The 57671-nt window shown below is 57.7% G+C and carries 51 protein-coding genes, 1 tRNA gene and 1 pseudogene (1 of these 53 running past the window's edge); 31 read left to right on the forward strand and 22 right to left on the reverse strand.

Going from position 1 to position 57671, the window contains the following annotated elements; translation table 11 throughout:
* From ALB80_RS22420 to ALB80_RS13975, 3 genes and pseudogenes are all read left to right on the forward strand, one after another.
* Positions 1–256: pseudogene (locus ALB80_RS22420) on the forward strand (hypothetical protein); the annotation flags it as partial.
* A 406-nt stretch (positions 257–662) separates the two neighbouring features.
* Positions 663–1541, forward strand: a complete 879-nt coding sequence (locus ALB80_RS13970; protein WP_216597683.1) for a class I SAM-dependent methyltransferase — start codon at positions 663–665, stop codon at positions 1539–1541.
* A gap of 162 nt (positions 1542–1703) precedes the next feature.
* Positions 1704–2189 carry a GNAT family N-acetyltransferase gene (locus ALB80_RS13975; protein ID WP_216597684.1) on the forward strand — a complete coding sequence of 162 codons (486 nt, stop codon included), beginning with the start codon at positions 1704–1706 and terminating at the stop codon, positions 2187–2189.
* A gap of 190 nt (positions 2190–2379) precedes the next feature.
* Here the strand turns inward: ALB80_RS13975 and ALB80_RS13980 are convergent, their stop codons facing one another.
* Both ALB80_RS13980 and ALB80_RS13985 read right to left on the reverse strand, forming a co-directional pair.
* Positions 2380–3333 (reverse strand): SDR family oxidoreductase, encoded by a 954-nt coding sequence (locus ALB80_RS13980; protein ID WP_050604707.1) that lies wholly within the window; start codon positions 3331–3333, stop codon positions 2380–2382.
* Positions 3334–3732: 399 nt separating this feature from the next.
* Positions 3733–4629 carry a sulfotransferase domain-containing protein gene (locus ALB80_RS13985; RefSeq protein WP_050604708.1) on the reverse strand — a complete coding sequence of 299 codons (897 nt, stop codon included), beginning with the start codon at positions 4627–4629 and terminating at the stop codon, positions 3733–3735.
* Between the two features lie 619 nt (positions 4630–5248).
* Here ALB80_RS13985 and ALB80_RS13990 point away from each other — a divergent pair.
* Positions 5249–7132, forward strand: coding sequence for an SLC13 family permease (locus ALB80_RS13990; RefSeq protein ID WP_371255991.1), 1884 nt, complete (start codon positions 5249–5251; stop codon positions 7130–7132).
* Here the strand turns inward: ALB80_RS13990 and ALB80_RS13995 are convergent.
* The gene (locus tag ALB80_RS13995) at positions 7126–7470 is read right to left on the reverse strand and encodes a GNAT family N-acetyltransferase (RefSeq protein ID WP_172677894.1); all 345 of its coding nucleotides are present in this window, start codon (positions 7468–7470) and stop codon (positions 7126–7128) included. The genes ALB80_RS13990 and ALB80_RS13995 overlap by 7 nt on opposite strands.
* A 267-nt stretch (positions 7471–7737) precedes the next feature.
* Positions 7738–8262, reverse strand: a complete 525-nt coding sequence (locus ALB80_RS14000) for a DUF2796 domain-containing protein (protein WP_172677895.1) — start codon at positions 8260–8262, stop codon at positions 7738–7740.
* A 254-nt stretch (positions 8263–8516) separates the two neighbouring features.
* Between ALB80_RS14000 and ALB80_RS14005 the strand changes: the two genes are divergently transcribed.
* From ALB80_RS14005 to speB, 10 genes are all read left to right on the forward strand, one after another.
* Positions 8517–9788, forward strand: coding sequence for an imelysin family protein (locus ALB80_RS14005; protein ID WP_050604712.1), 1272 nt, complete (start codon positions 8517–8519; stop codon positions 9786–9788).
* An 86-nt stretch (positions 9789–9874) separates the two neighbouring features.
* Positions 9875–10168, forward strand: coding sequence for a bacterioferritin-associated ferredoxin (locus tag ALB80_RS21895; protein WP_083445315.1), 294 nt, complete (start codon positions 9875–9877; stop codon positions 10166–10168).
* Positions 10116–10601, forward strand: a complete 486-nt coding sequence (gene bfr, locus ALB80_RS14010; protein WP_050604713.1) for a bacterioferritin — start codon at positions 10116–10118, stop codon at positions 10599–10601. The genes ALB80_RS21895 and bfr overlap by 53 nt, the downstream gene beginning before the upstream one ends.
* Positions 10561–12108, forward strand: a complete 1548-nt coding sequence (locus tag ALB80_RS14015) for a di-heme oxidoredictase family protein (protein ID WP_172677896.1) — start codon at positions 10561–10563, stop codon at positions 12106–12108. Before bfr ends, ALB80_RS14015 begins: the two co-directional genes overlap by 41 nt.
* A gap of 3 nt (positions 12109–12111) precedes the next feature.
* A complete protein-coding gene (locus ALB80_RS14020) occupies positions 12112–13122 on the forward strand; it encodes an imelysin family protein (RefSeq protein WP_050604715.1) in 1011 nt (336 codons plus the stop codon).
* A gap of 3 nt (positions 13123–13125) precedes the next feature.
* Positions 13126–14211 carry a DUF1513 domain-containing protein gene (locus ALB80_RS14025; RefSeq protein ID WP_050604716.1) on the forward strand — a complete coding sequence of 362 codons (1086 nt, stop codon included), beginning with the start codon at positions 13126–13128 and terminating at the stop codon, positions 14209–14211.
* A 100-nt stretch (positions 14212–14311) separates the two neighbouring features.
* On the forward strand, positions 14312–16201 hold the full coding sequence (gene speA / locus ALB80_RS14030) for a biosynthetic arginine decarboxylase (protein WP_050604717.1): 1890 nt from the start codon (positions 14312–14314) through the stop codon (positions 16199–16201).
* A gap of 24 nt (positions 16202–16225) precedes the next feature.
* Entirely contained in the window at positions 16226–17437 is a 1212-nt protein-coding gene (locus ALB80_RS14035) for a saccharopine dehydrogenase family protein (protein ID WP_050604718.1), read from the forward strand.
* An 85-nt stretch (positions 17438–17522) separates the two neighbouring features.
* Entirely contained in the window at positions 17523–18692 is a 1170-nt protein-coding gene (gene nspC, locus ALB80_RS14040) for a carboxynorspermidine decarboxylase (protein ID WP_050604719.1), read from the forward strand.
* On the forward strand, positions 18689–19531 hold the full coding sequence (speB, locus tag ALB80_RS14045) for an agmatinase (RefSeq protein WP_050604720.1): 843 nt from the start codon (positions 18689–18691) through the stop codon (positions 19529–19531). The genes nspC and speB overlap by 4 nt, the downstream gene beginning before the upstream one ends.
* Here the strand turns inward: speB and ALB80_RS14050 are convergent.
* Complete coding sequence (locus ALB80_RS14050) at positions 19528–20118, reverse strand: HD domain-containing protein (protein ID WP_050604869.1); 591 nt, start codon at positions 20116–20118, stop codon at positions 19528–19530. The two genes, speB and ALB80_RS14050, sit on opposite strands and share 4 nt — an antisense overlap.
* 101 nt (positions 20119–20219) lie before the next feature.
* Between ALB80_RS14050 and ALB80_RS14055 the strand changes: the two genes are divergently transcribed.
* Positions 20220–21053 (forward strand): LysR family transcriptional regulator, encoded by an 834-nt coding sequence (locus ALB80_RS14055; protein ID WP_050604721.1) that lies wholly within the window; start codon positions 20220–20222, stop codon positions 21051–21053.
* Here the strand turns inward: ALB80_RS14055 and lptF are convergent.
* Positions 21050–22189: an LPS export ABC transporter permease LptF gene (gene lptF / locus ALB80_RS14060; RefSeq protein ID WP_050604722.1), complete on the reverse strand. Its 1140-nt coding sequence runs from the start codon at positions 22187–22189 to the stop codon at positions 21050–21052. The genes ALB80_RS14055 and lptF overlap by 4 nt on opposite strands.
* A gap of 741 nt (positions 22190–22930) precedes the next feature.
* Positions 22931–23006: transfer RNA gene (locus ALB80_RS14070), tRNA-Trp, on the reverse strand.
* A 141-nt stretch (positions 23007–23147) separates the two neighbouring features.
* Between ALB80_RS14070 and ALB80_RS14075 the strand changes: the two genes are divergently transcribed.
* A complete protein-coding gene (locus ALB80_RS14075; protein ID WP_050604724.1) occupies positions 23148–23852 on the forward strand; it encodes a lysophospholipid acyltransferase family protein in 705 nt (234 codons plus the stop codon).
* On the opposite strand, the gene ALB80_RS14080 is transcribed toward ALB80_RS14075, so the two are convergent.
* From ALB80_RS14080 to ALB80_RS14100, 5 genes are all read right to left on the reverse strand, one after another.
* Entirely contained in the window at positions 23849–24094 is a 246-nt protein-coding gene (locus ALB80_RS14080) for a MoaD/ThiS family protein (RefSeq protein WP_050604725.1), read from the reverse strand. The genes ALB80_RS14075 and ALB80_RS14080 overlap by 4 nt on opposite strands.
* Positions 24087–26342, reverse strand: coding sequence for a xanthine dehydrogenase family protein molybdopterin-binding subunit (locus ALB80_RS14085; protein ID WP_050604726.1), 2256 nt, complete (start codon positions 26340–26342; stop codon positions 24087–24089). Before ALB80_RS14085 ends, ALB80_RS14080 begins: the two co-directional genes overlap by 8 nt.
* Entirely contained in the window at positions 26342–26821 is a 480-nt protein-coding gene (locus ALB80_RS14090; RefSeq protein ID WP_050604727.1) for a (2Fe-2S)-binding protein, read from the reverse strand. Before ALB80_RS14090 ends, ALB80_RS14085 begins: the two co-directional genes overlap by 1 nt.
* Positions 26818–27684: a xanthine dehydrogenase family protein subunit M gene (locus ALB80_RS14095; protein WP_050604728.1), complete on the reverse strand. Its 867-nt coding sequence runs from the start codon at positions 27682–27684 to the stop codon at positions 26818–26820. The genes ALB80_RS14090 and ALB80_RS14095 overlap by 4 nt, the downstream gene beginning before the upstream one ends.
* A gap of 125 nt (positions 27685–27809) precedes the next feature.
* Positions 27810–31022, reverse strand: coding sequence for a reductive dehalogenase (locus tag ALB80_RS14100; RefSeq protein WP_050604729.1), 3213 nt, complete (start codon positions 31020–31022; stop codon positions 27810–27812).
* Positions 31023–31097: 75 nt separating this feature from the next.
* Between ALB80_RS14100 and ALB80_RS14105 the strand changes: the two genes are divergently transcribed.
* On the forward strand, positions 31098–32000 hold the full coding sequence (locus ALB80_RS14105; protein WP_050604730.1) for a LysR family transcriptional regulator: 903 nt from the start codon (positions 31098–31100) through the stop codon (positions 31998–32000).
* On the opposite strand, the gene ALB80_RS14110 is transcribed toward ALB80_RS14105, so the two are convergent.
* Positions 31991–32842, reverse strand: a complete 852-nt coding sequence (locus ALB80_RS14110; protein WP_050604731.1) for a LysR substrate-binding domain-containing protein — start codon at positions 32840–32842, stop codon at positions 31991–31993. The genes ALB80_RS14105 and ALB80_RS14110 overlap by 10 nt on opposite strands.
* Before the next feature lie 103 nt (positions 32843–32945).
* On the opposite strand from ALB80_RS14110, the gene ALB80_RS14115 reads away from it, so the two are divergent.
* The gene (locus ALB80_RS14115; protein WP_050604732.1) at positions 32946–33647 is read left to right on the forward strand and encodes an SDR family oxidoreductase; all 702 of its coding nucleotides are present in this window, start codon (positions 32946–32948) and stop codon (positions 33645–33647) included.
* A 2-nt stretch (positions 33648–33649) separates the two neighbouring features.
* On the opposite strand, the gene ALB80_RS14120 is transcribed toward ALB80_RS14115, so the two are convergent.
* The 3 genes from ALB80_RS14120 to ALB80_RS14130 all read right to left on the reverse strand — a co-directional run bounded on the left by ALB80_RS14120 (position 33650) and on the right by ALB80_RS14130 (position 36971).
* Positions 33650–34921: an FAD-binding oxidoreductase gene (locus ALB80_RS14120; RefSeq protein ID WP_050604733.1), complete on the reverse strand. Its 1272-nt coding sequence runs from the start codon at positions 34919–34921 to the stop codon at positions 33650–33652.
* A 186-nt stretch (positions 34922–35107) separates the two neighbouring features.
* A complete protein-coding gene (locus ALB80_RS14125) occupies positions 35108–36265 on the reverse strand; it encodes an acyl-CoA dehydrogenase family protein (protein ID WP_050604734.1) in 1158 nt (385 codons plus the stop codon).
* 142 nt (positions 36266–36407) lie between these two features.
* Complete coding sequence (locus ALB80_RS14130; RefSeq protein WP_050604735.1) at positions 36408–36971, reverse strand: TetR/AcrR family transcriptional regulator; 564 nt, start codon at positions 36969–36971, stop codon at positions 36408–36410.
* Positions 36972–37277: 306 nt separating this feature from the next.
* Between ALB80_RS14130 and ALB80_RS14135 the strand changes: the two genes are divergently transcribed.
* From ALB80_RS14135 to ALB80_RS22220, 3 genes are read left to right on the forward strand one after another with little or no spacing between them, the layout of a single operon-like run.
* Complete coding sequence (locus ALB80_RS14135; protein WP_050604736.1) at positions 37278–37742, forward strand: nuclear transport factor 2 family protein; 465 nt, start codon at positions 37278–37280, stop codon at positions 37740–37742.
* 11 nt (positions 37743–37753) lie between these two features.
* A complete protein-coding gene (locus tag ALB80_RS14140; protein ID WP_050604737.1) occupies positions 37754–38374 on the forward strand; it encodes a pyridoxamine 5'-phosphate oxidase family protein in 621 nt (206 codons plus the stop codon).
* A 49-nt stretch (positions 38375–38423) separates the two neighbouring features.
* On the forward strand, positions 38424–38582 hold the full coding sequence (locus tag ALB80_RS22220) for a hypothetical protein (RefSeq protein WP_157054215.1): 159 nt from the start codon (positions 38424–38426) through the stop codon (positions 38580–38582).
* A gap of 7 nt (positions 38583–38589) precedes the next feature.
* Here the strand turns inward: ALB80_RS22220 and ALB80_RS14145 are convergent, their stop codons facing one another.
* Positions 38590–39252: a TetR/AcrR family transcriptional regulator gene (locus ALB80_RS14145; protein WP_050604738.1), complete on the reverse strand. Its 663-nt coding sequence runs from the start codon at positions 39250–39252 to the stop codon at positions 38590–38592.
* A gap of 65 nt (positions 39253–39317) precedes the next feature.
* Here ALB80_RS14145 and ALB80_RS14150 point away from each other — a divergent pair, with 65 nt between their 5' ends.
* The 8 genes from ALB80_RS14150 (at position 39318) to ALB80_RS14185 (ending at position 50217) form a co-directional block, all read left to right on the forward strand.
* The gene (locus tag ALB80_RS14150; RefSeq protein ID WP_050604739.1) at positions 39318–40634 is read left to right on the forward strand and encodes an NAD(P)/FAD-dependent oxidoreductase; all 1317 of its coding nucleotides are present in this window, start codon (positions 39318–39320) and stop codon (positions 40632–40634) included.
* Positions 40631–41533: a bile acid:sodium symporter family protein gene (locus tag ALB80_RS14155; RefSeq protein WP_050604740.1), complete on the forward strand. Its 903-nt coding sequence runs from the start codon at positions 40631–40633 to the stop codon at positions 41531–41533. Before ALB80_RS14150 ends, ALB80_RS14155 begins: the two co-directional genes overlap by 4 nt.
* On the forward strand, positions 41530–42462 hold the full coding sequence (locus tag ALB80_RS14160; protein WP_050604741.1) for an SDR family oxidoreductase: 933 nt from the start codon (positions 41530–41532) through the stop codon (positions 42460–42462). The genes ALB80_RS14155 and ALB80_RS14160 overlap by 4 nt, the downstream gene beginning before the upstream one ends.
* Positions 42459–43223, forward strand: coding sequence for an SDR family oxidoreductase (locus tag ALB80_RS14165; protein ID WP_050604742.1), 765 nt, complete (start codon positions 42459–42461; stop codon positions 43221–43223). The genes ALB80_RS14160 and ALB80_RS14165 overlap by 4 nt, the downstream gene beginning before the upstream one ends.
* Before the next feature lie 78 nt (positions 43224–43301).
* On the forward strand, positions 43302–45770 hold the full coding sequence (locus ALB80_RS14170; RefSeq protein WP_050604743.1) for a heavy metal translocating P-type ATPase: 2469 nt from the start codon (positions 43302–43304) through the stop codon (positions 45768–45770).
* Complete coding sequence (gene cueR, locus ALB80_RS14175) at positions 45767–46156, forward strand: Cu(I)-responsive transcriptional regulator (protein WP_050604744.1); 390 nt, start codon at positions 45767–45769, stop codon at positions 46154–46156. Before ALB80_RS14170 ends, cueR begins: the two co-directional genes overlap by 4 nt.
* Positions 46157–46174: 18 nt before the next feature.
* A complete protein-coding gene (locus tag ALB80_RS14180) occupies positions 46175–47119 on the forward strand; it encodes an NAD(P)-dependent oxidoreductase (protein WP_256364024.1) in 945 nt (314 codons plus the stop codon).
* Positions 47120–47151: 32 nt separating this feature from the next.
* Positions 47152–50217 carry an aminotransferase class III-fold pyridoxal phosphate-dependent enzyme gene (locus ALB80_RS14185; protein WP_050604746.1) on the forward strand — a complete coding sequence of 1022 codons (3066 nt, stop codon included), beginning with the start codon at positions 47152–47154 and terminating at the stop codon, positions 50215–50217.
* A 50-nt stretch (positions 50218–50267) separates the two neighbouring features.
* On the opposite strand, the gene ALB80_RS14190 is transcribed toward ALB80_RS14185, so the two are convergent.
* Entirely contained in the window at positions 50268–50744 is a 477-nt protein-coding gene (locus ALB80_RS14190; RefSeq protein ID WP_050604747.1) for a hypothetical protein, read from the reverse strand.
* Complete coding sequence (gene hemP, locus ALB80_RS14195) at positions 50741–50908, reverse strand: hemin uptake protein HemP (RefSeq protein ID WP_083445319.1); 168 nt, start codon at positions 50906–50908, stop codon at positions 50741–50743. The genes ALB80_RS14190 and hemP overlap by 4 nt, the downstream gene beginning before the upstream one ends.
* Positions 50909–51115: 207 nt before the next feature.
* On the opposite strand from hemP, the gene gph reads away from it, so the two are divergent.
* Both gph and ALB80_RS14205 read left to right on the forward strand, forming a co-directional pair.
* Complete coding sequence (gene gph / locus ALB80_RS14200) at positions 51116–51775, forward strand: phosphoglycolate phosphatase (protein WP_050604749.1); 660 nt, start codon at positions 51116–51118, stop codon at positions 51773–51775.
* 343 nt (positions 51776–52118) lie between these two features.
* On the forward strand, positions 52119–53822 hold the full coding sequence (locus ALB80_RS14205) for a SulP family inorganic anion transporter (RefSeq protein ID WP_050604750.1): 1704 nt from the start codon (positions 52119–52121) through the stop codon (positions 53820–53822).
* 7 nt (positions 53823–53829) lie between these two features.
* Here ALB80_RS14205 and dld read toward each other — a convergent pair whose 3' ends face one another.
* The 3 genes in view from dld to ALB80_RS14220 are tightly spaced (at most 19 nt apart) and all read right to left on the reverse strand, a layout consistent with a single transcriptional unit that may run on beyond the window.
* A complete protein-coding gene (gene dld / locus ALB80_RS14210) occupies positions 53830–55509 on the reverse strand; it encodes a D-lactate dehydrogenase (RefSeq protein ID WP_050604751.1) in 1680 nt (559 codons plus the stop codon).
* Between the two features lie 19 nt (positions 55510–55528).
* A complete protein-coding gene (locus tag ALB80_RS14215; RefSeq protein ID WP_050604752.1) occupies positions 55529–56680 on the reverse strand; it encodes an alpha-hydroxy acid oxidase in 1152 nt (383 codons plus the stop codon).
* A 12-nt stretch (positions 56681–56692) separates the two neighbouring features.
* Positions 56693–57671: the 3' portion of a TRAP transporter large permease subunit gene (locus ALB80_RS14220; protein ID WP_050604870.1), read on the reverse strand. Its footprint extends 1085 nt past the window's final position; the window shows 979 of its 2064 coding nt (coding positions 1086–2064); its start codon lies off the right edge, out of view; its stop codon occupies positions 56693–56695.

The raw sequence follows: 57671 nt of genomic DNA on the forward strand, positions 1-57671 counted from the left end.
TCGTCAAAAAATAGAAATAGCAATTGACGACTTCGTGTATGAAGGACGTGCAAAAGGCATTAAAAGCAAGAAACTAGCGGATGACTACTCTGGTGGCTATATCGTTGTGAAGGACGCAAATATGGCGACTGCCGTGGCCGAAGGGCAGACCTTGATCGCATTTCCAAAGAAGTCTGCAAATTTCATTGTGGACCTAACCGGAACGAAGAAGGCTATGGAAGAAGGTCGTAAGTGCAACCTTGCACTTGCCAGCTAACTCAGGCCGTTGCTCAACCTCAAAAAGCTGAGTTGCCTTCTTGTCAAACCCTTAGTGGTCCCGCAGTTTGCGGGGTCATTTGTTTGTCATTTTTTGTCTCTTTACCTCAAGCATCAAGCTTATGATTAGCCAGCCCGAACTGGCGCTGGCGTTGTCTGGAAAGCAACGTCTTTTGGTTCAGTCAAGAGCGACAGCGTTCCATTAACAGCAGCCGCTTTGTCCGCAGAGCAGACATCCGTCGCGATTGAGGGAATGACAGCGCCGAGCCCTACAGCAGACGTCTTAGCGCGATTGTCGGGAGGGTGTCGTTCAGCGCCAAGAGTGCTTCCATTGGCTTCAGAAAACTGTTGGTGCTACGTTGACCTGATTTGGAGGATGGATGACCGACCTCAATGATTTTGAAAAGATGGAGCGCGAAGGCTGGGCCAATCCAGCTATCGCCAAGGGTTATGCAGATGGGTTCGACCGAGCTACGCTCGTTGTTGCGCAAAGGCTTTCGGATGCGGTTTCGGCTGGATCTAATTCAACGGTTCTTGATCTATGCACCGGGCATGGTGTTGTCGCTGCGGAACTTTCGGCAAGAGGCGCTTCTGTAACTGGACTCGACTTTTCTGCGGCTATGATCTCCCTTGCTCAATCAGCTGTGCCGGACGCTTCCTTTGTCCAAGGAGATGCGATGTCAATGGACTTTGCCGATAACAGTTTTGACGCTGTCACTATTGGTTTTGGCGTACCGCACTTTCCCGATCCTGAACGTGGTTTGGCGGAAGCGGCAAGAGTATTGAGGCCGGGCGGGCGTATCGCGTTTTCAGTTTGGAGAGGGAAAGGACCTGATGGTGCATTCGGTTGGTTGTTCGATGCGGTTGGACGCCTGGGCGACCCCTCGGTCACATTGCCCTTCGGACCTGATGCCCATATGCTTGTGGACCGCTCAGCTGCTGAACCTATGGTCACCAAAGCGGGATTTGCAGAGGTTCAGTTGATCGACGTGCCCTCAGAACTGTATCTGCAGCAACCTGAAGACTTGTTTGATGCCTTTGATCAGGTGCCGTTCGCGCAGCATCACTTTTGGGAGCGCAGCCAGTCACAAAACGAGATGCAATTCGCTCTGATTTGGCGGCACGTACTCGCTCACAAGGTATTAAACGCAATGGCGATTTTCTGGTCCCGGCTCCGTCCGTCATCATTTCGTCCGTTCGCCGCTGACTTTTGCAAACTCTTAGTGATTATGCGCGTGCTGCGACTGGCAATTTTGTCCCGTTTTCTGGACCTTGGTGCCGCCTAAACCGACCCTATAACCTGCTGAAGCCGTCAGATGAACAGTTCGAGCCAAAATCGGCTGAGGCTGCAATTCGCGCCTTTGGCTGGTTATCGATACGCTTTGCTGGCCGCAAGACAGCTTCGGGTTTCTTGGGCTATATCTCTCTAAGACACATGGGAGATTTGTATCCGCAATTTTAGAAATGCCCAAACCGCCGATGCGGATCGCTGCTTTGAAATCGAGATCTCCGCCTACGAAGGTGAAGAGGCTGCGACACACGCCAAAATCTGCAAACGGATTGAGACCTACCCCGATGGCTTTCTAATCCTCGAAGTGGATGGAACGGTTGTGGGCTTCATCAACTGCGGATGCGCTCATGAGGTTGAGATGTCTGACGAGGACTTCAAGGAGCTTATCGGCCACGACCCTGACGCTCCCAATGTGGTCATCATGTCCGTCGTCGTAGACCCGACCGAACAAGGCAAGGGCTATTCAAGGTCTCTGATGGATGAGTTTGTTAGGCGGATGCAGCAGATGAACAAGGAGGCGATCCATCTGATGTGCAAAGAGCATCATGTGCCACTCTATGAAAAGCTCGGCTATGGTTATCTGAGGCGGTCTGCCTCCGACCACGGAGGAATGGCATGGCATGAGATGAGTATGCGACTTTGAAATAAAACTTGTTGTCTCTCAGCCAAGCGGACACATAGCCTTCCAAAGGGAACGTCAGCTTTGTCCGCATAGCAGTCGTCCGCACCGAGTGCAGCGAATGTCTGCTTCGAGCCCATTCTACTAAATGCTGCGCGGTGCACGAATTTCCGATGGTGGGTGAAGCATCACCAGCCGCACGGGACCCGTTGGATCAAATCTCCCACTTCAAGCCTATTTCTTGTTCAGTCACCTCCCAAAGCCTTGTCATGACCGGTTTGTCATACGCGTGTGGGTTCAATGTACCCTTGCCGACCGGGCCAACGGCTTCAAAGCGGCCTGTTGGGCCGTAGAGCGCGCGTTGTTCGGTCAAATTCTCTTCAGTGGCGCACATGACTTCGGGATAGGACCCTTGCTCGGCCGTTTGAACCATCGGTGTTTTGGTCATGAGCCACCAGATGAACCGCATCGTCCGGCTGCCACTTGTGCTGATAAGTGACGTTGCCGACGAGCCGGGATGGCAGACATAGACTTCGACCTCGGTGCGCCTTGCGGCGGCAAGCCTGTCCTGTAATTCATAAGCGAACATCATTTGCGCCAGCTTGCTTTGCGAGTAGGCAGTGTTTGGCCCGTAGCCCTCTTCCCAGTTCATGTCGTCGAACTTGATCGTCTTCAGACCCATGTTGTAGCCGAGACTGGCGACAACAACGATCCGACCTTTCGAGGCTTCGATCCGCTCAAACAGAAGACAACAGAGTAGGAAGTGACCGTAATGGTTGGTGCCGAGCTGGCTCTCGAACCCATCCTCTGTCAGCTTGCGGGTTGGCACCTGCGCAATGGCAGCATTGCAGATGAGCGCATCGATCCGGGGAACGGAATTCAGAACCTCGTCCGCAGCTTCGCGTACGTTTGCCAGCGAGGCCAGATCCATGCGAATGAAGGTCACTTCCGCCTCGCTGCCGAACTCACTTTTCAGGTCCGCAACAGCTACCTGAGACTTCTCAACCGAGCGGTTCAACATCATGACCTTGGCGTTCTTTTTTAAGAGCGCCCGCGCGGCCTGGAACCCGGCACCGGCGTTGGCACCCGTGATGAGGTAGGTCTTGCCGGAGAGGTCGTCGAGGCGCTCGGGCATCCAGCCTTTGGGTCCGAATGTGGTATCTGGCATCTTTTGTCCCCTATCTGCGTTGGCGCGGGGACCTAGTGAATTGTGTTTCGTCTTGGATATCTGTACCATTTAATCTCACATTCACAATTGCATCGGCGGGTATGGCGCGGTGCGTCTATTGGCAGACAGCAGCGCGACTATTGGCTGAAATCTGATTCAATATCCGGTCTTTACGCAACAATGCAAACCTTCGATAAGAATGCAGCACTGGGCCTCAATGACTGAGGCAATGCACAGGAAGCGGACTTGGCTCAAAGGGCAGCACTTTGTAGTCTTAGACAGCGGCTACGCGGACGGAGCTGCCATTCGCTGGCCGCGTTTCATAACAATGCTGAGCGGGACGAAGTTTCTGTTAAGCGTTTGTGAATAACCGAGGCGTCAAAGCAAATGACGACAGCCTCACGGTTCTCGCTGATCCCCCCAGTTCAACCAGGCAGCGTCCTCGGGCGACAGGAGCGAAGCGCAACGTTCCTGATAGCGTGCGAGTTCATTGTCACTAAGGCGGCCTTCCCACTTGTTGGATGTGCCGGAAGCAAAGAACTTCGCTTGGTCCACGAAGGGTGAATCTTTGTGAAAGCGTCTTTCGCTGGCTTCGACTACCTTGCGCATATTGGCAAACGTATTTGCCTCTGTCAGCGCAGTCAGAGTTTCCGGTGGCAGATCGATTTCCAAAATTCGAGCAAGCCGCGCAATCTGTCCGTGCAGGTCTTTGCTCAGATCGGCGTAATGGAAGAAATGCACGTTCCCCTTGCCCTCACGCGCTCTTGCCTGCTGGTAGTGACGTATAATGGAGTGCACTGTAAGATCATCTGTGCCCGTATCGGTCACTGGTCCCTCAACAAATCTGTTGAAACCTGCCAGGATATCATCAGGGAACATCTCTAAAAGGGGACCAGCGTCTTTCATGTTCTCAACGTGGCTCCGAAAGGAGAAATGGGCATCGATCGGATGACGATACACAACGATATAGGTTGGCTCTAAACCATATGAGATGCCGTCCATGGGTGTATGGCTTTTGAGGCAGCGCCTACGCGTCAAGCTGGCTTGCTTGGCGGCGATTGCTTTTCGGTCGCGAAATCCACAATCGAGCCAAGGTGCTTCTTCTCTGTTGCCGGCATCCGGAACGACCCTGCCATGTATCAGCATCATGACGATATTCAACGTCCATGTCGTGCCGCATTTTGGGGGCGTGCAAACAATCACGTCGTTGGGCCGCAGCTGAAATTCATCCCAAATGTCGGTATTCGTGACCGGGCCAAGATAATCGCGGTGACGTTCTGTATGAACTGTCTGCATTGGACTTCTCCCTCGTCCGTAACTCCACTTTAGCCGGCCATCATCCAACCGCAAAGCTGTTTGAGCGTCGGGAACGCGAGGCGAAAAAATGTCGCCAATAGGCTCAGACCGGTCATCTGACGGTTTCGGTAGGTCATAGAGTCGATTCTGACCGCATCAAGGTCGGCTGAGCGGGACAAAGCAGGCGTTCGCAAGTGACTAATCAAAGGCAGCTTGACCGTGTCCGGTATCAATGCGTGAAAGATTTAAACGGTTCAGAAGGAGTAGACGCCCCCACTGGTCTCGATGTGCCATTGTGGGTTAGCCAACTACCTGAATGGAGGCGTCTAAAGATAAGCCTAGCGGGTCGTTGCGAACAGTGAAATCACACCCGGTTGGAGACATAAATCCGCGTTCAATTCACGTAAATCAAGTTTCGCGCGGCACAGGCGTCGGATCGCAATTTTTTGAAATTGCGCCGTCAATTTTGAGATCGATAACAACTTTACGGCATAGTCTTTGCTTGACATGCCTTGAAACTTTGTTGCGCTGTCTCAATGAAAATCGAAACATCATGACAGGGTAAGCGCGATAGTCTAGGTGTTTACTTTAAACAAAAAACAAAGTCTCGGTGAACTCCGTGGAACAAGTTACCTTTACGTTTGAGATGGGAGTGGTTTGCGCTTTGTTGGCCTTCACCGTCTTTCTATTCGTTTCAGAAATTGTCAGAATTGACCTCTCCGCCATATTGGTTCTGGTCCTCGTTGGCCTTCTCAGCTACGCGCCGGGGCTTGAGAACCTGGCAGATGTCACGCACCTATTCGATGGGTTCGCGTCGAATGCCGTTATTTCTATCATCGCAGTCATGATCGTCGGTGCCGGTTTGGACAAAACTGGCATCATGAACAAAGTTGCTGCGGTCATTCTCAAATATGGTGGCACGGCCGAAAACCGGGTGTTGCCGATCGTTTCAGGGACGGTCGGGGTTATTTCATCATTCATGCAAAATGTCGGGGCAGCTGCATTGTTTCTGCCGGTCGTCAGCCGCATTTCCTCAAGATCCGGAATTCCCCTGTCCCGCCTACTGATGCCCATGGGATTTTGCGCCATTCTTGGCGGCACGATGACTATGGTCGGCTCATCACCGCTGATCTTGCTGAATGACCTGGTCCAAACTGCAAACGAAGGGCTGCCTGAAGGTCAGAAAATTGAACCTTTCGGTCTGTTCTCGGTGACGCCAATCGGTGCGGTTTTGATCCTAACCGGGATCGGGTATTTTCTTCTACTTGGGCGCTGGGTTCTGCCTCGAGATACCGGGTCTGACAATCTTGGCACAGGGCAAGGTACGCAGGAATACCTGCGACGGGTTTACGGGTTGCAGGCGGATGTTTTCGAGGTGATCGTGCCAGAAAAAAGCCCACTGGTTGGGCAGATTCTGGCTGACATAAACCACGAAAACCATCTCTACATTATATCCACGTTTTATCGCGGAAAAACGTCTATGGTACAGGTCCTGACAGCCGAGATTGCTGCTCCTTGCAGGCTTGCCATCATAGGAAATCGCTTGGTTGCCGAACAGTTTGCAGAGAAATTCGGTCTGACTGTTCTTCCTGAACTGGATATCTTCGTAGAAGAGTTTGCACCAACCAATGCCGGAATAGCCGAAGTCGTCGTGACACCTGACAGCAAGCTGATCGGTAAATGCCCCCGCGAGCTTTTGTTTCGCAAGACATACGGCATGTCGCTGCTTGCTATTCATCGCGGTGAAGAAACGCTCAGCCATGTCGAGACTGAAACGCACCAGTCCACTCAAATCGGGCTCGAAGAATTTCACGCGGGTGACATGCTTGTTGCACATACAAGGTGGGACAACCTAATGCGGATCAAACGCGATCCTGACTTTGTGGTCGTGACAACGGATTTTCCACAGGATGAATTACGGCCTCAGAAGGTCGGGTGGGCTCTAGCCTTTTTCGCTATTTCGTTGGCGCTGATACTGTTTACCGACGTTCGCTTGTCCCTTTGCCTTTTGACAGGCGCAGCCGGAATGATGCTCACGCGTGTACTCAGTGTCGATGAGGCGTATCGAGCGGTCGGATGGAACACAGTGTTTCTGCTGGCTTGCCTCATACCTCTCGGACAAGCAGTGCAAAACACCGGCACCGCAGCTTGGATTGCCCAGCAAATCATGTTCATTTTGAACGGTTGGCCGATTTGGGCGCTTCAAGCCGGTGTCGCGATATTGGCCACTGCATTTTCACTGGTTATGTCAAATGTCGGGGCCACTGTACTGCTCGTGCCCCTTGCCGTTTCGATTGCCGTAGCCGCAGGCGGAAACCCAGCCGCCTTTGCGCTAACAGTGGCAATCTCGACCTCGAACAGCTTCATCATCCCGACCCATCAGGTAAACGCGCTCGTTATGGGACCGGCGGGTTATAAGGTAATGGACTTTGTGCGATCCGGAGGCGTCATGACAATTCTGTTCTTGGTGGTTTCCTTGCTGATGCTCAACTTGATTTACTGAACGGCGTGAACGAAACAAACAGCATGCTCTTCCAGCTCTATCATCAAAGCAATGCCAATGCCTTTACCCTTCCAATCTGGAGAAACGAAAACCGATTTCACTTCGGTGCCTTGGAGGGCTCCAGTCCCAATAACAAAGCCATCCGACATTGCCACCAAGGCCTGCCTTTTTCCCATTATCTCCAAGACTTTGTCGCTCGTAAAATTCAGCCTCAAAGGATCAACTTCAGATGGCGGGTAATCTTTAGCATTGATCTGCTTGATGGCATCGCGGATCACGATGCTTATCCCGTCCGCATGCTTTATTGTTGCGGTTTGCAAGGGTACTTCGCTGTCCATCTGCAAACCGTATCCCCACCGTTTCTTCCAGATCAGAGATTGGCGCGACCATGTCACCATCGTCTTTGACAGGTATGCGCAGTCATCCACCTTAGGAAAACGATAAATTGCGAAACCTACACGCGCGATATGACTGAGGGTTTCACCAAGCGATGATCGTGGCCTGCAACTCCGAGGTCCTTCTGTCTCTGCATTCGATCATCTACGAAAACGCTTCGCTTCCTGACCATTGAAACACTTCGATACCGGGTGCGGTCGTCTTTACGTTTACGGTAAGGATAAACGGGGTGTGGCGCGCGTGGTCTCATGGAATTGTGTTGTCCCATTGGATGCAATGCGGACAGTCAGCTTTTCCGTTCCGCTGAAACGCTCGAAATAGGCAAGATCCAAGCTGTTCACCGCGCTGAGGTCCTGACACTGAATGACGTAGTCTGCCTGAAACTCTGCGTGACTTTCGTCAGACACGCCTTTGGAGGCATCACCAGCTGTGCCTTGATCTGTTATCTCATGAGTTAGAATCACATTGGCGGACGTGGTGAAGCACATCGCTTCGGACGGCACGACGAACAGGTTCAAGGGCTTGGACAGCTCGGAAATCGCAATAGCAACTTGCGTGCGCTCGTCATCGCTGGCGGCCGGAGCCTCAAACCCTACGATATCCATGCTCGGGACCTTGAGCGTCAGAGAAAACCCGGTTTCAGACAGCACGAAATCCAACTGGCCCGAACCATGGTTATGAGGCGTAACAATCTGCGTCGCTTGCGCCGCAAGAACGGCAGGAAACAGGGACATGGTCAAAACTGCACACTTCATTAACCGAACACCACAAACAGAATCACGTTGTTGATTCTAGCGCGAATCAACTGCCGCGCAATCTCAACAACCTGTTTCGACCCCGCCAGATATGGGGAGGTCGGCCGCTCTTTGTTTCACCCTTAACCTGACAATAAAACTCAGGTTGACATTGTCGACTTTTTCACTCAGATATTTCGCCACAACAAAAGCGGGACATTCCCGCACGATCAGACAGGAAAGTACCACCTTCCATGACCAAGTTTTTTGCAGCGGCCAGCACTCTGGCTCTTTGCGCAACAACCGCCGCATTTGCCAAAGATGTCCCGTCGAAGGCCGACGTTCTGGACACATATGCCAATATTGCCGAGGCCAAATTTGAAGACAGCCTGATTGCAGCGCAGCGTTTGCAAGCAGCCGTCGATGCACTGATCGCCGATCCGTCAGACGCCACGCTGACTGCGGCCCGAGCAGCCTGGATCGCGGCGCGCGTGCCCTATCAGCAGACCGAGGTCTACCGTTTCGGCAATGCCATCGTTGATGACTGGGAAGGCAAAGTGAATGCCTGGCCGCTGGACGAAGGCCTGATCGATTATGTGGATGCGACCTATGGCGGCGCCACTGACGAAAACGAATTCGCCGTTTTGAACGTCATCGCCAACCCCAGCTTCGAGCTGTCAGGTGAGACCATCGACGCCAGCGAAATTACTCCCGAGCTGCTGAGCGACACGCTGCACGAGGCCGATGGCATCGAAGCCAACGTGGCGACCGGCTATCACGCGATTGAGTTCCTGCTGTGGGGTCAGGACATGAACGGCCACGCCGCAGGTGCGGGCAACCGTCCGGCCACCGATTATGCGCAGGGTGACGACTGTACTGGCGGCCATTGTGACCGTCGCGGTCAATATCTGAGTGCCGCCACCGAACTGCTGGTTAGCGATCTGGCCTGGATGGCGGATCAGTGGAAAGAAGGCGGTGCGGCCCGCGCGGCACTGATGGAGAACGAAGCAGCAGGTGTCAGTGCGATCCTGACCGGCATGGGATCACTGTCTTATGGTGAGCAGGCTGGTGAACGGATGCGTCTGGGCCTGATGCTGAATGACCCCGAGGAAGAGCATGACTGCTTCTCGGACAACACCCATAACAGCCATTACTATGACGGTCTGGGCATCCAGAACGTCTATCTGGGCAGCTATACCCGCATCGATGGCACCCCGGTTTCGGGCGCATCGCTCGCCGATCTGGTTATCGCGACCGATCCGGCGCTGGATGCCGAGATGAAAGCGAAGCTGGCCGCCACCATGCAGGCCCTGGGTAACATCAAATCGACCGCCGAGGCAGGATTTGCTTACGACCAGATGCTGGAACGTGGCAACGAAGGTGGCGAGGCCCTGATCATGGGTGGCGTCAACGGTCTGGTGGATCAGACCAAGACAATCGAACGCATCGTGACCGCGCTGGAACTGGACGGGATCGCGTTCGAAGGTTCGGACAGCCTGGATAACCCCAACGCCGTCTTCCAGTAATCTCAGACCGGGCCGGGGAGAGCGACTCTCCGGCCCCTTCAAACCCTCCTGATCCCCCATCGGGGCGCGAGACAGAGCCAACAACAATGATTGTCTGCCACTGCACAAACATATCAGATCACGACATCCGCGCGGCCATCGACTGGATGCGCACAGCGGATCCGCGGACAATCATCACCCCCGGCAAAATCTACCATACTCTTGGAAAGTCGGCGGATTGTGGCGGGTGTATGCCTCTTTTCCTAGACACAATGCGGGCAAGCGATAATCTGGAAATACCGATGCAGCTCCGCGCCTTACGCGCCGGAGCATCACAGGAGAAAGCAGATGAAGGGCGATCCAAAGGTCATCGAATATCTCAACAAATCTCTGCGGCATGAACTGACTGCAGTCAGTCAGTACTGGTTGCACTACCGGTTGCAGGAAGACTGGGGCCTTGGCCACATGGCCAAGAAAAGCCGCGAGGAAAGCATCGAAGAGATGGGCCACGCGGACAAGCTGATCGAACGGATCATCTTTTTGGAAGGTCACCCCAACCTTCAGAAACTGGACCCGCTGCGGATCGGGCAGACGCCCAAGGAAACGCTGGAATGCGATCTTGCGGCCGAGATCGATGCAAGGGCCTTGTACAAGGAAGCGCGCGAATATTGTCGGGAGGCCGGCGACTATGTCTCAATGTCGCTGTTCGAGCAGTTGATGTCCGATGAAGAGGGGCATATCGACTTCCTCGAAACGCAGCTCGACCTGTACGAAAGGATCGGCGAAGCCAATTATGCGCAACTTAACGCATCGAAAATGGACGAAGGCGAGTAGCCTTTTTGCCCTGTCGGTGGCCGCCCTTGCGGCCACCCCTTCCCTGTCAGCCGAGCTGCAGGATCTGCATTTGAACATCACCCCCCGCACCGATGATGAGCGCGCTCGAATTGCCGTTGTGACGGCGCCACCGCAGGATTTCAGCGCGCCGCAGTCGTTCGAAGACCTCTCTGCCGGGGCCGCGACAGTCCGGGTGCGCAATGACGCCGATGCGTTTTCGCAACCCTCGGGCAATCTGAGTTTCGATCAGGAGCTGGATTTCAAGGTCGGCAACGGGCTGTTCAAGAAAATCTGGGTCTCGTCCCCGTCATCAACGCTGGCCTCTGACGGATTGGGGCCGCTTTATAACGCACGCTCGTGCCAGCGTTGCCATATCAAGGACGGGCGCGGGCATACGCCGAACGGGCACGATGACAACGCGATCTCGATGTTCCTTCGGGTCTCGATTCCCGGCACGCTGGAAGATGGCTATGCCGAGATCGCAGATTACATCGCCACCCTACCCGAGCCCAATTATGGCGGACAGATGCAGGATTTTGCACTGGCAGGACATCCTGCAGAATATCGACTGGATATTTCGTACGAGGAAATCCCGATAGAGTTGTCAGATGGCGAAACCGCAACGTTGCGGAGTCCGACCTATCAGGCGGCCGATCTGGGCTACGGCCCGCTGCACCCGGACGCAATGCTCAGCCCAAGGGTCGCGCCTCAAATGATCGGGCTTGGCCTGCTAGAGGCGATCCCGGTCGAGGATCTGTTGGTAAATGCTGATCCTGACGATGCGGATGGGGATGGCATTTCGGGCCGTCCAAACATCGTTTGGTCCGTGGAATACGGCGCACCGATGATGGGCCGGTTTGGGTACAAGGCCGGGATGCCGACGATCATGGAACAATCGGCTGCGGCCTTTGCCGGGGATATCGGCATTTCCAACCCGCTCTATCCGGCTTCGCACGGCGATTGCACCGATTTGCAGGTGAACTGCGTTGAGGCCCCGCATGGCGACAATGACGTGCGCGGGTTCGAGATCGATCAGCAGGGCATGGATCTGGTGGACTTCTACAGTCGCAATCTGGGTGTGCCCGGTCGCCGTAACGTGGACGATCCCGAGGTGCTGCGCGGGAAAGAGGTGTTTCACACGACCGGCTGCGCATCCTGCCATACGCCGTCGCATGTCACCCACCGCATGGAAGATCGCCCCGAACACAGTTTCCAGCTGATTTGGCCCTATACCGACCTGCTGCTTCACGACATGGGCGACGGTTTGGCCGACAATCGCCCCGAGGCCCGCGCGACGGGCCGTGAATGGCGCACACCGCCCTTGTGGGGTATTGGTCTGACAGAGCGTGTATCGGGCCACACACAATTCCTGCATGACGGACGGGCGCGCAATCTGCTAGAGGCGATCCTGTGGCATGGCGGTGAGGCACAGGCGGCGCGGGACATCGTTGTGTCGCTGCCAAAAACGGACCGCGACGCCCTGATCCGTTTTCTGGAGAGCCTTTGACCCATGCGTTACCTGCCCCTAATCGCCGCGTTGATAATGCCCGTAGCTTCACTGGCACAGGATCGTGCGCCGATCCTGATGGATGTGGCTGAGACGCATATCCTGCCCCGGTTCGCAAAGCTGCCGGAAACGACCGGAGCGCTGGTCAGCGCGGCGCTGGTGGATTGCACCCCAACCTCGCCTGCGTTGCGTGCAGCATATGATGACGCTTTTGACAGCTGGATTTCCGCCAGCCATCTGCGGTTTGGGCCGACCGAGGTCGATGATCGTGCTTTTGCCATGGCTTTCTGGCCCGACACGAAAGGGTTCACCTCTAAGGCCCTGTCCCAGCATATCGCGATTGAGGATGACGCCGTGCAAAGCCCTGAGGCTTACTCCGAAACGTCCATTGCAGGGCGTGGGTTCTTTGCGCTCGAGCGGATGCTTTTCGACCCCGTTATTGCAGAGCAGGGCAAAGCTGAATATCGCTGTGCACTGGTTCAGGCGATTACGGCGGATATCGATGCCAGCGCGCAAGCGATGGCCGAAGACTGGCAGAGCTATGCCCCAAGCCTGACCCGGCCCGGAGAAGGCAGCCGCTACCGAACACAGGATGAGGCGATGCAGGAGCTGTTCAAAGCCCTGACCACGGGTCTTGAGTTCACCGCCGATACCCGGTTGGGACGCCCTTTGGGCACCTTCGATCGCCCCCGCCCAAACCGGGCCGAAGCACGTCGGTCCGGGCGATCGCTGCGTCATGTGGAACTGTCGCTGATCGCCCTGCGTGATCTGGCGGCACGGTTGTCTTTTGACCATCCCGAAATTGCCGCTGATCTGGACGCTGCCTTTGCCCGCGCCATCGAGAACGCCCAATCCATTGACGACCCGGCGTTGGCCGGAGTTGCAGAACCCCAAGCCCGGTTCCGCATTGAAGCCTTGCAGCAATCTGTACAAGACATCCGCGCCATTGCCTCAACCGAGCTTGGCCCGACACTGGGGATCAGCGCGGGCTTTAATTCGCTGGACGGGGATTGATCCATGCCGTCGCGCCGCCACTTCCTTGCCGGTCTAGCCGCAGCCACCCTCTCGCCAATCCGCGGATGGGCTTCAGTTGGTGCACCTGACTTTCTGGCGGCGGGGCTGTTTCCCGATGGCTCACACCGGCTGGCGGGGCTGGATGAACAAGGCGAAACCCTGTTCTCGGTGCCCTTGCCCGCTCGTGGACATGCCGCCGCAGCGCACCCGTTCAAAGCGCAGGCCGTCGCCTTTGCCCGCCGCCCCGGTACATTTGCCGTTGTCGTTGATTGCGCCACCGGCGCGCAGATTGCGCAACTCACTGCCCCCGACGGTCGCCATTTCTATGGCCATGGCACGTTCTCGGCGGATGGTGCGACTTTCTTCGCGACCGAGAATGACTATGAGGCCGGGACCGGCGTCATCAGCGTCTGGGACGCGCAGAACTTTGCACGGACAGGAGAGTTTTCTTCGGGCGGCGTCGGACCGCATGACATGCGCCTGATGCCCGACGAGCAAACGCTGGTGATTGCCAATGGCGGGATCGAAACGCATCCCGAAACCGGACGCACCAAGCTGAACCTGCCGGTAATGGACCCTAAACTGACCTATCTGAGCCTTTCGGGCACAGTTCAGGATCGGGTTTCCTTGCCGCGCGACCTGCACAAGAACTCAATCCGGCATCTGGCCGTGCGGCAGGACGGGCTGGTGGGTTTTGCCATGCAGTGGCAGGGAAGCACGTCGGAACATCCGCCCCTGCTGGGCCTGCACCATCGGGGCGAAGACCCGCGTCTGCTGTCAGCCCCCGACGAGGATCAAAGCACGTTGCAGGGCTATGCGGGCAGTGTCGCCTTTTCGGCAAACGGAGGGGTCATCGCCATCACCTGCCCGCGCGGCAATGCACTGCATCAGTTCGACGTCGCCAGCGGGAGCTTTACGAAGGCCTTTGTATTGGAGGATGTCTGCGGCCTGGGCGCCGGGACAGACGGGTTGGTTTTTACCACCGGAACCGGCCTGTTTGGCGCGTTGACAGACGCTTCCCCTGCGATCCGCACCCGTGCAAAGTGCCAGTGGGACAACCATCTGATCCCGGTCCGCCGTCCTGCGTAAAACTCGGTTTTCGTCGTCACATAGTTTACACTTGGAAGAATCAAATTGCTGCCGTATTGGCGGGCGCAAAACTGGCACCCTAAGTTAAGGACTGACTTGATTGAAACAGACGCCCGACGCACCGCATTCCATCTACGGAGTTGAAAAATGGGGCAAAGGCCTCATCGAGGTGACGGATCAGGGCGAGATCGGTCTGCGCAACCCTATGGCGCCCGAGGCGGCGGCGATCAGCCTGACGGGTATTCTCAGCGATCTGGATGACCGGGGCATCAAGGCCCCCATGGTTTTGCGTGTTGCCTCTTATCTGGAACACGAGATCGCGCATCTGAACGAAAGCTTCCGCGAGGCTATCGCGCGTGTGGGGTACAAGGGTCCATATCGCGGTGTCTTCCCGATCAAGGTGAACCAGCAGGCGCAGGTGGTCGACCGAATCGTCGAATTCGGGAAGAAATACAACTATGGGCTTGAGGCCGGATCAAAACCCGAACTGGTGTTGGCATTAGCCCATCGTCTGGCCCCCGAGGCACTGATCGTGTGCAACGGTGTAAAAGACGCCGAGTTCATCCAACTGGCGATCCTCAGTCGCAAGATCGGGTTCAACACTGTCATCGTTCTGGAAAGCCCGAAAGAGGCGGACACGGTGATCGAGGTGTATGACGAACTGGGTATCGAGCCCTTGATCGGCGTGCGCGTGAAGTTGACCAACCAGATTAGCGGCAAGTGGGAAGAAAGCTCGGGGGACCGATCCGCCTTTGGCATGAACACCGATCAATTGGTGGCCACGGTGGACAAGTTGAAAGTGGCCGGTCTGCTGCATTGCCTTAAGTTGCAGCATTCGCATCTGGGCTCTCAGGTACAGGACGTCAACGACGTGCGCCGCGCTGTGGGTGAGGCCTGCCGGTATTACACCGAACTGACCCGCGAAGGTGTGCCGCTGACCCATCTGGATCTCGGCGGTGGTATGGGCGTGGATTATACCGGTGAAAAGAAGGCCGCTGAGAACTCGATCAACTACACGGTCGAGGAATACTGCGCCAACGTGGTCGAAACTGTCGCCTACGCGATGGACGAGGCCGAGATCGACCATCCCACGCTGGTCACCGAAAGCGGGCGGGCTGTGGTCGCAACCTCGTCCATGCTGGTGTTCAACGTGCTGGAAAGCACATTGTATGACGCGCCGAATGGCCCCGAGGTCGAAGCGGACGATCACCATCTGGTCTCGGACCTTGCCGCGATCAACGGGTATCTCAGCACCGAACGTTTACAAGAATGCTGGAACGACGCAAACTTTTACCGCAACGAGCTGCGCGCGCTGTTCCGTCGCGGCAATGTCGATCTGCGCCAGATGGCGCGGGCGGAACGGATATATCTGTCTCTTATGGCTAGGGTCAAAGCCCTTGCCGCCAGTGATGATATGGACACAGACGTGGACGACCAGCTTGAGAAAGTGGCCGATATCTATCACTGCAATTTCTCGCTATTCCAATCGCTGCCTGATGTCTGGGCCATTGACCAATTGCACCCGATTGTGCCGCTGCAAGGCCTGAACCAAGCCCCGGACCGCCGCGCAGTTCTGTCCGACATCACCTGCGACAGCGATGGCAAGATCGACCGGTTCATTCTGGCCGACGGCGTTTCACCCAGCCTGCCGGTGCATTCCCTACCCGAGGATCAAGAATACCTGATGGGAGTGTTTTTCGTCGGCGCCTATCAGGAAACGCTAGGCGATCTACACAACCTGTTCGGTGACACCAATGTCGTTACCATCGACCTGCGTGCAGACGGCGGCTTTGACCTGCTGCACGAACAAGAGGGCGACACGATCAGCCAGGTCCTGTCTTATGTCGAATTCGATCCGCAGGATTGCGTCGCCGCCTTCCGCAAAATGGTGGACGAGGCGATCTCGACCGGTACTCTTAAAGCCAAGGACCGCAAAACCCTGATGAGCGCTTATCGCGACTCGATCAACGGCTACACCTATTACGAATAACCCCCTGTGAGAGGAGATCACCCCATGGGCAAAACACTGGTTGTCGGCGCAGGCGGCGTATCGCACGCCGCCGTGCACAAGATGGCGATGAATTCGGACATCTTTACCGAGATCACCCTGGCCAGCCGCACCAAGTCGAAATGCGACGCCATCGCCAAAGCGGTGAAAGAGCGTGTAGGCGTTGATATCGCGACCGCCGAGCTGGACGCCTACAAGGTCGAAGACACGGTTAAGCTGATCAAGGAAACCGGAGCGGAAATCCTTGTAAACCTCGCCCTGCCCTATCAGGATCTGGTGTTGATGGACGCCTGCCTCGAGGCCGGTATCCACTATCTCGACACCGCGAACTATGAGCCCGAGGATGAGGCCAAGTTCGAGTATCACTGGCAATGGGCCTATCAGGAGCGGTTCAAAGAGGCGGGCCTGACCGCCATCCTCGGCTCGGGCTTCGATCCGGGTGTGACCAGTGTCTTTGCCAAGTGGTTGAAGAAACACAAGCTGGACACGATCCGTCAGATCGACGTTCTGGACGCCAATGGCGGGTCCAACGATCAGGAGTTTGCCACCAACTTCAACCCTGAGATCAACCTGCGCGAAGTGCTGGCCGAAGTGCGTCACTGGGAAAACGGCGAATGGAAACACTCGCCCGCCATGACCCATAAGGTCGAATACGACTTCCCCGCCATCGGCCCCAAGAACATGTACCTGATGTATCACGAGGAACTGGAGTCGCTTTCGACCCATTTCCCCGAGATCGAGCGCGCCCGTTTCTGGATGACCTTCGGTGACGCCTACATCACCCATGCCAAGGTGCTGGAGAATGTGGGTATGACCCGCATCGACCCGGTGATGCATGACGGCAAGGAGATCATCCCGATCCAGTTCCTGAAAACCCTGCTGCCCGATCCTGGCGATCTGGGCGCAGAGACCAAAGGCAAAGCCTGCATCGGTGACATCGCCACAGGCCAAGCAAAGGACGGTTCGGGCGAGAAGACCTATTACATCTACAACATCTGCGACCACGAGGAATGCTATGCCGAGGTTGGATCGCAGGCGGTCAGCTACACCACCGGCGTCCCCGCCATGATCGGTGCAGCACAGCTGCTGAAGGGCAACTGGCGCGAGCCCGGCGTGTGGAACATGGAACAGCTAGACCCGGACGACTTCATGGACATGCTGAACAATCACGGCCTTCCTTGGCAGGTCCACGAACTCGACGGCCCTGTCGAATTCTGATCCGATTTAGCTTCTTCTGATTTAAAATACCTCGGGGGTCCGGGGGGCAACGCCCCCGGCCTCTCAAAAAACGGAGACGCCGGTTATGTCCGACATGATGACCACGCAGGCCGGTGACGCCGGAGCTTTCCGCAACTTCGACCTCAATCGCGTTCCTTCCCCTTGCTTCGTGGTCGACGAAAAAGCTGTTGAACGCAATCTGCGCATCCTCGCGGATGTTGGTACACGCTCGGGTGCGAATGTTCTAAGTGCTCTGAAAGCGTTCTCGATGTTCTCACTCGCCCCGCTGGTACGCCAGCACCTAGGCGGCACCTGCGCGTCCGGTATCTACGAAGCACGCCTGGGCCGTGAGGAATACGGTGGCGAGGTCGCAACCTTTTGCGCCGGATACAAAGACGCTGACATCGATGAAATCCTGTCCCTGTCGGACCACATCATCTTCAACTCTCCGGTGCAAAAGGACCGGTTTCTTGCGAAGGCTCAGGATGCGGACGTGCAAGTCGGACTGCGCATCAACCCGGAACATTCCGAGGGCGAGATTCCAAAATACGATCCCTGCGCACCGTGTTCACGTCTCGGGACGCCGGTCAGCCATCTGGCCGACGATGCCTTAGTCGGTGTTGACGGCCTGCACATGCATACGCTCTGCGAACAGGGGTTCGAGCCTTTGCAACGCACTTGGGCCGCAGTGGAACCCAAACTTACCCCCTATATCGGCCAGCTCAAATGGCTGAACTTCGGAGGCGGGCATCACATCACCCGCGACGACTATGACCGCGACGGGCTGGTGACTTTCATCAAAAACATCCGCGAGACCTATGGCATCGATGTCTACCTCGAACCCGGTGAGGCCGTCGCACTGGATGCGGGCATTCTGGTCGGAGAAATCCTCGACCTGCCGACCAACGGCATGAACCTCGCAATCACTGACATCTCGGCCACATGCCACATGCCCGACGTGATCGAGGCCCCCTATCGCCCCGCCCTGGTGGAAGAGGCCGTGGCTGGACACACCTACCGTCTTGGCGGCCCGTCCTGTCTGGCCGGTGACGTGATCGGCGATTACACATGGGAAAAACCACTGGGAATTGGCCAGCGTTTTGCGTTCCTCGATCAGGCGCATTATTCGATGGTCAAAACCAACACGTTCAACGGTGTTCCCCTGCCGACAATCGCGCTTTGGAACAGCGAAACGGACGATTTGAAGATCATCAAACAATTCGGCTATGACGACTTTAAGGACAGACTCTCATGAGCATTTTCCTGGACAGTGAACTGACCGCATCCGAACGCACCGAGGATGCCCGGTTCCGCGTCATCCCCGTCCCGTTGGAGCGCACCGTTTCATACGGATCAGGCACTGCAAAGGGCCCAGAGGCGATCATTGAGGCCAGCAATGAGCTAGAACGCATCACCGGCCACGCGGAACCCTGCGTGGAAGGCATTTTCACCGAAGAGGCCCTGGATTGCGACGCCGCCCTGTCTGACATCATGGAACGCCTCGCCCAACGCACCGAAGCTGCCGCCCGTGAAGGCAAAGTGCCCGTGATCTTGGGCGGAGAGCACTCGCTCAGTTATGGCGCGGTATTGGGCGTATCACGGGCCCTGAACCAACCCATCGGCATCGTCCAGATCGACGCCCATGCCGACCTGCGCAACGCCTATCAGGGCGAGAAACACTCTCACGCCTCGGTCATGCACTTGCTGGCCGAGGAAGGCATCCGTCTGGCTCAGTTCGGCGTCAGAGCCTTTTCAACGGAAGAAGCCAAAAGCCGTTTGAAAAACCATGTCTTTCACGTGGATGCCGAGGAACTCGTCACCGGCAATGTCCACGCGGTCGACCTGCCCGAAGATTTCCCCGAGCTGGTCTATGTCAGTTTTGACGTCGACGGCCTGGACCCGTCACTAATGCCTGCCACCGGTACGCCCGTCCCCGGCGGGTTGGGCTACTATCAGGCCCTGCGTCTGGTCGAACATGCCCTGAAAGGCCGCAAATGTGTGGGCTTCGACGTGGTCGAGCTGGCCCCGGACGGCAATGCCGCTTGGGACTTCACCGCCGCGCAGATCGTCTATCGCCTGATGGCTGCCTGTTAAGCGTCAGAGGTTTCGTTCAGTTCCATGTGGCCCTCGCCTTTGTTCAATACACGGCGCAGCATGGGCTCGAAGAACTCCAGCGGTTTGGTCGGATAGTCCGGGTCGAACGCTTTCTGATCGTATTCGTGGCAGAAATAGCGGCAGTCCTCCCAATAGGGGCTGTCGCGGTACTTGTCGCGAGCGTTGCGGTCACCGCCAAGGTGATGGTTGTAGTAGTACCCCTGAAACACGCAGTGATGCTTGAGAATCCAATAGGTTTTCTCGCTGACATAGGGCTTCATCATTGCCGCTGACAGCTCGCCGTGGTTGTAAGGCGACAGGATATCCCCAGTGTCATGGATCAGGGCAGCGACAACCAGTTCTTCGTCCGCACCGTCCTCATAAGCACGGGTCGCAGCCTGCAGGCTATGCTGATAGCGGTTCACCGGGTAGGGTGTCCACTCTTCATCCAATGACCGAATAGCGTCGAGGATACGGTCAGGCAGGGCAGCATTATACGCTTCCTCATACTCCAATACGGCGTCCCAGTCGGCCTTGGTCGCCTCTTCAAAACTGGTCCAGGTGGGTTTGTGGCTTTTGTCTAGCATGACTGATCCTTTGGCGTGTTTCCTGATCTGTAGGATACCGCAACTCTGTTGCTCAAAAAAATGAATTGATTTTATCAGTTCGATCAAAAAATACTCTCGCCATGCAAATCAAAGCTCTTGAAACCTTTCTGTGTGTTGCCGAAACGGGTGGTTTCCACGCGGCGGCCCGAAAGCTGAATGTGACCCAGACAGCCGTCAGCGCGCGTATTCGCCTGATCGAAGAGGAAACCGGCAGGCCCCTGTTTACACGCGGCGCCGGGGGCACGACGCTGACCGAATTCGGGCGGCAATTCAAACCCTATGCCGAACAGATGCTATCCCTCTGGACCTTTGCCTCGCGCGATTTGCCTGAGCAGACCCAAAACCGCCCGGCTCTGCGCCTGGGTGGTCAACTCAGCATATGGGACCCATTGTTGGTGGATCTCGCCGTGCGCTTTGAACAACGCTTTGACAAGCTGCTGCTGACGCTGAACTACGATCACGATCTGAACATGGTCGAGGCAGTGGCGACCTATGTTCTGGATGCAGCGATTACCCATGAAAAGCCCACGGACCGACGCGTCACATGGTGCGAGTTGGACCCCGAAGTTTTGTCATTGGTGCAGACACCACAGAAGGAAATCACTGACGATGACTTGGTTTTCGTCAATCTGGAGTTGGGCGAAATCTATCAGGACCATGTCAGATCCGCTGCGCGGCGAGCGTCCGGTCAAACCCTGTTTCTGGGCAACTGCATGATGGCATTGCGCTATGTTCTAAATAGGGGCGGATGCGGCTACTTTCCCGATTACGTCATTTCGGACCATCTGATCTCAGGTGATCTGGAACGGGTTGTAGACGGCATCGCCCTGCCCTTGCCTATGTTTCTGGTCGCCCGCAGCGACCAGCCGGAATTCGATGACCTTCGCAGCTGTTTGGTCGATCTGCGTAGCTAGGCAGGTGCGGGCGCCACCTTGTCCGGTCGCGCCCGTTTGCGCAGGATCGGGCGGCCCGCGATCAGCAGGAAGACGCCCGAAATCAGCACACCCATGATGGCGGGCAAATAGAGCAGGATCCAAAGCTTAGGATCATCGATCACAACAGGGGAAACAAACCCGCGCACACCTTCGAGCAGCACCAGAATGGTGAAGGCCCCCAGGATTTGAGGCCAGAGTCCAAACCGGGAAAAGCTGCCCAGCATCAGTGTTGAGTACCCGGCCAGAGCAACAGCGATGCAGATAGCGATCCAAGAAAACCGCTGGTGCAGTTCTTCGACCAGTTTGCCCTCACTATACCCTTCGGTGGCAAAAATCTCATCCCGGTTTTGGACCAGCTCGATGGTTGGGATGGCCTCCAGGCTGCGTTGGGCCATAGGGCTTGTGCTGGTCAACTCCGAAATGTCGTACGACGCATCCTGAAACAGGGTCGAGGACAACCGCCTGCCCTCTTTGGTCAAGCGCAGCGCTACGCCGTCGACCATGACAAGGTGAATGCCGGTGTCGTTGTTAACCAGATATGCGGTCGCGCTGGAATAGCTGACGGCGTTTTCAGGGTTGCGCCGATCCGAGACGAACACCTCATGCAGCGTCCCATCCAGATCGATCCTGCCGATATATACGGTGACACCTTCTGCGGGGTGCAGAAACTCGCCTTCATTCAGCAGTTGGGCGGTCACATCCCCTGCAACCTCAGCTTGCCGGATTTCCAGCTGCTCGACCGATGCAGGGCGCAGGAAAACACTGATGGACGCCATCATCAGCCCGGTAATCGCCCCAAAGAGAACAACGGCGCGGGCCAGCCTGCGGGGGCTTGAGCCTGTGGCCAACATCACCGTCAGCTCACTTTCGCGGCTGAGGCGGTTGGTGGCGTACACGGCCGCAGCGAACACCGCCATGGGCATGACCGTGCGGATCAGGGTTGGCAGGGTCAGCGCGGTGAATTCAAGAAACACCAGTGCCGACTGACCACCACTGATCACGCGGTCAAACAAGCTGACAGACCGGGTGATCCAGAACACACCGACCAGCACAAGGGTGAAAAAGCCAAACAGAATCAGCAATTGCCGCAGGAAATATCCATCAAAACGCGACATGGGCCCTCGTGCGTGTGTTCATTTGCAGCGGACACTAGGGCATTCGTGTGGAAGAAGGAACCGCAATGCGCGGAATTCCAGATGAAGGGGATCAGAGGTAACCCACCGCACAGCGTACCAAACCCCAGCCGTCATCGACACCCGCGTCCTTGAGGCCTTGTGCCAACGCATCGGACAGGAACAGTATTTCCGGAACCTTCGGGTCAAGCCAGATATCAGGTCCACCCAAGGCGTCGGGAACAACAACAGGATCTGACTCCTGACCACTACGAGGCCGGCAAAGTACTCCGCCGCCTATATTGTTAAGAGGTGCCCTGTTGTCACCTTGCGGCCCTAGCGCTTCGTTATTCCCCATCGCGCATTTGTTGCCGACATTCAGCTGGTAGTAGGGCTCAGATGTGGTGCGTTAGGTTTCTTCCGAGTTCATGAGCGTGATCGGATGCAGAACCGTATTGCCAAGGTCAAACGTCTCCAGATCTCGCCGACCATCTCCGAAGTGAGGAGGTCTCGGCGCTTCCATCCCTTGCCAGCTTCGTGAAGAAGATTGGTATATTTCTCACGCTGATCGTCAGGCATTGCTTTCCTGCGGTGCAGACCGAACTCTCGACGACTTACGAGTGTACTCTTATTAATACTGTTTGTCGTGGTTGAGACCCAGACACACATGTCAGGATCAATTCTGGGAGGTTTCGATACACACAATCCTCAGATCAACGACCACTCAACGCAAAGAAAGGAAAATGGCAGGGGCAGCAGGGTTCGAACCCGCGACCTACGGTTTTGGAGACCGTCGCTCTACCAACTGAGCTATACCCCTGTGGTGAGCCCCAGATATGCCAGCCGCGCGGCGGACTCAAGAGGCTTTTTTAGATTCCGCACCACTATCTGATCCGACAAACAAGTTGCGCAAAACGTGCAGTGCGATAAGACAAGGTCCGGCCAGTAAAAGGAAGCCCGCGTGAACCTCCGCAAGAAGATCGCTGACAGCGAAGTTGTGCTGAACTGGGTGGCACGTCGGATTGCCAGCTATATTCGATTGGTCAATCGAACCACGCGCTGGCAGCGTATCGGGTATGAAGAGTTGGACCAATTGGCCGAACAGGGTGAGCCGGTTATCGTTGTGCTGTGGCACCAGCGACTGGCGCAGTCCCCGTATTTCTTCCCACTGGACAAAGGCAGGATCTGTTCGATCACGTCCGCTGCCCGCGCCGGCAGCATGGTCGGTCGGGTGCAAGAGCAATTCGGCATGGACACAATCGCCATGTCCAGCCACAAGCGGCACGTGGCCCTGTCGCGCGAAGTGCTTGGAAAGATGAAGCAAGGTATTTCCATCGGTATTGCTGCCGATGGACCACGCGGGCCAGAACGGGTGCTGTCGACTGTGCCCCTGGTTTGGGCGCGTACCTCGGGCAAACGGGTGTTCGGCATCACCTTTTCTGCGAAACATGGGCGCGAGGCCGGTACATGGGATCGCCTACTGATGCCACGCCCATGGCGTAATGAAGGGGTGTTCTTGTGCCGTGAATGGACCGATACGGTGCCTCGCAAGGCCAGCGAAGAAGAACTTGAAGCCCTGCGCCTGAGCCTTGAGCAGCACATGAACGACATCACAGCCGAAGCCGACCGGATGGTCGGGCGCGAGCCGTGGTCGCCTGATGCTTAACCGCCCCTGAGGCGTTGCATCAGATAGATTTCGCTGCCCTCGGGGATTGGTTCCGTCAGCCCGGTGGCAATAACGCGCCCGTTGATTGCGATGGAGACGCCCGCATCAATTGGTGCCTGCAATTGCGGATGCGCCTGGACCAACGCCACCAGAAGCTCTCCGGTGGTTTTGGCCTCGACCTCGACCACATGATGGCCCCCGGTCAATGACCGGAGGCCGGACCAGAGATGGACCTCAACCATTGTCCTTGAGCGCAGCCAGAATGCGCGGGGGGGACATCGGCAGTTGCTTCATCCGAACACCCGCCGCATTGGACACCGCGTTGGCGATTGCGGCCAAAGGCGGCACGATGCCTGTCTCGCCAACACCGCGCACACCAAACGGGTGGCCGGGGTTGGGCACTTCGACAATCACAGTGTCGATCATCGGCAGGTCGCTGGCAACGGGGATGCGATAGTCGAGGAAGATCGAGTTCTGCAACCGGCCATCCTCGCCATAGACATATTCCTCGTTCAGCGCCCAGCCTATACCCTGTGCCGCACCGCCTTGGAACTGGCCCTCGACATAGGTGGGATGGATCGCCTTACCGGCATCCTGAATGACCGTATAGCGGGTGACGCTGGTCTTACCGGTTTCCGGATCGACCTCGGCATCGACGATATGGGTGCCAAAGGATACGCCAGCACCTTCAGGGGTCGCCTCGAAATGGCCTGAGATCGGACCACCGGTGGACCCCATATCAGCGGTGATATCAGCCAGTGGCATCGGATCGAAATCGCCCGCATTGGGACCCGAGGGCACGGCGCAGCCGTTCTCCCATTTCACCGCATCCACCGGGATGCCCCATTTGGCCGCCGCGCGTTCACACAGTTTCTCGACCGCGTGTTTTGCGGCCTTGATCGTGGCCAGGCCTGACGCGTAAGTCACACGCGAACCGTGGCTCACGTCGTTGTAACCAAGTGTCGCTGTATCGGCGACGGTCACACGGATGTTCTCATAGGCGATGCCCAGAACCTCGGCGGCCATCAGCGCCATGGATGCCCGCGACCCGCCAATGTCAGGTGTCCCGACCATCAACTGTGCCGAGCCGTCCTCGGACAACGCCAGAGACACCGAAGTCTCACCACCATGGTTGAACCAGAAGCCACAGGAAATCCCGCGCCCCTGCCCCGGTTTCAGGGGGGCCGCATAGTGCGGATGCGCCTTGGCAGCTTCGAGTGTTTCAACCAGACCGATACGCTCGTAGGTCGGGCCATAGCTGGCCTTGGTGCCCTCATGCGCGGCGTTTTTCAGGCGCACGTCGACCGGATCGAGGCCCAGCTTGTTGCACAGCTCATCAATGACCGACTCTACGGCGAAGGCACCCATAGGCGCGCCCGGCGCGCGGTAGGCCGCCTGTTTCGGGCGGTTCGACATCACGTCGTAACCGATCTGCTTGACGTTGTTCAGGTTGTACGGCGCAAAGGCGCACATGGCGGTCATATCGCCCGGAGCACCCGGGAAGGCCCCGCCTTGCAAACGGAACACTCCTTGTGCTGCCGAGATCGTGCCGTCCTTCTTCATGCCGATCTTCACATCCATTGATGCGGAAGAAGTTGGTCCAGTGGCACGAAACACTTCCGACCGCGTCATGACGACCTTGACCGGACGGTTGGCCTTACGGCTGAGCGCCAGCGCGACAGGTTCGATAAACACCGTCGTTTTACCGCCGAAACCGCCACCGATCTCGGATGCGGTGACACGCAGTTGCGAGGTTTCGATCCCCAGCAGGGCCGCACAGGTCTTTTGTGCGATCCAGTGACCTTGGGTGGTGCACCACAGCTCACCCTTGCCGTCATTGCCCAGCATCCCCAGACAGGCGTGCGGTTCGATATAACCCTGGTGGGTCGCCTCAGTCACAAAGCTGTCTTCAATGACCAGATCAGCGTCGGCAAAGCCAGCCTCGACATCACCGTGACCACTTTCGTGATAACGGACAACGTTTGGATGCATCCCTTCGGGCACAGAATAATCCGCGGCCCCTTCCCGGATCACAGGTGCATCGGGGGTCATCGCCTTGTCCACATCGGTGACGTGAGGCAGCACCTCGTATTCAACCTCGATCAGCTTAAGCGCATCCCGTGCGGCCAGAGCGGATGTCGCCGCAACCGCAGCCACCGCGTGACCGTCATAGAGCGCTTTTTCGCCGGCCATGACGTTTTCGAGAACGTTATAAAACTCGCCCTCGAGCCCCGGCCTGAAGGGTACATCGGCAAAGTCAGCACGCGTTACAATGGCTTTGACGTCTTTGTGCGCCTCGGCCTTTGACGCGTCGATCTTCACGATCCGCGCATGAGCGTGAGGGGATCGCAGAACAGCACCATGCAGCATACCGGGGGCCGAGATATCCGCACCGAACTTGGCGCGACCTGTCACCTTGTCCAGACCGTCAGGACGGTTGGGGCGGGTGCCCACAAAAGTGAAGTCTGATTTACGATCGTCCAGAGCCATTATGACGCCTCCCGCAGTTCAGCCGCTGTATCCATCACGGCGCGAATGATCTTGTCATAGCCGGTGCAGCGGCAAAGGTTGCCTGCCAGCCAATACCGCGTTTCCTCTTCGGTCGGGTTTGGGTTTTTCTCGAGCAGCGACTTGGCCGCCACCAGAATGCCCGGGGTGCAGATACCACACTGCAAAGCCGCGTATTCGATCATCTTCTGTTGCAGCGGATGCAGAACGTCGCCGTCTGCAATGCCTTCAACGGTTTCGATCTGCTTGCCCTCGGCCTCGACCCCCAGCATCAGGCAGGAACAGACCAGACGGCCATCAACGGTGACAGAACAGGCACCGCAATCGCCGGTACCACAGCCTTCTTTCGCGCCGGTCAGGTTCAGCTTGTCGCGCAGACAGTCCAGCAGGGTTTCGCGCGGGTCACAGAGGTATTCGACCGCGTCTCCGTTCACGGTGGTGGATACGTGGAGCTTGCTCATGCGTTTTCTCCCTTCGCGCGGGCATAGGCGATTTTCGCGGCGCGTTTGGCCAGAACGCCAACGACCTCGGTGCGGAACGCGATGGTGCCGCGCTTGTCGTCAATCGGGTTGCAGGCAGCAGACGCGGCGGCGGCCAGTGCATCCAGGGTCGCATCGTCCAAAGTGCTGCCAAGGATGGCCTTGGCGCAGTCCTCAACCAGCAGAACGGTCGGAGCGACCGCGCCCAGCGAAACGCGGGCCTCGATGATGGTATCGCCGTCCAGTCGCAGGTCTACACCTACGCCAACCACAGCGATGTCCATTTCGGTGCGCGGGATGAAGCGCAAATAGGCATCGCCTGCATTCTCGCCACGGGCGGGGATGTTGACGGCCGAGACCACCTCACCCTTCGTCAATGAGGTCTTGCCGGGGCCGGTCGGGATATCTTCGACCGCGACCTCACGCGTGCCATCCGGTCCCGTGACCGTGACAGTCACACCAGCTGCAACCATGGCAGGCACGGAATCAGCCGCCGGTGAGCCGTTGCACAAGTTTCCGGTCAGCGTTGCGCGTCCTTGCACCTGGGTTGAGCCGATCAGGTCCATCGCCTCAACCACGCCCGGCCAGTCTTGGCCCAACTCGGGGTGCTCGCTCATCTCTGCACCGGTTGTGGCGACGCCCAGCGTCCAGCTGCCATCAGCATTGCGGGTGATGTCGTGTACACCGTTGATTTTCTTGATGTCGATCAGCGTATCAGGCTTCACCAGTTCCGAGCGCAACTGCACCAATACGTCGGTGCCGCCTGCCAGAAAACGTGTGATGCCCGTCGCATTTGCGGCCAAAGCCGAAGCTTCGGCAAAGCTGGCGGGGCTGTGATAATCCATGAAGCTACCTCGTACCTGTTGGTCAGGAATATCTGGGTTCGCGGCGACGTTAATTCACCCCTTGTCCGGCGTCCATGGGCCGAACGACCAAAATTCAAATTCTAGATGTCGCTTTTAGGCCGGGGTCAGAGATCAAGCTCGATCACCCCATCCGGTTCCGCCGCGCGGCTTTGGCACAGGATCATTGCCCCTTCACGCTGTTTCTTGGACAAAACGAAATCCCGGTGTTCGATCTCACCCGTAATCACGCCGCACTTACACACGCCGCAGATGCCGTCGGCGCATTTCACATCCACGTGAAAACCTGCCTCGTTCAGAACCTGTGCCGCATCCTTGTCTGCGGGCACGGTTAGCGTTTTCCCCGAACGCGCCAGCTTGAGTTCAAACGGATGGTTCTCATATTCGGGCTGTTCGGGAACCGAGAAGTATTCCAGATGCCGGGACTCTTCGGGGAAACCCTGCCGCTCTGCCGCTTGTATCACCCCGTCCATGTAACGATCCGGCCCGCAGGTGTAGACATGCCAGCCGTCCTGATAGCCGGACAAGATTACATCCAGATCGGCGCGAGTACCTTCATCTGAGAAATGATAATGCACGCGATCTGCCCAAGGCATCGCGGCCAGATCCTCCAGATACCCTGCCCCGTCCCGCGTGCTGGCTGAGTAGTGCAGCTCGAACTCCCGACCCAAAGCGTTCAGGCGATGAGCAAAGGCAATCATCGGAGTGATGCCGATGCCGCCGCCCATAAGGAATGCTTTGGTTGCCGTTTCATCCAGTTCAAAATGATTGATCGGTTTTGAGATGAAGACCTTGCGCCCCTCGGAAAAGATGCGGTGCAGCAGGGCCGAACCGCCACGCCCCTCATCCTCGCGCAGCACGCCGATCTGATAGGTTCCCTGATCCGATGGGTCGCCGGACATCGAATATTGCCGCAGGAATTCCGGCGCGACGAGCACGTCCAGATGTGCGCCCGCTGTCCATCCCGGCAGGGGCGCACCGTCCAGAGGTGAGAATTCATACTTCGTAACGTCTGAGGTCATCCTATCGACCTTGGTCACGGCAACCCGCATCACAGGTGCATCACCTGCAACCTGATAGCGGTGGATAACCGACATATCCCCGCTGGCCCTGCGGGCCTTGTATTCATCGGCTGTCACCATGGCCTCGTAGGCCGCAATTCCAGCCTCACGATCCATGGCAAACGGATAGGGCCAAGGGTGCGGTGCCAGATAGGCCGGATAAACGGCCAGGGTCTGATCCTCGAACTTCAGGTCCAGATCCTTTTGCAGATCGCGCCTGTTCAGCGGATGGGTTGTGGGACGATACGCTCCGTCGGACTGCAACTCGATATCCCACCACCATTTTTTGATGTCGTTCAAGCCGCCATTGCCGACCGCATCGTCCAGTTTGGCCATTGCAGGCGCCGCAGAGGGGATGTTCATCGCAGCCCATCGAAAAGGGCGTTCCTTGAAGATACCTTCGAGGTTCCACGGGCAGGTTTTCATGCACCGTCCGCACATCGCGCCACCCGGTGTTGTGACCCGGTATGTGGCGCATTTCTGGCTGTCGGATTTCCAGATTTCATAGCCGTTGAACATCAGCTTCGGCCCGGCAGTTATTGCGCCAGATGGGCACTCGCGTGCGCATTTGTTGCAGCTTTCGCAGAAGGTTTGCAGGCCGAAATCAATGGGTTTGTCGTGCTCCATCGGCATATCTGTGGTCACCGCACCGGATTTCAGGCGTGGGCCGAGGTAGGGATTCAGTATGACTTCTCCGATCCGGCTCACCTCACCCAGACCAGACAGCAACAGCAGCGGAGGTTGCAGAACCTCACCATCCATCACCGTATGCGCCTTAGCCTTGTAGCCGAGGTTGCGGATCTGTTGTGCAATCACTCCGCCCAGAAGCGAAAACCGCAGATAGGCGCGCATGGATTGGGCGACGCTGATCCAGTCGTCACCGCTGGCGCCCTCCATCGTTTCATAGCCCTGATCGATGATCATGCTGATGGCCTGATTATGAGGCGGCTCGATTACCTCGCCGGTTACGTCATGGGAGTACCAAGCCCATTCTGGGCAGCGGCTGAGGCCCACTGCATCGACCCCCAGAAAATAGGTCGCCGCCTTGATGTTGGCCGCATTACGTTGGGCGTTGGTGGGCTTAGGTGCATTCGTGCTTTCGCCGTCCTGCAACAGCACGAAGGCACCTAAGGCACGACGTTGAGCAAAGCTGGGCGCGGCCTTGCGGACGTAATAGCCGCCCTTCGCCGCATCCTGCAGCGATTTGCCCATATCCCCGAATTGCGCACGGGCAAACATGTCGGCGCGTTTGGGCACACGGGCGACATTTTCTTCGTCTATATAAGTGGTTGGGGTCTCGACCCGCTTGAGTTTCTCGAAGGGATGCGCCCCGTCAACGTAGCGCCGTTTTGAATACGGGTCACGGTTCAGCGCATTCTTGGCAAAACCCTTTCCCAACCACCAGGCAGGTCCTTGCGTCCGAAACCACGGCTGTTGCGCCATAGGTTCAAGCGGTCGATCATGGGCTATCGGCATCTCGGTCGTCACAGCGGCCAAACCAAATCGCGTGCCCAGCCAAGGCACGACGATCTTGCCGTTTTCGACCGAGGCCAAACCAGCGGCAACTGCCAACTTACCCAGATCGACCTCAGAGGACATCATGCTGTGCGCCCGCGCGTCATAGCCCAGCAGGCGGATATAGTTGGCGATGACCACCGCGTTTTCGGTCGCCAGCAGACAGGCGCGATGATCCTGCGCGTTTGCAATCCAGTCCGCACCGGGTTCAGACGGGTCTGGGTCACGGTTGTGTTCGTAGAGGAACACGATGCTGTGACGGTGGCTGTCGATCGGCTTCGGCGCAGCCTCCATACTGTCTTTCAGATCAGCCATGATGACGTCAATGCCCGAGGCCAGCGTCTTGGTCTGCCGGGTGCGCAACGCATGGGCAAGCCGGTCGATATCAGGGTTGCGGCGTGGTTCCGCCAGCAACGCGTCTGACGGCAACGGTCCGCAACCCATCATTGACGCGTCGTTGAAATACCCAAATGCTTTCAGATGGTTGGCGCGTTCAAGCGGGTCTGATGGGATATCTGACGCAATCGGGTTCACCAACCCATCGCGGATCGCGTCCATCATCGCCTGAAACTCTCGCATCGCGTTGACGATGCTGTCGGGTTGCTCTGGTCGGTGAAAACTCAGGTCAGTCATCGAAGGTACGAGCGACAGGTCCGGGATGTCGCCCATCCTGGCCAGCCGCTCCAGCGGGTAACGGCCCATGTGAACGGGCCTGTTTCTATCCGAGAAAAAGCGGATTCCCATCCTATGCCTCCTGCTGCTGCTCGACCTCTAACCCGCCATGGACAGCAAAACCATTCATGCTTAATCATAAGCGGTATGAAAAAAATTGATTTCACTGATCTCGACGGCAAGGTCCTGCGCACATTTCTGACCATACTCGAGGAAAGTTCTGTTTCGAAAGCCGCGGACCGACTGGGTGTCACGCAATCAGCGATCAGTCATACGTTGGCCAAGCTACGGCAGGTGCTGGGCGACCCGCTGTTTGTCCGTTCCGGTCAGGGCCTGATCCCGACCGAACGCGCCTTGTCCCTGAAAGACCCGGCGCAAAGCGTATTGGACGGGATGCGCGCACTGACCCAGGGTCGACCGTTCAACCCCTTGTCCGAACAGATCGACATACGCATCGCCACCAATGACATGCCGCGCGAGTTGATCTTTCCACGTTTGCTGCGCGAATTCCGCGCCGAGGGCGCGCGTCTGCAATTGGAATTCATCCCGTCAGGCGTGCCCGACCCCGATCTGCTGCGCAGCGACCGGTGTCAGCTGATGCTGACTCCTTTACCTCCGGACGGCCCGGATATCTTTCAGAAACGCCTGATGATCAGCCCCTTGATGGTTTTCTACGACGCCGCGCAACGTAAACCGCCGGACAGCTGGCAGGCCTATTGCGACAGCGAGCATGTCGAGGTGCGCTTTGCCGATGGCCGCAACGCCCGCGCTGTCATGCGTGGCGTTGATCAAAGCCAGATCAGGCCAGCGGTTGTGACCCTGCCGCATTTCAATGCAATCCCGGCTTTCGTGCAGGGCAGTGACCTGATCTCAACCGACACGGCGCTGATGAAGCAAGGTCCGCTGGCCGCGTTGGATTGCGCACCGCTGCCTTTCGAATGCGCGCCCGTTTCCATCTACATGGTCTGGCATCAGCGATCTGCAAATGATCCTGCCCATCGCTGGTTGCGTGCCCGGATCGAGGCCATCGCGGCCACCCTTCAGACCTGAGACAGCAGCCAGTTGCGCATGACGTCAACCAGTTGCGGCTGACGCGGCTTGCGAGGCGCAACCACATAAAACCCCAGGTCTTCGATCAAGACGTCGTTAAGTGGTTGAACAAGGTGGCCCGTGGCAATCCCGCCCGCCACCAGTGGCGCATCGGCCAAGGCAATCCCCTGACCCGAAAGGGCGGCATCAATCGCCAGGCTGGTCTGGCTGAAGTTCATCATCCGAGGCTTTCCGTTTACGCCCACCCTTTCCAGAAACATGGGCCACAGCCCGTGGGTGTCATTCAATAGGACTTGCCCCAGCAGGTCAGAGGGATTGCTGACTTGTTCAGCGATGACAGGGCAACACACGGGAATGAACTCGGCTGAGAACAATGGTACCGCATCCAATTCAGAACCAAACGGCGCCCTGCCTTGCCTGACTGCCAAATCCACGCCATCCGATTTGAAATCGGCCAGGCGTTCGCGTGCGTCCACCTGAACCGAGATATCCGGATGTAAGTCGATGAAATTCGATAGCCTCGGTACCAGCCATTTTGAGGCAAAGCTGGGCGTGACCGATAAAATGATCCGACGATCCGGAGATAACTCTTCTACAGCTTCTTCGATCAACCGGAAGGCCCTGCGCAAAGGCGCATGAAACCTGCGTCCGGCTTCGGTCAGCCGCAAACCACGCGGTAGACGGTCGAATAGAGCTTCGTCCAACCTAGCCTCAAGCCCCCTCACTTGCTGCGCGACAGCGCCTTGTGTCACGCCAAGTTCTTCGGCGGCCAGCCGAAAGTTCAAATGACGCGCAGACGCTTCGAAAGCCCGCAAGGCGTTCAGAGGTGGAAGGGCGGCCATAGTTTTATCCTGTAAATTTTCTACAGCATAGAACCAGCAGAACTGATTGGTCAAACCGAGTTCAGATCGCCATCTTGGGAACAAATGAAAACGGAGAGATCAGATGGAAAAAGTAGCACTTATTACGGCAGGCGGCAGCGGCATGGGCGCAGATTCCGCTCGGAGGCTGGCGGCGGACGGATACAAGGTTGGCATTCTGTCCGCCTCGGGCAAAGGCGAAGCTTTGGCACACGAGCTGGGTGGCGTCGGTGTTACCGGCTCGAACCAGTCCACCGAGGATTTGCAGAAGCTTGTCGATGCAGCAATGGCCCATTGGGGACGCATTGACGTACTGGTCAATTCCGCCGGTCACGGCCCCCGCGCCTCGATCCTTGAGTTAACCGATGAGGATTGGCACACCGGCATGGATGTCTATTTCCTGAACGTGGTCCGCCCGACGCGGCTGGTGACCCCGATCATGCAGGCGCAGGGTGGTGGGTCGATCATCAATGTATCAACCTTTGCGGCGTTCGAACCTGATCCGGTTTTTCCAACTTCGGGCGTGTTCCGGGCCGGTCTGGCCGCCTTCACCAAGCTGTTCTCGGACAAATATGCCGCCGAGAATGTCCGCATGAACAACGTCCTGCCTGGCTTCATCGACAGCCTGCCCGAGAAAGAAGAGTTCCGCAGTCGCATCCCGATGGGGCGCTATGGGCGTAGCTATGACGAGATCGCCTCGGTCGTGGCTCTGCTGGCCTCTGAAGGGGGCGGCTACATCACCGGGCAGAACATCCGGGTGGATGGAGGTATCACCCGGTCTGTCTGACCTCAGAACCGCGCCTTTACCAGATGTGTCAGTGCCGCGCCAGTTTCGAAAAAGGCGCGGCGCACGCGTGTCCAGCTTTCGTGATGCTCGGACACGGCAGGAACCGGCAAGAGAGAGAGGTCATTCGCCAGAAGGCTTTCGGCCATCATGCGACCGAACACCGTGCCCGGTCCGATGCCGCGTCCTGAATACCCGTGCGCGGCCAAAGCGTTGGGACCGATCTTCGTGATCTTCGGAATATGGTCCGAAGTCATCGCGATGCGCCCGTGCCACCCCTGTTCAAACGGTTGGTCGGCCAGTTGAGGATAGAGCTCGGCCAGCTTGCGTCGAACCCAGCCGGAATGTGCACCTTGGCCCGCATTTCCCAGATCGCCCATACCACCAATAATCATCCGCCCCGCCTTATCCAACCGGAACGACGTCATGATCAAACCGGTATCCCAGCACCCCTCTTCTTTCGGCAGAATGCTGGCCCGCAGATTGTGCGACAACGGAGTGGTTGCGTACTGGAAGTAGTAGACCGGTACGTAGGCGGGCGCGGTGTCTGGCAAGCCCAGGTGATAGGCGTTGGTCGCCTGAATGACAGACTTGGCTCGAACCACCCCTCCCGGTGTGGTCAGCACCCATTGGTCGTTTTCGTTGCGCATGGACTGTACCGGGCTTTGCTCGTGTATTTGCGCCCCGGCCTGCATAGCCGCTCGGGCCAATCCCACCACATAAGCCAAAGGCTGAATGGTTCCTGCGCGGGGGTCGAACAACGCCCCATGGAACGCATCGCTGCCGGTTCTTTCGCGGGCCTGATCCGCCGACAACAGTTCCACCGGCGCGCCTGATGTGCTCAGCTGTGCATAGCGCGTTTGCAGGTTCTTCAATCCGGCTTCTGAATGCGCGCAATGCAGGGTTCCGTTGCGCACAGGTTCACAATCGATGCCGTGATTTTCAATCAATGCGAACACATCTGACGGGGCCTGCGCCAGCAGGTCGATCAGACGATCCCCTGCCGCCTGTCCGACATGCGCGCGGATTTCGTCCGGTGGCAACCAAAGACCCGCATTGGCCAAACCGACATTACGGCCTGATCCGCCGTAACCGATCCCTTGCGCTTCCAGCAGACAGACCGACGCACCAGCCTGGGCGGCTGTCAAAGCGGCGGAGCAGCCGGTGTATCCTCCGCCAATGACCGCCAGATCAACAGCAGTATCAGCGGTCAATGGCGGTGCTGAGACCGTCTCGGTGCAAGTGCTGCGCCACAGAGCATTTTCGGGATCGTTCACATCGGACCTCTGAGTCTTTTGCCCGGATCATCATGCCGTTTCCCGCCCTTTGCAAGCGGGCACATCAAGGCGCATCTGCGACCAAAAAGACCTCGCAGGCGCGGGCATTGCCCTGGCCTGCCGGGCCCAACCGGAGAAGGCATTCCGTCAGGAATGATGAAGACAGGCGGGAGGTCCCGGATAGCTTCAGACGTCGAGCGAGCGCGCGATCAGTTCTTTCATGACCTCATTGGTGCCGCCATAGATCATCTGCACCCGCGCATCCGCATAAAGACGTGCAATCGAATATTCCATCATGAAGCCATAACCGCCGAACAGTTGCAGGCATTCATGCATGATCTCGTTCTGCACCTCTGATCCCCAGTATTTCGCCATCGAGGCGGTGGCCGCGTCCAGCTCTCCTGCTTCCAGCCTGCCGATACAATCGTTGATGAAGCTACGCAGAACCTCGGCCTTGGTCTTGCATTCCGCCAGTTTGAACCGGGTGTTCTGGAAGTCCATCACCCGCTGACCGAAAGCTTTGCGTTCCTGCACGTATTTGACTGTTTCAGCGATGGCGAAATCAATCGCGCCCAGCGCCATAATCGCGATGTTCAGCCGTTCCCACGGCAGTTGTTTCATAAGCTGGTAGAAGCCCTGCCCTTCTTCGGCCCCCAACAGGTTCGTCATCGGCACTTTGACGTCTTCAAAAAACAGCTCGGCTGTGTCGTTGCCCTTCATACCCAGTTTTTTAAGGTTTCGTCCCCGTCGGAAGCCGTCGGCCCCTTCGGTTTCAACCACGATCAAGGACACACCACGCGCGCCTTCGGACTTGTCGGTCTTGGCTGCCACGATGATCAGATCCGCGGTCTGCCCATTCGTGATGAAGATTTTCGAACCGTTCAGACGGTAGGAATTGCCGTCTTTCTCGGCCGTCGTCCGCACAGCCTGTACATCTGATCCGGTGCTGGGTTCCGTCATCGCCAGCGCAGCGACCATCTCGCCCGAGGCAAGTTTGGGCAGCCATTTCTGCTTTTGGTCCTCGCTGCCATAGGCGGTGAGGTAGTGCGTCACGATCGACTGAATGCCATATCCCCAACCAGCATCACCGCGCGCGCCCTGTTCATAGGCGGTGATCGCATCGAACCCCATACCGCCACCGACACCTCCGTATTCTTCAGGGATTGCCCCTGCCATCAGACCAGTTTCGCCTGCTTTGCGCCAGAAGTCGCGATCCACGACGCCCTTTTCGACCCAGGTTTCGATATTGGGCGACAGTTCGTCATCCATGAACCGGCCCACCATGTCGGCAAACATGCGGTGTTCGTCGGTGACCCACGCGGCGGTGGAAGTGAAAAGTGGCATCGAACGCTCTCCAGTCAGTCTTTACGCAAAGCCTAGCGCTCCGCCCGATTCACGCCAATGCATGTGACGCCGCGTCCTGCAATGAAACAACGCAACGTTCCTTACCCGCGGATATAATAAGAACCTGTTTGCTTAAGCAGGTTTAGCCCAACGCCGTGGCCAGCAGGTTTTTCGCCGCATCCTTGGCGTCTTGCGCCGGATCGCAGTTTTGAAGCAGAACGGCAGAAACAATTGCCCCCTCCTGCAAAAGCACGATCTGACAGGCCAATTTCTGAGGATCACGCGCACCTGCCTGCTCTGCGACTGCCGTGAAATGGTCTAGAAGCAGTTGCTTATGCTCGGCTGCCTGCACATGGATAGGGTGATCCCGGTCTTGGAATTCAGCGCCTGCTTTGATGAACATGCAACCCCGGAATTCATCTTCTTCGAACCATTCTTTCAGGGCATCAAAACTGACCAGGATTTGCTCGGCCGGTGTCTCTGCCATCTCATTGATACGTTTGAAGAACCATTCACGGAAGTTTTCGTCCCGCAGACGCAGTGCTGCGAGGATCAATTCCTCCTTGGTGCGGAAATGCTTGTACATCGACGTTTTGGACACACCCGTTTCCACCACCAGCTTATCCATGCCAGTCGCGTGAAACCCATCGCGGTAAAAGACCTTTAGGGCCTTGCTCACCAGTTCGTCCCGTTTGTTTGGGCGCATGATTCGGCTCCTTAGTGTACCGTTCAGTACATATTAGCCCGAAACACGAAGTACAATAACAACAGGTCAAGCCTTTGATTTTATTAAGCTTAATTAGAGTCAAAAATCTCACACTGATATTTTTTTAAACTTGCCCTTGCAAAAGTTAACAGATCGGTACACTTTGAACTCAGAAGTTAACCGATCTGTACACCAAAGGACCTGACCGATGAAACGTCGCGCTAGTATTTTCCCACCTCAGTACGTTCCGTTCCTTCTGACCATGGCCCTTCTGGCCGCCTCACTCACCTGAAAGATCTCTGCCCAATGCCTCGTCCGCCTCTGCCCCCTTTCACGTTTGAAACCGCCACTCAGAAAATACGTATGGCTGAAAACGCCTGGAACAGTCGTGACCCTGATCGGGTGACGTCGGCCTACACCGATGACAGTCAATGGCGAAACCGGGTCGAGTTTCTGTCCGGTCACACCGACATCCACGCCTTTTTGACGCGCAAATGGCGGAAGGAACTGGACTATCGCCTGATCAAGGAACTCTGGGCTTTTGCGGAAAACCGCATTTCCGTGCGCTATGCTTATGAATGGCGAGACGACAGCGGCCAATGGTTCCGCTCCTATGGCAACGAGAACTGGGAATTTGCGGAAGACGGGCGCATGTCACACCGCCACGCTTCACTAAATGATCTGCCGATCACCGAGGATGACCGCCTGTTTCACTGGCCGCAGGGCGAACGCCCCGAGGATCATCCCGGATTGTCAGATTTGGGTCTTTGAAAGGACATACCATGCCCCGTGCATTTTCCGAACGCGCCTTCACCCCAGCCGTCCGCGCCCATCAAGAGCGGATGGGCTCGGCAAAAACCTATGCCAAGTTCATCGAAGATGGGCCACAGCAGGGCCATCTGATCGGTGAACCTGAGAAAGAGTTCATTCAGGCACGGGACGGGTTTTACCAATCCACAGTATCCGAAACCGGCTGGCCCTATGTGCAGTATCGCGGTGGGCCCGTAGGATTTTTGAAAGTGCTGGGGCCGCAGACCATCGGCTATGCGGATTTTTCAGGCAACAAGCAGTATATCTCGCGCGGGAATCTGGATGGCAATGATCGGATCGCGATGATCCTAATGGATTACGCCAACCAGCGCCGCCTGAAGATCCTGGGACGTGTCGAGTTTACCGAAGGCGAAGCCGCCGCCGCCAGTTTGTATCCCGATGAGGCCGAGGCCCCGGCGGAACGGGCTGTCATAATCCGGGTCGAGGCGCTGGATTGGAACTGCCCGCGCCACATCACCCCGCGCTTCACCGAAGCCGAGCTGCGCCCCCATCTGAACACGCTTGGACAGCAGCTGGCCCAGTTGCAGGCAGAGAATGAGCGGCTGAAGCAAGAGCTGGCCAAGTTCGGCTGACGCGGCTGGCGATGCCGGGATTTCGGCAAAAAGGAAAGGAATTTACGCGATGGTACGTTCAGTCGTTCAACTCTCAGCAGCCTGTATTGCGGCGGCAGCCTTGATACTGCTGATCGTGATGCTTGGATTTTTTGCCTCACCCAGCGCTGTGCGCACGTCTCCTTCCGTGTTCAGTACGATGCTGTTTGATCACTTGCAGCAGGAGTGAAGCGCAGTCAGCCCCGACTGGTTTGGACCATCGCCGCGATTCCGGCGGCGCAGAACGCGACCAATGGCTCTAGGTCAGGCTGATCGCCACCCTGCGACAGCGCCTCGACCCGCCAGCCGCTGTTGAGATGCGCCAGCATGGCCGAGACAGAATACACCTGACCGCTAGCCAACACGGCAGGATCGACATCGGGATAAAGAGTCGCAATCTCGGCAATGAAACGTTGGGCCGTCGGATCGAAACACTCTGCTGCAATGTCGCTCCACCGTGGATCGACGGACACATGCGCGACCAGTCGGCCATAGGCCATCCATCCCGGTCCACCAGATTCAGCCAGTTCTACATAAGGGCGGATGAAGCTGTCCAGAATGCTGCGCAATGTCAGCGGTCCGTCGGCCCTGGCTTTGGTCAGCGCCTCGACTCGTAGCTGCGCCAATTCATCCGCGCGGCGGGCGACGGTTCGATAGAAAAGTTCCTCTTTTCCACCGCCGTGATGGTGCACAAGGCCGATCTGCACCCCGGCCAAAGCGGCGATATCGCGGATCGAGGCACCTTCGAATCCCCGTTCGGCAAAGACCAATTCCGCAGCATCCATGATCCGCGCGCGCGTCACCAAAGACCGCTTGGAGGGCGCCCTTTGCCTTGGTTTTTCGATGTTTTTCAGACTCATGAATTTCATCTTGCCTTATTTTGGTCGATCGTTCAAGTTAAGCCTCGCGAGCTTTGGGAGGGTTCATGACAGAAACGCGCGACGCATTCGCCTTGATCGGGGCGGGACCGATGGGATTGGCCGCAGCCAAGGTGCTGAAGGAACAGGGCATCGCATTTCAGGGGTTCGAGCTGCATTCGGACGTGGGCGGTCTGTGGGACATCGATGCCCCCAGATCAACCATGTATGAGACAGCGCATCTGATCTCGTCCAAGCGTATGACCGAGTTCGATGATTTCCCGATGGATCAGGCGGTGGCCGAGTACCCCTCGCACAGGGCGATGCGCGACTATTTTCGTGCATTTGCGGATCATTTCGGATTGCGCAAGAACTACAGGTTCAACGCTGAAGTCACCCGGATCACACCACTGGGCAATCCGGGAGAAGGCTGGCGTATCAACTGGCGCGATGCAGAGGGCGACCACCAGGCTGACTTCGCAGGGGTCATGATAGCAAACGGCACCCTGTCGGAACCGAACATGCCCAGCTTTCCCGGATCGTTCGACGGCGAGTTGATCCATGCCTCGCGGTATCGGTACCCCAGCCAATTCGACGGCAAACGCGTGTTGGTCGTGGGGGCGGGCAATTCCGGCTGTGACATCGCGGTAGACGCCATCCATCACGCAAAACGCTGCGATCTGTCGATGCGCCGCGGATACTATTTCGTCCCGAAATACGTTTTTGGAAAACCCGCTGACACGATGGGTGGCAAGATCCGCCTGCCCATGTGGTTAAAACGCAAAGTGGACAGCCTGATCCTCAGCTGGTTTGTCGGTGACCCGCAGAAATACGGCTTTCCCAAACCGGATTATCGGCTTTACGAAAGCCATCCGGTGGTGAATTCACTGGTGCTGTATCACGCGGGCCATGGTGATCTGCGCATTCGCCCCGATATCGAACGGCTGGAGGGTCACACCGTTCACTTCAAGGACGGCACCAGAGAAGACTATGACATGATCCTCGCCGCAACCGGATACAAGCTGCACTATCCGTTCATCGGCAAGGATCTCCTGAACTGGCGGGGCGATGCTCCGCATCTTTACCTGAACACCATACACCCCGAACGAGACGATCTGTTTGTGTTGGGCATGGTCGAGGCCACGGGTCTGGGCTGGCAAGGGAGGCACGAACAGGCCGAGATGGTGGCGCGCTATATCAAGGGTCTTCAAAACGGTTGCCCGGCGGCGGCCGATCTGAAAGCCGATAAACAAAAAGACTACAAGCGCGCCACCGGAGGCATGAACTATATCGACCTGCCCCGCATGGCCTATTACGTCGACAAGGCCACCTACAGAAAGGCTGTCACTGGCTGGATTGAACGGCTGCGGAAAGCCGCCGTATGAGTGGTATCGACGAGATCACGCTGAATTTTAGCCCAGCGTCGCTGACCCTGTTAAACGCGATCCTGGCGATTGTGATGTTTTCAATCGCGATCGATTTGACGCCACGGGAATTTGATCGTCTGAGACGCGCGCCGAAACCGGTGATTGTCGGGCTGCTGTCTCAATTCGTCGTTCTGCCTGCGCTGACCTTTGCGCTGGTATGGGTCACGGAACCGCGTGCGTCTATTGCGCTGGGGCTGATCCTCGTGGCGGCTTGTCCGGGCGGAAATATCTCGAACTTCATCACGCATCGGGCCGGCGGCAATGCGGCGCTGTCCGTGTCGATGACCGCATTCGCCACCATCGGAGCGATTTTCATGACCCCCTTCAATATCGCGCTTTGGGGTGGGCTGTATCCGCCGACCCGCGCGATCCTGCAGCAGATACAGATCGACCCTGTGCAAATCGCCATTCTCGTTGGCCTGATGCTGATCCTGCCGCTGGTTCTGGGCATCACACTGAATCAGCGTCGACCCGCCCTGACCGCCCGCCTGCGCGGGCCGCTGCAATACCTGTCGATGGGTATCTTTGCCGCCTTCATCCTGCTTGCCCTGGCCGCCAACTGGGGGTTCTTCCTCAGTTTTGCCGGGGCTGTTGCCGGGCTTGTGGTCCTTCACAACGCCTTGGCGCTGGGGGGCGGTTGGGTCGTGGCCACTCTGACCCGGCTGTCCCCCTTCGACCGTCGCGCGATCACCATCGAGACTGGCATTCAAAACTCAGGGCTTGGGTTGGTCTTGATCTTCGCCTTCTTCCACGGGCTGGGCGGCATGGCCGTTGTTGCCGCGTTCTGGGGCATCTGGCACGCGATTTCGGGCATTGCCCTGGCGTCGGTCATGGCCCGAACCGAGGCCGCGCGATGACCCGTATTCTGATCACAGGCGCCGCCGGTATGGTCGGGCAAGCACTACTGCCCGAACTTGAGGGACATGAGGTCTTTGCCACCGACCTCAAACGCCCGGAGACGCTGCCGGAACACGTCGCCTTTCTGCCCATGGACGTGACAAGTGACGCGCCTGCTCGCGTGATTACCAAGGTGAAGCCGGATGTCATCGTGCATCTGGCTTCTATCGTGACGCCCCCGCCCAAGATGGGACGCGCGGCAGCATACGCTGTTGACGTCGAAGGGACCCGCAAGGTGGTGAACGCGGCCATCGCTAACGGGGTGCGCCGGTTGGTGGTCACATCGTCCGGCGCTGCTTATGGGTATCACGCGGACAACCGTGTTCCGCTGCGCGAGAGTGACCCGCTGCGGGGCAATCCCGAATTCCCCTATTCAGATCACAAACGACAGGTCGAGGAAGCGCTGGCCGAAGCCCGTAGAGCTGCCCCTGATCTTGAACAGGTCGTTCTGCGCGTAGGAACGGTTCTGGGGGCTGGAACCGAAAACCAGATCACCGCCCTGTTTCACAAACCTCGACTGCTGGCGGTGACCGGCAGCGAAAGTCCTTTTGTGTTTATCTGGACGCACGACTTGGCACGTATACTGCGGCGCGCTGTCACGGACGGGCCACCAGGTATCTTCAACGTCGCCGGCGACGGCGCGATGGGTGTCACCGATCTGGCCCGCGCCATGGGGAAGCCGGTTCTGCGTCTGCCCGCCTGGGCACTAAAAGCGGCTTTGGCCGCCGCGCGTCCGCTGGGCCTGTCACGCTATGGGCCGGAACAAGTGCGGTTCCTGCAATATCGGCCGGTTCTGGACAACTCAGCCCTCAAATCAGAATTCGGCTACACACCCGAAAAAACCAGCGCCGAGGTGTTCGCGCTTTGGCAAAAGCAGGCCGGACTATGAAAACCGCTGTCATATCAGGCGGGGCGGGTGGTTTGGGGCAAGCCCTGAGCCGCGCTCTGCAAGTCCGCGGTTGGCGCGTCGTGTTGCTGGACCTTGATGTTTCGGGCCTGGTCTCCGGGCCGACCCAGCTGCCAATCGCCTGCGATCTGACAGATCCCGAACAGCTTGCCAGTGCAACGCAAAAGGCCGTCAGATCCAGCGACAGCATAGATCTGGTCATCTACAACGCCGGGGTTACGCAAATTCGAGGGTTTGATCAGTCTGACGCCGCCAGTCACCGAATGGTGTTCGACATCAACTATTTTGCAGCCGTTGAAATGGCCCGCGCGTTATTGCAACCGGTCCGCGCATCAAAAGGGATACACTTGGCGATCTCGTCCGTGGCCGGGTTCGCACCGCTTTATCACCGGACGGCATATGCTGCCTCGAAACACGCGCTCGAAGGGTTTTTCAAGTCGCTCCGCTCCGAAGAGGCACCTCATGGCGTTCAGGTTCAGATTGCAGCGCCGTCTTTTGTGGCCACCAACCCCGGCAACGCGCAAGAACAGGCGGATGGCACTGCGCGACCCGGATCGGCAAAGGACGGATTGGACGAGATGAGCCCTGATGCAGCCGCTGAAACGATCCTGCGCGGGTTGGACAAATCGCAGCCCATGATACCGGTTGGCCGTGTGGCGCGTATATCATGGTGGCTGAATCGCCTGTCGCCGCGCCTCTATCAGCGAATGATGGAGCGAAACATGCGCGGGTCCGACAAATAGAAAATTGCCATAGACCCTTGACCTTCCCGTCACTGGAACCCCCATTTGGAGGGCAAAGAAACCTGCGGGATGAGTCGCATGGCGCAAGAGTCACTGACAGAACTTAAAGTTACCGGCATGGGCTGCGCGTCCTGTGTAGGCCGAGTCGAAGCGGCCCTTCGGGACGTTCCGGGGGTTGAAGATGCCTCTGTCAATTTTGCAACCAAAACCGCGCAAGTGGTTTTTGACGGACCGGCGTCGGCCTTGACCGAAGCGCTGGATGCGGCAGGTTATCCGGCTGAGACCAGTCAGGCCGATCTGAGCATCGACGGTATGACCTGTGCGTCCTGCGTGGCCAAGATCGAACGTGCGCTGACCTCCAGTTCCGGTGTCATCGACGCACGGGTCAATCTGGCAACCCGGACTGCCACGGTGACCTATGCAACGGGTGCAACAACGCCAGAGTCACTGGCTCAGGTGATAACCGAAGTTGGTTATCCCGCGCGGATTCAAGACGTTTCAGAACCTGAAAACCGTGAAGAGGACGAAATTCAAAGACTGACCCGTACCACGATACTGGCGGCCGTTCTCGCCCTGCCAGTCTTCATTCTTGAGATGGGCGGGCATATGATCCCCGCCTTCCATCACTGGGTGCACACAACCATCGGCGCGCAATCCAGCCAGCTTATACAATTTGTCCTGACCTCAGCCCTGCTGATCGGGCCTGGGCGTGTGTTTTACCGCATGGGTATCCCATCCCTGCTGCAAGGCACGCCAGATATGAACGCGCTGGTCGCGCTTGGGACCGGGGCGGCGTACCTCTATTCCGTGGTGGCCACATTCGCCCCAGGCTTGCTGCCGCAAGGTACAGCCAATGTTTATTTCGAGGCCGCTGCCGTGATCGTGGTCCTTATCTTGTTGGGCCGGTTGATGGAGGCACGCGCCAAAGGCAAAACCGGGGCGGCGATCCGGAAGCTGGTGGGTCTGCAGCCCAAAACCGCACGTGTCGAAGTTGACGGTCAGATACAGGACCGCCCGATTGCCGAAATCACTGTCGAAGATATCTTGCACATCCGTCCCGGCGAACGTGTGCCGGTGGATGCCGACGTGATCGAGGGAACCTCTTACGTCGATGAAAGCATGATTACGGGTGAACCGGTGCCTGTCGGCAAATCTCCGGGTGCGCCTGTTGTTGGGGGCACCGTGAACGGCACTGGTGCCTTGCGGGTACGTGCCACGCGCGTGGGTGGCGACACGGTGCTGGCGCAGGTCATCCGCATGGTGCAGCAGGCACAGGGGGCCAAGCTGCCTATTCAGGGTCTGGTGGATCGGATCACCTATCGCTTTGTCCCTGCGGTGATCCTTGTTGCTGTGATCACTGTTGCAATCTGGCTGATCTTCGGTCCCAGTCCCGCCCTACCGCTGGCATTGGTCGCAGGTGTTTCGGTGCTGATCATCGCTTGCCCCTGCGCGATGGGACTGGCCACGCCCACGTCGATCATGGTGGGCACCGGGCGCGCAGCGGAGTTGGGGGTTCTGTTCCGCAAAGGCGATGCTCTGCAACAGCTTCAGCAGGCGCGTGTCATCGCGATGGATAAAACCGGAACTCTGACCCTCGGCCGTCCGGAACTGGACAGCGTAACCACGGCGAATGGCTTTGACCGGGATGAGGTTGTACGACTCGCCGCCGCGCTTGAGGCACGATCGGAGCACCCGATTGCATCGGCCATCACCCGAGCCGGTCCCGCGACTCTGCCAGAGGCTTCGGATGTGCGGTCGCTTACCGGCCTTGGCGTGCAAGGACAGGTTGAAGGACGGGATGTGTTGATCGGGTCGCACCGGCTGATGCAGCAACGGGGGATCGAACTTGGATCCTTAGTGGAAGAGGCAGAGGCCCGCGCCGCCGAAGGGGCAACGCCGTTGTTCGTCGCCCTCGATGGGCGGGCCGCAGCTGCGTTATCTGTGTCAGATCCGATCAAGCCCGGCACCGAAGAGGCGCTGGAACGGCTTCACCAGATGGGGCTGACCGTAGCCATGGTCACCGGAGACAACGCGCGCACGGCGCAGGCTTTGGCCGACCGGCTGGGGATAGATCACGTCACCGCCGAAGTAATGCCCGATGGTAAGGTAGATGCGATCACGGCCTTGCGGGGTCAATTCGGAACGCTGGCTTTTGTAGGTGACGGTATCAACGATGCTCCGGCGCTGGCATCTGCAGATATCGGCATCGCAATCGGTACGGGTACGGATGTGGCTATCGAAACGGCCGACGTTGTGCTGATGTCCGGTGATCTGCGCGGCGTTGCCAATGCAACAGAAATCAGCCGTCGGACAATGCGGAACATCCGGCAAAACCTGGGATGGGCCTTTGGCTATAACGTTCTCTTGATCCCGGTCGCTGCTGGTGCCCTCTACCCGTTCGGCGGTCATCTTCTGTCCCCGGCGCTGGCGGCGGGCGCGATGGCGTTGTCCAGCGTGTTTGTGGTCTCGAACGCGCTGCGTTTGCGTCGCGTTCGCGCCAGCGTGCCGGAAACCGCAGCCACAGCCACCAAGGAGGTGCACGCATGAATATCGGAGATGTCTCTGCCCGCACCGGCCTGCCCGCCAAGACGATCCGGTATTATGAGGACATTAACCTGATCAAACCGATGCGCGATGACAACGGCTATCGTCGGTTTCGCGATCAGGACGTGCACAAGCTGAACTTTCTGGGCCGCGCCCGTGCGCTTGGCTTTACCATCGAGGACTGCCGGACCCTAATGGCCCTTTACGAGGATGAAACCCGCGCCAGCGCTGATGTGAAACGGGTGGCGCGGGATCATCTGGCGCAGATCGAGGCCAAGATCGCCGACCTGAAAGCCATGCGTGATACGCTAAGCCACCTGGTCGACGCCTGCGCCGGAGACGACCGGCCCGATTGCCCGATCCTGCAGGATCTGGGCGGGAAAAGCTGACACGGGGTTGCCCTTTGCGTGCAGCTTTGCTTTGTCTTCGCCAGACAATTCGGTCACACGTGCCGACCGAACAGCGGAGAGGATCACAAAATGGCAAAAGTCGCGTTCCTTGGCCTTGGTGTCATGGGCTATCCCATGGCCGGACATCTGCAGGCCGCAGGTCATGACGTCACCGTCTACAACCGCACAACCGCCAAGGCCGAAGCCTGGGTGGCGCAGCATGGTGGGGCCATGGGGGCGACTCCGAAAGATGCGGTCAAAGGCGCGGAATTCGTAATGGCCTGCGTGGGAAATGACGACGATCTGCGCATGATCTGCTCAGCCGAGGACGGTGCGTTTCAGGGCATGTCCGACGGGGCCATCTTCGTCGATCACACAACAGTCTCGGCAGACGTCACGCGAGAGCTTTACGAAGCCGGAGCCTCGAAGGGGATCGCCTTTGTCGACGCCCCGATCTCGGGCGGTCAGGCTGGGGCTGAAAACGGGGTTCTGTCCATAATGTGCGGCGGAGATCAGGCCGCCTATGATGCGGCTGAGCCGTTGATGGAGGTCTATTCGAAGATTTGTCGCCGCATTGGTGACAGCGGCGCGGGCCAGTTGACCAAGATGTGTAACCAGATCGCCATAGCCGGTTTGGTTCAGGCCCTCAGCGAGGCATTGCATTTTGCCGAGAAAGCGGGATTAGACGGACGTGCAGTTGTTGAGGTGATCAGCCAGGGCGCGGCCGGAAGCTGGCAGATGGTGAACCGCCACGAGACGATGCTGGACGATCATTTTGACTATGGGTTTGCCGTGGATTGGATGCGCAAGGATCTGGGTATTTGCATGGATGCGGCCAACGTCAATGGTGCCTCACTGCCCGTGACCGCGCTGGTCGATCAGTTTTACAAAGATGTGCAGAAACTTGGCGGTGGGCGGTGGGATACGTCGTCGCTGTTCAAACGGCTGCGCGCATTGGACTAAAGAATCCCGGGTGTAGCGGGACGGAGAACGACATGAGCGAATTGGTGAAGTTCTGGGCGGATGCGCTGCGTCAGCACTGGGGACTGGACGCACGGTTGACGCGGCTGGATGGTGAATATGACCTGAACTTTCTGGTACAGGCCACCAATGGTCAGGACTATGTGCTGAAAGTCATGCGGGCGGGCTGCGAGGCGGATCTGGTAGATTTGCAGATACAGGCGCTTGCCCATGTCGCGTCAGAAGCGCCGGGTTTGCCATTTCCCAAGGTGTTCCCCGATTTGAACGGCACAATGCTGCCGGAGATTACGGATTCTGAGCGGCTGTCCCGACTGGTGTGGCTGTTGGAATGCTTGCCGGGGCAGTGTTACGCGAAGTCTGCGCCGAAGTCCGAAGAGCTGATCCTGAAGCTGGGGCGCGTTCTCGGGGCGACCGATCGGGCCCTGGAAGGGTTCGTGCATGAGGGGTTGCACCGAAACGGTTTCAAGTGGGATCTGACGCAGGCCGATTGGATTGCGGACAAGCTGGATATCATTTCAGACCCTACCCGGCGGGCTTTGTTGAACGAGATTTTCGCAGAGTTCTCAGCGATCTCGGGGGCGCTCGGGGATCTGCCGAAACAGGCCATCCACAACGACGCCAATGACTATAACATTCTGGTCGAAGGGGAATTGGGCGAGCGTCGGCGGATCTCGGGCCTGATTGATTTGGGCGACATGTGCGCGGCGCCGCGCGTCTGCGATCTGGCAATTGCCGGGGCTTACATCGTGTTGGACCATCCCAATCCGGAACTGGCGCTGGCCGCGCTGGTAAAGGGCTTTCACGCGGCCAACCGGCTAAGCACGAGTGAAGTTGACCTGATCTGGCCGTTGCTGAGGATGCGACTTGCGGTATCGGTCGTCAACTCGACCCTGATGGCGGCTGAGAACCCGGATGATCCTTACGTGACCATTTCTCAGGCTCCGGCGTGGCGTTTCCTTGAAAACGCCTCGGTCAATGGCGGGCTGATGTCGGCGCGGTTGCGGGCGGCCTGTGGCTTGCCTGTCGTCGATGGGGCTGAACGCATCCACACCTATCTGCAGGATCACCGGGGTCATTTTGCCGACATGTTCGGTCAGGATCTGAGCGATGTGCCCATGGGATCGCTGTCCGTTGAAAACTGCGTCTGGCCTCAGAATCCGTTCCACATGCCTTTGGCCGAGGCCGCGCGGGTGGGTGAGGAATACGGCGAGGGTCTGTGGCTGGGTTACTATAACGAGCCCCGCCTGATCTATGCCGAGCCGGGGTTCCGCAAGGGGCCGTGGAAAGCCTCGGACCGGCGAACGGTGCATTTGGCGGTGGATGTGTTTGCGCCCGCCGGGACGGTGCTGCACGCGCCGATGAGCGGGCGTGTTGAAGTGGTAGAGAACCGGGACAATCACCTCGACTACGGTGGTGTGATCATCCTGCACCACGAAACGCCCGAAGGCGATCCGTTCTATACACTCTATGGCCATCTGGACCCGGAGTTCTGTGAGCGGCTGAAACCCGGCGACCCGGTTGCGCAAGGGGCAGCGTTTGCCCGGCTAGGCGATGCCAGCCAGAATGGCGGATGGGCGCCGCATGTGCATTTCCAACTGGCTTTGACCACCGATGGCATGGAGGCGGACTGGCCCGGTGTCGGCGATCCCGACGAAATGGAGCTGTGGAACGCGGTCTGCCCGAACCCGGCGGCATTGCTGAACTTGCCGGATGGCAAGGTGTTCTATCAACCCACCGACAAGCAAGTGATCCTGCAGGGGCGCCGCGATCACTTTGGCGGCAACCTGTCGCTGACCTATGACGATCCGGTCATGCTGGTGCGTGGGTGGAAGCATCATCTGTTCGACGAATGGGGCCGCCCCTATCTGGACGCCTATAACAACGTCCCCCATGTCGGCCATGCGCATCCGCGCATTCAGGCCGTGGCGGCGGATCAGCTGAGGCGGATGAACTCGAACACCCGTTATCTGCACCCGGCTCAAACGGAATTTGCCGACAAGATCCTGTCCAAACTGCCGGATCACTTCGAGGTTTGCTTCTTTGTCAACTCAGGCACTGAGGCCAATGAACTGGCTCTGCGATTGGCCCGCGCCCATACCGGTGCAAAAGGGATCGTGACGCCGGATCATGGTTATCATGGCAATACCAACGCGGCGGTGGCCATTTCGGCCTACAAGTTCAACAAACCCGGTGGCATCGGCAAAGCCGACTGGGTTGAGCTGGTCGAGGTTGCGGATGACTACCGCGGGTCGTTCAAGCGCGACGATGCGGACCGGGCGCAGAAGTTTGCCGATCTTGTGGATCCTGCGATTGCGGCCTTGCTGGACCGAGGACAAGGTGTGGCCGGGTTCATCGCGGAAACCTTCCCGTCGGTCGGTGGCCAGATCATTCCGCCAAAGGGTTATCTGCCTGCGGTCTATGAAAAAATCCGCGCTGCCGGCGGTGTATGCATTGCCGACGAGGTGCAGACAGGTCTGGGGCGTTTGGGCGAGAACTATTTTGGCTTTGAACACCAGGGCGCGCTGCCTGATATCGTGGTCATGGGGAAACCCATCGGTAATGGGCACCCCTTGGGTGTGCTGGTGACAACCAAGGAAATTGCCGACAGCTTCAACAATGGGATCGAGTTCTTTTCGACCTTTGGCGGATCAACCCTGTCCTGCCGGATTGGCAAAGAGGTGCTGGATATCGTCGACGACGAAGGGTTGCAGGACAATGCCGCCCGAATGGGTGAGCGCCTGATGACCGGGCTGCACCAGATCGAAGCCGATTTCGATTGCGTCGGCGATGTGCGGGGTATGGGACTGTTCCTTGGTGTGGAACTGATCAACCCAGATGGGACTGAAGGCACCGAGATATGCAGCTATGTCAAAAACCGGATGCGCGATCATCGCATTCTGATCGGCAGTGAAGGACCGAAGGACAACATCCTGAAAATCCGCCCGCCGCTAACCATCGAGGCCGAGGATGTGGACATGATCTTGTGGGCTCTGCGGGACGTTTTGTCAGAGGTGGGCGATTGCGCCCCTGCCCCGGTTTGCGATCATGATCATCACAACGCAGGATGCGGATGTTGCTAAACAAATAAACCCCGGCGCGATGCCGGGGTTAAGCCGTTCTGCACCGGGGATCAGTGGAGAACGGCCGAGGGGGTATGGTGACCGGTTGTCGGGATCCTGAACGCAACAGTCATGCGCCTGAGAGCAAGGCCCAACTCTTCTGATAACGAGGCAAGCGCAGGCGCAAAATCCGGGCGTACGATCAGAGATGCCATCATCATCGCGTCTTCACGCGCACCTTCGGACGCGGCGGCTATCATCTGGGCAAAGCAATTCTCATCCGCACCCAGGCACGCGCATTTCAGCCCATGGCGGATCAGGGGGCGACGACCATAGGCCACGCATAGGGAACACAATCGGTCCAGCGTCAACATCGCGGCCTCTCCGCAATCTGCACCCAAAGCGATCTGGAAGTCACTGGCTGCATCGGTCCGACCGCCCTCACCCTCGCTCCACATCCGCAGGTACATCACCGCGCCCGCTTCGATAGGGTCGAGGTCGGCAAGGCGGCCAACCGCTGCGCCGCCCCGCATTGAAGGCGCGCTCATTTCGTCAGGATCAGTTTTCCTGCGCGAGTGATGCGCAGGGTATATAGCTGGTCGCCCAGTTCGATATGGGCCAGGTTGCCACCCTTGGTCAGATCTTCGGCCTTATGCGCGGGAAGCATCGAGACAGCATAACCTTGGGTTGGAGTCGGGTTCTGTACGTTCATCGGGACATCTCCAGAGCGTTTCGGCGTGGCGCCATATCTATCGCGTTTCATGTGATCTGGCTGACCCCGAAAGGGCTGGCTTTCTGTTCCTGACGCTTAATCTGATTATTTTAGTAAGGTTTGTCAAGTGTCGTTTCAACACAAGAGATTGCGCCGCAAAACAAGGCACGTTAGGTCTTGGGCTGAACATTGAAAGGCGTGCAAAATATGACCGCAGCAGTTGTTTTTGATCTGGACGGAACGCTGGTGGACAGCCTGGGCGATCTGGCCGCAGCGGCCAACCGCACGCTGGACGACGTTGGGCGCGATCCACTGCCGCATGACGTCATTAAGGGATTCGTTGGCAATGGCCTACCCAAACTGGTCGAGCGCATGATCCGGCATTGCGAACTGCCGCTGGATCGCCATTCGGAACTGACACAGTTGACGCTGAAGCATTACAATGCCGCCGCCAGTGAAACGACCATTCCCTACCCCGGCATCCCCGAAGCGCTGGATGCTTTACGACAGATGGGGTGTGTTCTGGGCGTCTGTACCAACAAGCCCGAAGCGCCAGCGCGGCATGTGCTTGAGGCGTTGAACTTGTCCCGGCATTTCGACGCGGTACTTGGAGGCGACAGCCTGCCGACCCGGAAGCCAGACCCCAGGCATCTGTTTGCAAGCTTCGATGCGCTCCCGTTTTCTGGGCCACGCCTGTTTGTCGGTGACAGCGAAGTTGACGCTGAAACCGCCCAGCGTGCACACATCCCGTTTCTGTTGTTCACGGAAGGGTACCGAAAGACATCTGTCGAAGAAATCCCACACACCGTGGCCTATGACGCATCACAAAATCTGCCGACCCTTGTGGCTGAATTGGTCAAAGATTAACGGCGAACAGAAGTACCTTTTCGCATTTTGGCGCGGTTTCGATGTGCAGATTCTCTCAACCCAAAAAGTTAAGAGGGGCCGGCCGAGGGGGTATGACCAGCCCCTCATCGGGGAAAGTAATTACCGTGTGTTTGTGTGGTAAGTACGGTAAGTCATGTTTACCCCTGATAGGCCCCGCGCGAAATTGGGGGTTTCCCGTAGTCGCGTAAATTTCCCGGAAAAACTTTCGAAAACGACCGCAGAAACCTCGCGATTTGCCCATCATGCCTTGCTTAATTTTTGCCCCGACGCTCTTTTGATAAGCAAGACCGCAACGCATAACAAATCGGGTAAAAGATAACCCATGGAAAACCCGGGCAGAAATCCCCAATTATCGCCATTGCCGGTGCTGCAGGGCGTGCTGCCTTTTGACCGGTCGCGTCTTCCAACCGAGATGCTTGCCGGGCTGACATTTGCCTGCCTCGCGATACCAGAGGTCATGGGCTACACCAAAATCGCGGGCACACCGGTCATTACGGGGCTTTATACGATCCTGATTCCCATGGCCCTGTTCGCCCTGTTCGGTTCGTCCCGGCATCTGGTGGTCGGGGCCGATTCGGCAACCGCGGCCATCACGGCCTCGGCGCTGGCGGGCATGGCGGTCTCGGGCTCGTCGGAATATCTGGCTTTGGCGTCCCTGCTGGCGCTGATGGCGGCCGTGCTTTTGATCGGTGCGCGGATCATCGGGCTTGGATTTCTGGCCGACTTCCTGTCGCGAACTGTACTGGTCGGATTCCTGACCGGCGTTGGCATACAGGTCGCCACAGGCGAAATACCCGGCTTAATGGGGATCGAGTCCAGCGGTCACGGAACGCTTGCGCGATTGAACGACGTGTATCTGAACATGGCTCATATCAGCTGGCCGACTGTGTTTGTCTCCGCCGCCGTGCTCGGCGTTGTTGTCGCCTGCACAATGCTGTCGCGAAAAATCCCCGGTCCCCTGTTCGCAATTGTAGGGGTGATCCTGTGCAGCTGGGCCTTTTCTTTCGAAACGGTCGGCATTGCCCTGTTAGGGGCAGTTCCCAGTGGCCTGCCCGCACTCTCGCTCCCGGACGTGAATTGGAGTTGGAACCTGTTCAAGCAACTCCTGCCCACGGCGCTGTCCATATTCGTGGTCATTCTGGCACAGAGCGCCGCGACCTCGCGGGCTTACGCAGCCCGATATGACGAGAAGTTCAGCGAGAACACAGACCTGATCGGGCTGGGCCTTGCCAATTTCGGTGCGGCATTCACCGGCACATTTGTGGTCAATGGCAGCCCTACCAAAACCGAAATGGTCGCCAGCGCCGGTGGCCGCAGTCAGGTGGCACAACTGACCACCGTGGCCATTGTCCTCGTGGTGATCCTGTTTCTTACCAAACCGCTTGCCTATCTGCCCACAGCGGCCCTTTCGGCCATCGTCTTCCTGATCGGCTTGAAACTGATCGATCTGCGTGGTCTGGCCACGATCTACAAACAAGCCCGGTCCGAGTTCTGGGTGGCCACCGCAACAGCAGCCGTGGTTGTTCTGGTGGGCGTTGAACAGGGCATAATCTTTGCCGTTGTCTTCTCTTTGATCGACCACACCCGCCGGGGGTATCGCCCGAAGAACGCAGTGATAGTTAAAACCGAAACCGGAGGTTGGCATTCGAAAGACTTGGCCGAGCCAAATCAATTTGAACCCGGCCTTGTGATCTATCGGTTCTCACACGGCATGTATTACGCAAATGTGCAGCGTTTCACGGATGAGGTCACGGCCGTTGTGCAAGGCTCAGACAGCAAACCTGAATGGTTTTGCATTGATGCGTCGGCCATCGATGAGATCGATTTTACCGCCGGATACGCCCTGCGCAGCATGGCCGGGTTCTTGAAGGAAAACGACATTCGTCTGGTTTTCACACTTATAGAGCCAAACGTTAAGACCGAGCTGGATCGATACGGCGTAACCGATCTGGTTGGTGAAGGGGCGTTTTTCGACAACGGGAACAGCTTGTTGGATGCTTTTCACAAACGTCAGCGTACCGCGTGAAGATCGCTCACTGGTAGTACTTCGTCTTCGACATTTTCCCAATGCCGGGGTTGAACGAATTGGTCGGGTCACAGCGCTTGTAATGCGCCGCCAGATCAGGCTTGGCCTTGTACAGATGACCCACATTATGTTCAGCCGGGTATTCCGCCCCCCGTTCGTCAAACAGCTTCAGCATCGCCGCCTTCAACGCCTTGGGGTCAGCACCCTTTTTGACGATGTAATCCTGATGCATGACGTGGCACATGAAGTGGCCGTAATAGAGTTTGTGCACCAGTTGGTCCTCGATCTCGGGCGGAAGCTTTTCCAACCAGTCGTGATCATTACGGCGCAGCGCGACATCCAACGCAAGAATGTCTTCTACGTCCGAGTTATGCAGCGCCATGTAACGCACGGCGGCTCCGGCAGCTGCGAAACGGTGCAGGCCAGCAATCTTGGCTTCGCGGACATCGCATTCAAAGAAACCCCCGTCACGGTCTTTCAGGAAGTCAGGCAACCAAGCGGCAGCCTCTGCTATACCGTCATCTTTCATTTTCAGGATCAGGTGGTGTTCATACTTGTCGCGGAATTCGACCATCCGCCTCGGCAGAACACGCGGCCAAAGCGCCACGGCCATCTGCATGAACCGGTCAGTAAAATTGCCGAGAAACGGGATGCGTCGAAGCCGCGCATCAACCGCGCCTTTCATCGCGAAGAAAAACGGCAAGCGATCCGTACCGAGTTTGTCGATCATCACAACCGTGTCCTTGCCGTATTTCGCGGTGATGTCGAACACTTCGCGCTGCATGTATTCGGCCGAGATGGGCAGTGATTTGAACCTGGACAGGATGTGGCGGCGCAAAGCCGCCAGATCGTCCGGGTCGTTTGTCCCGATATAGAACACCCTTTCGGCCTCGTTTTTTCGAAAGGTATCAAGGCGCACAGCAAAGACCGCCAGCTTGCCCGCCGAACCCGCAGATTCGAACAGCTTGGCCTTGTCCGCGTTGAAGCGGGCCGGTGTTTCCGCATCCACTTCGCGCACGATCTGCGCGTAATCGCTGGCCGAGGCGCGTTTGTTCGTGGCCCCAGGGTTGCGGTCGAAGGTCCCGGCGTCGAGGCTTGCCAGGATTTCCTCGGGCGTGTCGCCCAGATCAATGCCCAGATGGTTGACCAGTTCCAGCTCGCCCTGCTCAGAGATCCGGGCGTGAACGGACAGTTCAGTATAGACCGGGCCACGTTCCACCAGCGACCCGCCCGAGTTATTGCAAACCCCGCCCACAATCGACGCACCGATGCAGGATGATCCGATCACCGAATGCGGCTCGCGGCCCATTGGGGCCAGCAGTTTTTCCAGCGCAAACAAGGTTGCACCCGGAAAGCTTACGATTTGCTCGCCATTGTTCAGAGGGATCAGTGTGTCCATCCGCCGAGTATTGATCAGTACCACATCGCGGTCATAGCTGCCCGACGGGGTCGACCCTTCGGTCAGGCCGGTATTGGCAGCTTGCATGATGACGATCTTGTCTGCCGCCACGCAGGCTTGCAGCACTTTCCATTGCTCCAACAGAGAACCCGGCAGAATGACACAAAGCGCCTCGCCCTCGCCCGAACGGAACCCACGCCGAAACCGCTCGGTCGCGCGCTCACCGGTCAGGACGTGGCTCGATCCAATAATAGACCGAAAGTGCTTGATCAATTCGTCATTGGTCATATCGGCCCCCAATTCGGGTTCAGGCGTTACGAAAACGGATATTGTCCCGGCTCAGTTGGTCGACGCTGGTGACGCCCATCAGTTTCATGTCGCGCTCGATCTCGGCGCGCATCAGACCAAGGGAACGTTCGACCCCCGCCTGCCCTGCCGCAGCCAGCGGATACAGGTAGTGCCGCCCGACGCCTACGGCTTTGGCCCCAATTGACAGCGCCTTCAGCACATGAGTTCCGCGCTGGATGCCACTGTCCATCATCACATCCAGCTTGTCACCAACGGCATCTACGATCTCGGCCAGTTGATCAAACGGTGTGCGCGACCCGTCAAGCTGACGGCCACCGTGGTTCGACAGGACGATACCAGTGCAACCGATCTCGGCGGCACGTTTGGCATCTTCGACGGTCATTATCCCCTTCAGGCAAAACTGACCGTCCCAGTCGCGTACCATCTGCGCCACATCATCCCAGTTCATCGATGGATCAAGCATGTCGGTGAAATACCCACCAATCGAGCTTGCCCCACCGCCCATATCCACATGCTCTTCCAGCTGTGGCAGGCGGAACTTTTCGTGGGTAACATAATTGATCCCCCACATCGGCTTGATTGCAAACTGGATCATGCCGCCCAGCGTCAGCCGAAACGGGATCGAAAACCCGGTACGCAGATCACGCTCGCGGTTACCACCGGTAATACTGTCGACAGTCAGCATCATGACTTCGACCCCCGCCTCTTTGGCGCGCTGCATCATGGCGGTGTTCAACCCGCGATCCTTGTGGAAGTAGAACTGGTAGACTTGCGGATTCTTGTGTTTCTGCCGCAATTCCTCCAGCGACACGGTGCCCAAAGAAGAGACACCGAACATCGTCCCGTATTTCTCCGCCGCTGCCGCAACCGCGCGCTCTCCCTGATGGTGGAACAGACGCTGCAACGCGGTGGGCGAGCAATAGACCGGCATGTCCAGTTTCTGACCCATCACTGTTACCGACATATCCACGTCGGACACACCGCGCAGGACTGAGGGCAACAGATCACACCGGTCGAACGCATTGGTGTTTTCCCGATACGTCACCTCATCATCCGATCCACCGTCGATGTAGTTAAAGATTGGCCCCGGCAGCCGCTGCTTGGCCAGCCGCCGGAAGTCGTGGAAGTTATGACATTGGCTCAGACGCATGACCAAAGCTCCTTAGTAGGCGACCGACGGAAGCCAGGTGGCGAGGGTCGGCCACAGGAAGACCAGCGCCAGACCGGTCAATTGCAGCAGGACAAAGGGGATAATGCCCTTGTAGATATGCGTCAGTTTAATCTCTGGCGGGCAGACACCTTTGAGATAGAACAATGCAAAGCCCACAGGCGGCGTCAGGAAGCTGGTTTGCAGCGTCACAGCAACCAGGATCACGAACCACACCAGTGCTGGCTCATCCAGAACGCCAAATCCGGGGATGTCGATGCCCAGCCCGTTCACGATGGGGCGCATCAGGGGCAGAACGATCAGCGTGATCTCGATCCAGTCCAGCACAAAGCCCAGCAGGAAGACGATGAACAGGATGAACAGGATCGTGCCGTTGGCCCCGAACCCGGTGGATTGCACCACATGCTCGATCAGTTCGTCTCCGCCAAGTTCGCGCAGGACGTAAGAAAAGACGGTTGCGCCAAGGAAGATCGCAAAGATGTAGGCGGTGGTGTTGAAGGTCGACACCAACACGTTCCACAGCTTGGTAAATGTCAGTTTGCGATATCCCAACGCCAGCAGCGTCGCCCCCAGCGCACCGATGCCCGAAGCTTCGGTCGGCGTCGTCAGACCGGCAAAGATCGAGCCCAGCACAGCGAGGATCAGCATCAGCGTCGGTATGACCGCGACCAGCACGTCCTTGACGGCGGCCCAGTCGGGAGCTTTTGCACCTTCAGGAACCGGGGCCGCGTCGCGTTTCACTAGCGCGAGAAGGAAGATATAGGTCAGGTACAGGCCACCGATGATTACGCCGGGGAAGACGGCGGCCATGAACAGATCACCAACCGACAGGGCCATCTGGTCAGCCATGATCACCAGCATGATTGAGGGCGGGATAAGGATGCCCAGCGTCCCCGAGGCCGAAACCACACCGGCCGCCAAAGTTGGCTGGTATTTCTGCTGCATCATCGAGGGCAGTGACAGCACACCCAAC

This window comes from Ruegeria sp. 6PALISEP08 (assembly GCF_001238295.1).
GTDB lineage: Bacteria > Pseudomonadota > Alphaproteobacteria > Rhodobacterales > Rhodobacteraceae > Ruegeria.

Coding starts and splice junctions, on each gene's coding strand:
- ALB80_RS14055 (WP_050604721.1), top strand. CDS start 20,220: ATGCAAATCAAAGCTCTTGAAACCTTTCTGTGTGTTGCCGAAACGGGT.
- hemP (WP_083445319.1), bottom strand. CDS start 50,908: ATGAACGTACAGAACCCGACTCCAACCCAAGGTTATGCTGTCTCGATG.
- ALB80_RS13980 (WP_050604707.1), bottom strand. CDS start 3,333: ATGCCAGATACCACATTCGGACCCAAAGGCTGGATGCCCGAGCGCCTC.
- ALB80_RS14150 (WP_050604739.1), top strand. CDS start 39,318: ATGACAGAAACGCGCGACGCATTCGCCTTGATCGGGGCGGGACCGATG.
- bfr (WP_050604713.1), top strand. CDS start 10,116: ATGAAGGGCGATCCAAAGGTCATCGAATATCTCAACAAATCTCTGCGG.
- nspC (WP_050604719.1), top strand. CDS start 17,523: ATGTCCGACATGATGACCACGCAGGCCGGTGACGCCGGAGCTTTCCGC.
- ALB80_RS14080 (WP_050604725.1), bottom strand. CDS start 24,094: ATGGTTGAGGTCCATCTCTGGTCCGGCCTCCGGTCATTGACCGGGGGC.
- ALB80_RS14015 (WP_172677896.1), top strand. CDS start 10,561: ATGCGCAACTTAACGCATCGAAAATGGACGAAGGCGAGTAGCCTTTTT.
- ALB80_RS21895 (WP_083445315.1), top strand. CDS start 9,875: ATGATTGTCTGCCACTGCACAAACATATCAGATCACGACATCCGCGCG.
- ALB80_RS13970 (WP_216597683.1), top strand. CDS start 663: ATGGAGCGCGAAGGCTGGGCCAATCCAGCTATCGCCAAGGGTTATGCA.
- ALB80_RS14215 (WP_050604752.1), bottom strand. CDS start 56,680: ATGCGTCTGAGCCAATGTCATAACTTCCACGACTTCCGGCGGCTGGCC.
- speB (WP_050604720.1), top strand. CDS start 18,689: ATGAGCATTTTCCTGGACAGTGAACTGACCGCATCCGAACGCACCGAG.
- dld (WP_050604751.1), bottom strand. CDS start 55,509: ATGACCAATGACGAATTGATCAAGCACTTTCGGTCTATTATTGGATCG.
- ALB80_RS14140 (WP_050604737.1), top strand. CDS start 37,754: ATGCCCCGTGCATTTTCCGAACGCGCCTTCACCCCAGCCGTCCGCGCC.
- ALB80_RS13995 (WP_172677894.1), bottom strand. CDS start 7,470: ATGGACAGCGAAGTACCCTTGCAAACCGCAACAATAAAGCATGCGGAC.
- ALB80_RS14130 (WP_050604735.1), bottom strand. CDS start 36,971: ATGCGCCCAAACAAACGGGACGAACTGGTGAGCAAGGCCCTAAAGGTC.
- ALB80_RS14115 (WP_050604732.1), top strand. CDS start 32,946: ATGGAAAAAGTAGCACTTATTACGGCAGGCGGCAGCGGCATGGGCGCA.
- ALB80_RS14050 (WP_050604869.1), bottom strand. CDS start 20,118: ATGCTAGACAAAAGCCACAAACCCACCTGGACCAGTTTTGAAGAGGCG.
- ALB80_RS14165 (WP_050604742.1), top strand. CDS start 42,459: ATGAAAACCGCTGTCATATCAGGCGGGGCGGGTGGTTTGGGGCAAGCC.
- ALB80_RS14135 (WP_050604736.1), top strand. CDS start 37,278: ATGCCTCGTCCGCCTCTGCCCCCTTTCACGTTTGAAACCGCCACTCAG.
- ALB80_RS14110 (WP_050604731.1), bottom strand. CDS start 32,842: ATGGCCGCCCTTCCACCTCTGAACGCCTTGCGGGCTTTCGAAGCGTCT.
- gph (WP_050604749.1), top strand. CDS start 51,116: ATGACCGCAGCAGTTGTTTTTGATCTGGACGGAACGCTGGTGGACAGC.
- ALB80_RS14125 (WP_050604734.1), bottom strand. CDS start 36,265: ATGCCACTTTTCACTTCCACCGCCGCGTGGGTCACCGACGAACACCGC.
- ALB80_RS22220 (WP_157054215.1), top strand. CDS start 38,424: ATGGTACGTTCAGTCGTTCAACTCTCAGCAGCCTGTATTGCGGCGGCA.
- ALB80_RS14035 (WP_050604718.1), top strand. CDS start 16,226: ATGGGCAAAACACTGGTTGTCGGCGCAGGCGGCGTATCGCACGCCGCC.
- ALB80_RS14105 (WP_050604730.1), top strand. CDS start 31,098: ATGAAAAAAATTGATTTCACTGATCTCGACGGCAAGGTCCTGCGCACA.
- cueR (WP_050604744.1), top strand. CDS start 45,767: ATGAATATCGGAGATGTCTCTGCCCGCACCGGCCTGCCCGCCAAGACG.
- ALB80_RS14145 (WP_050604738.1), bottom strand. CDS start 39,252: ATGAGTCTGAAAAACATCGAAAAACCAAGGCAAAGGGCGCCCTCCAAG.
- lptF (WP_050604722.1), bottom strand. CDS start 22,189: ATGTCGCGTTTTGATGGATATTTCCTGCGGCAATTGCTGATTCTGTTT.
- ALB80_RS14000 (WP_172677895.1), bottom strand. CDS start 8,262: ATGTCCCTGTTTCCTGCCGTTCTTGCGGCGCAAGCGACGCAGATTGTT.
- ALB80_RS14190 (WP_050604747.1), bottom strand. CDS start 50,744: ATGAGCGCGCCTTCAATGCGGGGCGGCGCAGCGGTTGGCCGCCTTGCC.
- ALB80_RS14025 (WP_050604716.1), top strand. CDS start 13,126: ATGCCGTCGCGCCGCCACTTCCTTGCCGGTCTAGCCGCAGCCACCCTC.
- ALB80_RS14005 (WP_050604712.1), top strand. CDS start 8,517: ATGACCAAGTTTTTTGCAGCGGCCAGCACTCTGGCTCTTTGCGCAACA.
- ALB80_RS14160 (WP_050604741.1), top strand. CDS start 41,530: ATGACCCGTATTCTGATCACAGGCGCCGCCGGTATGGTCGGGCAAGCA.
- ALB80_RS14205 (WP_050604750.1), top strand. CDS start 52,119: ATGGAAAACCCGGGCAGAAATCCCCAATTATCGCCATTGCCGGTGCTG.
- ALB80_RS14095 (WP_050604728.1), bottom strand. CDS start 27,684: ATGGATTATCACAGCCCCGCCAGCTTTGCCGAAGCTTCGGCTTTGGCC.
- ALB80_RS13985 (WP_050604708.1), bottom strand. CDS start 4,629: ATGCAGACAGTTCATACAGAACGTCACCGCGATTATCTTGGCCCGGTC.
- ALB80_RS14185 (WP_050604746.1), top strand. CDS start 47,152: ATGAGCGAATTGGTGAAGTTCTGGGCGGATGCGCTGCGTCAGCACTGG.
- ALB80_RS14020 (WP_050604715.1), top strand. CDS start 12,112: ATGCGTTACCTGCCCCTAATCGCCGCGTTGATAATGCCCGTAGCTTCA.
- ALB80_RS14090 (WP_050604727.1), bottom strand. CDS start 26,821: ATGAGCAAGCTCCACGTATCCACCACCGTGAACGGAGACGCGGTCGAA.
- ALB80_RS14155 (WP_050604740.1), top strand. CDS start 40,631: ATGAGTGGTATCGACGAGATCACGCTGAATTTTAGCCCAGCGTCGCTG.
- ALB80_RS14170 (WP_050604743.1), top strand. CDS start 43,302: ATGGCGCAAGAGTCACTGACAGAACTTAAAGTTACCGGCATGGGCTGC.
- ALB80_RS14085 (WP_050604726.1), bottom strand. CDS start 26,342: ATGGCTCTGGACGATCGTAAATCAGACTTCACTTTTGTGGGCACCCGC.
- ALB80_RS14100 (WP_050604729.1), bottom strand. CDS start 31,022: ATGGGAATCCGCTTTTTCTCGGATAGAAACAGGCCCGTTCACATGGGC.